58 protein-coding genes, 1 tRNA gene and 2 pseudogenes (2 of these 61 cut by a window edge) are annotated in these 56,086 nt (G+C 54.5%); 37 read left to right on the forward strand and 24 right to left on the reverse strand.

Annotated features, from left to right (window positions below):
- The 12 genes and pseudogenes from SR894_RS08755 to SR894_RS08810 all read left to right on the forward strand — a co-directional run.
- Positions 1-686, forward strand: the 3' portion of a protein-coding gene (locus SR894_RS08755) for a S49 family peptidase (protein WP_223288806.1). The gene continues 556 nt to the left of window position 1, outside the view; the window shows 686 of its 1,242 coding nt (coding positions 557-1,242); its start codon lies beyond the left edge, outside the window; its stop codon occupies positions 684-686.
- A gap of 54 nt (positions 687-740) precedes the next feature.
- Entirely contained in the window at positions 741-1,094 is a 354-nt protein-coding gene (locus tag SR894_RS08760; protein WP_223288805.1) for a head decoration protein, read from the forward strand.
- Positions 1,095-1,165: 71 nt separating this feature from the next.
- Complete coding sequence (locus tag SR894_RS08765) at positions 1,166-2,197, forward strand: major capsid protein (RefSeq protein ID WP_223288804.1); 1,032 nt, start codon at positions 1,166-1,168, stop codon at positions 2,195-2,197.
- 56 nt (positions 2,198-2,253) lie between these two features.
- Positions 2,254-2,469: a hypothetical protein gene (locus SR894_RS08770; RefSeq protein ID WP_223288803.1), complete on the forward strand. Its 216-nt coding sequence runs from the start codon at positions 2,254-2,256 to the stop codon at positions 2,467-2,469.
- Positions 2,469-2,768, forward strand: coding sequence for a head-tail joining protein (locus tag SR894_RS08775; protein ID WP_223288802.1), 300 nt, complete (start codon positions 2,469-2,471; stop codon positions 2,766-2,768). The genes SR894_RS08770 and SR894_RS08775 overlap by 1 nt, the downstream gene beginning before the upstream one ends.
- 15 nt (positions 2,769-2,783) lie before the next feature.
- On the forward strand, positions 2,784-3,386 hold the full coding sequence (locus SR894_RS08780) for a phage tail protein (RefSeq protein ID WP_223288801.1): 603 nt from the start codon (positions 2,784-2,786) through the stop codon (positions 3,384-3,386).
- Positions 3,383-3,781, forward strand: a complete 399-nt coding sequence (locus tag SR894_RS08785) for a hypothetical protein (protein WP_223288800.1) — start codon at positions 3,383-3,385, stop codon at positions 3,779-3,781. Before SR894_RS08780 ends, SR894_RS08785 begins: the two co-directional genes overlap by 4 nt.
- A gap of 67 nt (positions 3,782-3,848) precedes the next feature.
- Complete coding sequence (locus SR894_RS08790; protein ID WP_223288799.1) at positions 3,849-4,043, forward strand: hypothetical protein; 195 nt, start codon at positions 3,849-3,851, stop codon at positions 4,041-4,043.
- Positions 4,036-4,992 carry a phage tail tube protein gene (locus SR894_RS08795; protein ID WP_223288798.1) on the forward strand — a complete coding sequence of 319 codons (957 nt, stop codon included), beginning with the start codon at positions 4,036-4,038 and terminating at the stop codon, positions 4,990-4,992. Before SR894_RS08790 ends, SR894_RS08795 begins: the two co-directional genes overlap by 8 nt.
- Before the next feature lie 74 nt (positions 4,993-5,066).
- Positions 5,067-5,408 carry a hypothetical protein gene (locus SR894_RS08800; RefSeq protein WP_223288797.1) on the forward strand — a complete coding sequence of 114 codons (342 nt, stop codon included), beginning with the start codon at positions 5,067-5,069 and terminating at the stop codon, positions 5,406-5,408.
- A 101-nt stretch (positions 5,409-5,509) separates the two neighbouring features.
- Positions 5,510-5,917: pseudogene (locus SR894_RS08805) on the forward strand (DUF1799 domain-containing protein); the annotation flags it as partial.
- Positions 5,918-5,941: 24 nt separating this feature from the next.
- Positions 5,942-6,172: a hypothetical protein gene (locus tag SR894_RS08810; protein WP_223288795.1), complete on the forward strand. Its 231-nt coding sequence runs from the start codon at positions 5,942-5,944 to the stop codon at positions 6,170-6,172.
- Here SR894_RS08810 and SR894_RS08815 read toward each other — a convergent pair.
- The gene (locus tag SR894_RS08815) at positions 6,143-6,391 is read right to left on the reverse strand and encodes a hypothetical protein (RefSeq protein WP_223288794.1); all 249 of its coding nucleotides are present in this window, start codon (positions 6,389-6,391) and stop codon (positions 6,143-6,145) included. The genes SR894_RS08810 and SR894_RS08815 overlap by 30 nt on opposite strands.
- A gap of 133 nt (positions 6,392-6,524) precedes the next feature.
- On the reverse strand, positions 6,525-6,686 hold the full coding sequence (locus SR894_RS08820; RefSeq protein ID WP_223288793.1) for a hypothetical protein: 162 nt from the start codon (positions 6,684-6,686) through the stop codon (positions 6,525-6,527).
- A gap of 26 nt (positions 6,687-6,712) precedes the next feature.
- Here SR894_RS08820 and SR894_RS08825 point away from each other — a divergent pair, with 26 nt between their 5' ends.
- From SR894_RS08825 to SR894_RS08860, 8 genes are all read left to right on the forward strand, one after another.
- Entirely contained in the window at positions 6,713-7,249 is a 537-nt protein-coding gene (locus SR894_RS08825) for an ORF6N domain-containing protein (protein WP_223288792.1), read from the forward strand.
- A 240-nt stretch (positions 7,250-7,489) separates the two neighbouring features.
- Positions 7,490-8,089, forward strand: coding sequence for a hypothetical protein (locus tag SR894_RS08830; protein WP_223288791.1), 600 nt, complete (start codon positions 7,490-7,492; stop codon positions 8,087-8,089).
- 107 nt (positions 8,090-8,196) lie between these two features.
- Positions 8,197-13,683, forward strand: coding sequence for a hypothetical protein (locus tag SR894_RS08835; RefSeq protein ID WP_223288790.1), 5,487 nt, complete (start codon positions 8,197-8,199; stop codon positions 13,681-13,683).
- Positions 13,680-15,059, forward strand: a complete 1,380-nt coding sequence (locus SR894_RS08840; protein ID WP_223288789.1) for an MFS transporter — start codon at positions 13,680-13,682, stop codon at positions 15,057-15,059. The genes SR894_RS08835 and SR894_RS08840 overlap by 4 nt, the downstream gene beginning before the upstream one ends.
- Entirely contained in the window at positions 15,056-15,889 is an 834-nt protein-coding gene (locus SR894_RS08845; RefSeq protein ID WP_223288788.1) for a hypothetical protein, read from the forward strand. Before SR894_RS08840 ends, SR894_RS08845 begins: the two co-directional genes overlap by 4 nt.
- Before the next feature lie 2 nt (positions 15,890-15,891).
- On the forward strand, positions 15,892-17,517 hold the full coding sequence (locus SR894_RS08850) for a sialidase family protein (protein ID WP_223288787.1): 1,626 nt from the start codon (positions 15,892-15,894) through the stop codon (positions 17,515-17,517).
- Positions 17,514-17,948 (forward strand): hypothetical protein, encoded by a 435-nt coding sequence (locus SR894_RS08855; protein ID WP_223288786.1) that lies wholly within the window; start codon positions 17,514-17,516, stop codon positions 17,946-17,948. The genes SR894_RS08850 and SR894_RS08855 overlap by 4 nt, the downstream gene beginning before the upstream one ends.
- Positions 17,949-18,008: 60 nt before the next feature.
- Positions 18,009-18,452 carry a hypothetical protein gene (locus SR894_RS08860; protein ID WP_223288785.1) on the forward strand — a complete coding sequence of 148 codons (444 nt, stop codon included), beginning with the start codon at positions 18,009-18,011 and terminating at the stop codon, positions 18,450-18,452.
- 142 nt (positions 18,453-18,594) lie between these two features.
- On the opposite strand, the gene SR894_RS08865 is transcribed toward SR894_RS08860, so the two are convergent.
- From SR894_RS08865 to SR894_RS08885, 5 genes are all read right to left on the reverse strand, one after another.
- Positions 18,595-18,882, reverse strand: a complete 288-nt coding sequence (locus SR894_RS08865; RefSeq protein ID WP_223288784.1) for a hypothetical protein — start codon at positions 18,880-18,882, stop codon at positions 18,595-18,597.
- On the reverse strand, positions 18,882-19,106 hold the full coding sequence (locus tag SR894_RS08870; RefSeq protein ID WP_223288783.1) for a DUF1654 domain-containing protein: 225 nt from the start codon (positions 19,104-19,106) through the stop codon (positions 18,882-18,884). Before SR894_RS08870 ends, SR894_RS08865 begins: the two co-directional genes overlap by 1 nt.
- A gap of 230 nt (positions 19,107-19,336) precedes the next feature.
- Complete coding sequence (locus SR894_RS08875) at positions 19,337-19,741, reverse strand: hypothetical protein (protein ID WP_223288782.1); 405 nt, start codon at positions 19,739-19,741, stop codon at positions 19,337-19,339.
- A gap of 165 nt (positions 19,742-19,906) precedes the next feature.
- Positions 19,907-21,139, reverse strand: a complete 1,233-nt coding sequence (locus SR894_RS08880; RefSeq protein ID WP_223288781.1) for a tyrosine-type recombinase/integrase — start codon at positions 21,137-21,139, stop codon at positions 19,907-19,909.
- A 163-nt stretch (positions 21,140-21,302) separates the two neighbouring features.
- Positions 21,303-21,387, reverse strand: a tRNA-Leu gene (locus SR894_RS08885).
- A gap of 83 nt (positions 21,388-21,470) precedes the next feature.
- On the opposite strand from SR894_RS08885, the gene SR894_RS08890 reads away from it, so the two are divergent.
- The gene (locus tag SR894_RS08890) at positions 21,471-22,175 is read left to right on the forward strand and encodes a ComF family protein (protein WP_223288780.1); all 705 of its coding nucleotides are present in this window, start codon (positions 21,471-21,473) and stop codon (positions 22,173-22,175) included.
- Positions 22,176-22,228: 53 nt separating this feature from the next.
- Complete coding sequence (locus SR894_RS08895; RefSeq protein WP_133730653.1) at positions 22,229-23,203, forward strand: serine/threonine protein kinase; 975 nt, start codon at positions 22,229-22,231, stop codon at positions 23,201-23,203.
- Between the two features lie 47 nt (positions 23,204-23,250).
- Here SR894_RS08895 and SR894_RS08900 read toward each other — a convergent pair whose 3' ends face one another.
- Positions 23,251-23,811 (reverse strand): hypothetical protein, encoded by a 561-nt coding sequence (locus SR894_RS08900; protein ID WP_133730654.1) that lies wholly within the window; start codon positions 23,809-23,811, stop codon positions 23,251-23,253.
- A gap of 160 nt (positions 23,812-23,971) precedes the next feature.
- Here SR894_RS08900 and SR894_RS08905 point away from each other — a divergent pair, with 160 nt between their 5' ends.
- The 3 genes from SR894_RS08905 to SR894_RS08915 all read left to right on the forward strand — a co-directional run bounded on the left by SR894_RS08905 (position 23,972) and on the right by SR894_RS08915 (position 27,858).
- Complete coding sequence (locus SR894_RS08905; protein WP_031218338.1) at positions 23,972-25,291, forward strand: IS1380 family transposase; 1,320 nt, start codon at positions 23,972-23,974, stop codon at positions 25,289-25,291.
- A gap of 438 nt (positions 25,292-25,729) precedes the next feature.
- A complete protein-coding gene (gene folE / locus SR894_RS08910) occupies positions 25,730-26,281 on the forward strand; it encodes a GTP cyclohydrolase I FolE (RefSeq protein WP_133730655.1) in 552 nt (183 codons plus the stop codon).
- 119 nt (positions 26,282-26,400) lie between these two features.
- Positions 26,401-27,858, forward strand: coding sequence for an NAD-dependent succinate-semialdehyde dehydrogenase (locus SR894_RS08915; protein ID WP_133730656.1), 1,458 nt, complete (start codon positions 26,401-26,403; stop codon positions 27,856-27,858).
- Positions 27,859-27,989: 131 nt separating this feature from the next.
- Here SR894_RS08915 and purH read toward each other — a convergent pair whose 3' ends face one another.
- The 8 genes from purH to ppa all read right to left on the reverse strand — a co-directional run bounded on the left by purH (position 27,990) and on the right by ppa (position 36,965).
- On the reverse strand, positions 27,990-29,606 hold the full coding sequence (gene purH / locus SR894_RS08920) for a bifunctional phosphoribosylaminoimidazolecarboxamide formyltransferase/IMP cyclohydrolase (RefSeq protein ID WP_208862643.1): 1,617 nt from the start codon (positions 29,604-29,606) through the stop codon (positions 27,990-27,992).
- 50 nt (positions 29,607-29,656) lie between these two features.
- Positions 29,657-30,010, reverse strand: a complete 354-nt coding sequence (fis, locus tag SR894_RS08925) for a DNA-binding transcriptional regulator Fis (protein WP_133730657.1) — start codon at positions 30,008-30,010, stop codon at positions 29,657-29,659.
- Complete coding sequence (gene dusB / locus SR894_RS08930; RefSeq protein ID WP_133730658.1) at positions 30,007-31,044, reverse strand: tRNA dihydrouridine synthase DusB; 1,038 nt, start codon at positions 31,042-31,044, stop codon at positions 30,007-30,009. Before dusB ends, fis begins: the two co-directional genes overlap by 4 nt.
- Before the next feature lie 113 nt (positions 31,045-31,157).
- Entirely contained in the window at positions 31,158-32,072 is a 915-nt protein-coding gene (prmA, locus tag SR894_RS08935) for a 50S ribosomal protein L11 methyltransferase (protein WP_133730659.1), read from the reverse strand.
- A 128-nt stretch (positions 32,073-32,200) separates the two neighbouring features.
- Entirely contained in the window at positions 32,201-33,541 is a 1,341-nt protein-coding gene (gene accC, locus SR894_RS08940) for an acetyl-CoA carboxylase biotin carboxylase subunit (RefSeq protein ID WP_133730660.1), read from the reverse strand.
- Between the two features lie 31 nt (positions 33,542-33,572).
- Positions 33,573-34,049 carry an acetyl-CoA carboxylase biotin carboxyl carrier protein gene (accB, locus tag SR894_RS08945; RefSeq protein WP_133730661.1) on the reverse strand — a complete coding sequence of 159 codons (477 nt, stop codon included), beginning with the start codon at positions 34,047-34,049 and terminating at the stop codon, positions 33,573-33,575.
- Positions 34,050-34,382: 333 nt separating this feature from the next.
- A complete protein-coding gene (gene dsbD / locus SR894_RS08950) occupies positions 34,383-36,245 on the reverse strand; it encodes a protein-disulfide reductase DsbD (protein WP_133730662.1) in 1,863 nt (620 codons plus the stop codon).
- A 189-nt stretch (positions 36,246-36,434) separates the two neighbouring features.
- Positions 36,435-36,965: an inorganic diphosphatase gene (gene ppa / locus SR894_RS08955; RefSeq protein WP_022523655.1), complete on the reverse strand. Its 531-nt coding sequence runs from the start codon at positions 36,963-36,965 to the stop codon at positions 36,435-36,437.
- Positions 36,966-37,248: 283 nt separating this feature from the next.
- Between ppa and SR894_RS08960 the strand changes: the two genes are divergently transcribed.
- Both SR894_RS08960 and SR894_RS08965 read left to right on the forward strand, forming a co-directional pair.
- Positions 37,249-38,964: a bifunctional protein-serine/threonine kinase/phosphatase gene (locus SR894_RS08960; RefSeq protein WP_133730663.1), complete on the forward strand. Its 1,716-nt coding sequence runs from the start codon at positions 37,249-37,251 to the stop codon at positions 38,962-38,964.
- Positions 38,965-39,374: 410 nt separating this feature from the next.
- A pseudogene (locus SR894_RS08965) lies at positions 39,375-39,539 on the forward strand (DNA-3-methyladenine glycosylase I); the annotation flags it as partial.
- Between the two features lie 427 nt (positions 39,540-39,966).
- Here the strand turns inward: SR894_RS08965 and rlmF are convergent.
- On the reverse strand, positions 39,967-40,911 hold the full coding sequence (gene rlmF / locus SR894_RS08970) for a 23S rRNA (adenine(1618)-N(6))-methyltransferase RlmF (protein ID WP_133730665.1): 945 nt from the start codon (positions 40,909-40,911) through the stop codon (positions 39,967-39,969).
- A gap of 156 nt (positions 40,912-41,067) precedes the next feature.
- On the opposite strand from rlmF, the gene SR894_RS08975 reads away from it, so the two are divergent.
- Complete coding sequence (locus tag SR894_RS08975) at positions 41,068-41,637, forward strand: L,D-transpeptidase family protein (RefSeq protein WP_133730666.1); 570 nt, start codon at positions 41,068-41,070, stop codon at positions 41,635-41,637.
- 20 nt (positions 41,638-41,657) lie between these two features.
- Here the strand turns inward: SR894_RS08975 and SR894_RS08980 are convergent, their stop codons facing one another.
- Positions 41,658-42,029, reverse strand: coding sequence for a CcdB family protein (locus tag SR894_RS08980; RefSeq protein WP_223288776.1), 372 nt, complete (start codon positions 42,027-42,029; stop codon positions 41,658-41,660).
- Between the two features lie 218 nt (positions 42,030-42,247).
- On the opposite strand from SR894_RS08980, the gene SR894_RS08985 reads away from it, so the two are divergent.
- The 5 genes from SR894_RS08985 to SR894_RS09005 all read left to right on the forward strand — a co-directional run bounded on the left by SR894_RS08985 (position 42,248) and on the right by SR894_RS09005 (position 45,078).
- Complete coding sequence (locus tag SR894_RS08985; RefSeq protein WP_133730668.1) at positions 42,248-42,577, forward strand: DHCW motif cupin fold protein; 330 nt, start codon at positions 42,248-42,250, stop codon at positions 42,575-42,577.
- Between the two features lie 37 nt (positions 42,578-42,614).
- The gene (locus tag SR894_RS08990; protein ID WP_133730669.1) at positions 42,615-43,244 is read left to right on the forward strand and encodes a SagB/ThcOx family dehydrogenase; all 630 of its coding nucleotides are present in this window, start codon (positions 42,615-42,617) and stop codon (positions 43,242-43,244) included.
- Between the two features lie 100 nt (positions 43,245-43,344).
- The gene (locus SR894_RS08995) at positions 43,345-43,818 is read left to right on the forward strand and encodes a GNAT family N-acetyltransferase (RefSeq protein WP_133730670.1); all 474 of its coding nucleotides are present in this window, start codon (positions 43,345-43,347) and stop codon (positions 43,816-43,818) included.
- 156 nt (positions 43,819-43,974) lie between these two features.
- A complete protein-coding gene (locus SR894_RS09000; RefSeq protein WP_133730671.1) occupies positions 43,975-44,571 on the forward strand; it encodes a GNAT family N-acetyltransferase in 597 nt (198 codons plus the stop codon).
- A 123-nt stretch (positions 44,572-44,694) separates the two neighbouring features.
- Positions 44,695-45,078 carry a hypothetical protein gene (locus SR894_RS09005; RefSeq protein ID WP_133730672.1) on the forward strand — a complete coding sequence of 128 codons (384 nt, stop codon included), beginning with the start codon at positions 44,695-44,697 and terminating at the stop codon, positions 45,076-45,078.
- A gap of 184 nt (positions 45,079-45,262) precedes the next feature.
- On the opposite strand, the gene SR894_RS09010 is transcribed toward SR894_RS09005, so the two are convergent.
- Together SR894_RS09010 and SR894_RS09015 are read right to left on the reverse strand one after the other, a co-directional pair.
- Positions 45,263-45,583, reverse strand: coding sequence for a YdhR family protein (locus tag SR894_RS09010; RefSeq protein ID WP_133730673.1), 321 nt, complete (start codon positions 45,581-45,583; stop codon positions 45,263-45,265).
- A 190-nt stretch (positions 45,584-45,773) separates the two neighbouring features.
- Positions 45,774-46,541 carry an SDR family NAD(P)-dependent oxidoreductase gene (locus SR894_RS09015; RefSeq protein ID WP_133730674.1) on the reverse strand — a complete coding sequence of 256 codons (768 nt, stop codon included), beginning with the start codon at positions 46,539-46,541 and terminating at the stop codon, positions 45,774-45,776.
- 110 nt (positions 46,542-46,651) lie between these two features.
- Here SR894_RS09015 and SR894_RS09020 point away from each other — a divergent pair, with 110 nt between their 5' ends.
- Complete coding sequence (locus tag SR894_RS09020; protein WP_133730675.1) at positions 46,652-46,993, forward strand: winged helix-turn-helix transcriptional regulator; 342 nt, start codon at positions 46,652-46,654, stop codon at positions 46,991-46,993.
- A 454-nt stretch (positions 46,994-47,447) separates the two neighbouring features.
- Positions 47,448-50,573 carry an ATP-binding protein gene (locus SR894_RS09025; protein ID WP_133730676.1) on the forward strand — a complete coding sequence of 1,042 codons (3,126 nt, stop codon included), beginning with the start codon at positions 47,448-47,450 and terminating at the stop codon, positions 50,571-50,573.
- 10 nt (positions 50,574-50,583) lie between these two features.
- On the opposite strand, the gene SR894_RS09030 is transcribed toward SR894_RS09025, so the two are convergent.
- Positions 50,584-52,230 (reverse strand): FAD-dependent oxidoreductase, encoded by a 1,647-nt coding sequence (locus tag SR894_RS09030; RefSeq protein WP_246638247.1) that lies wholly within the window; start codon positions 52,228-52,230, stop codon positions 50,584-50,586.
- Positions 52,231-52,470: 240 nt separating this feature from the next.
- On the opposite strand from SR894_RS09030, the gene SR894_RS09035 reads away from it, so the two are divergent.
- Entirely contained in the window at positions 52,471-52,908 is a 438-nt protein-coding gene (locus tag SR894_RS09035; protein ID WP_166650335.1) for a VapA/VapB family virulence-associated protein, read from the forward strand.
- A 261-nt stretch (positions 52,909-53,169) separates the two neighbouring features.
- A complete protein-coding gene (locus tag SR894_RS09040; protein WP_133730679.1) occupies positions 53,170-53,736 on the forward strand; it encodes a macro domain-containing protein in 567 nt (188 codons plus the stop codon).
- 282 nt (positions 53,737-54,018) lie between these two features.
- Here the strand turns inward: SR894_RS09040 and SR894_RS09045 are convergent, their stop codons facing one another.
- The 3 genes in view from SR894_RS09045 to pgaB are tightly spaced (each overlapping or abutting the next) and all read right to left on the reverse strand, a layout consistent with a single transcriptional unit that may run on beyond the window.
- A complete protein-coding gene (locus tag SR894_RS09045; protein WP_133730680.1) occupies positions 54,019-54,420 on the reverse strand; it encodes a hypothetical protein in 402 nt (133 codons plus the stop codon).
- Positions 54,410-55,660, reverse strand: a complete 1,251-nt coding sequence (gene pgaC, locus SR894_RS09050) for a poly-beta-1,6-N-acetyl-D-glucosamine synthase (RefSeq protein ID WP_133730681.1) — start codon at positions 55,658-55,660, stop codon at positions 54,410-54,412. Before pgaC ends, SR894_RS09045 begins: the two co-directional genes overlap by 11 nt.
- A protein-coding gene (gene pgaB, locus SR894_RS09055; protein ID WP_223288777.1) for a poly-beta-1,6-N-acetyl-D-glucosamine N-deacetylase PgaB crosses the window boundary here: on the reverse strand, positions 55,657-56,086 show its final stretch. 1,532 nt of this gene lie beyond the right edge of the window; only the last 430 of its 1,962 coding nucleotides appear in the window; its start codon lies off the right edge, out of view; it ends in the stop codon at positions 55,657-55,659. Before pgaB ends, pgaC begins: the two co-directional genes overlap by 4 nt.

A 56,086-nucleotide genomic window follows, 5' to 3' on the forward strand; every position in this document is an offset into this window, starting at 1 on the left:
CCAGCAACGCCCCAAACAAACGCCCCGACCTTGAGACAGAAGCGGGCCGTGCGCAGCTGCAAACACGTACCGACGAATTAGCCAGCGTGTTTCTCGATAAGGTGGCGCGCAACCGTGACATCCCTCGTGAGCAAGTCAATGAACGTTTCCGCCAGGGTGGCATTGCCACCGGCGCCCACGCCGTGGAGGCCGGCATGGCCGACCGCCTCGGTTCCCTTGAGAGCCTTATCGCCGAGCTGGCGAGCTCTAAGCCCCCAGGCATCAATCCGACACGGAGAAACATGATGACCAAAGTACGAACTACCGCCGAGCTTCACGCCGCCATCGATGCCGGTACCGACCCCAAGACGATCACACTGGCCGAGCCGGAGAACGTCGACAAGGATGCACTCAAGACAGAAGCGCAAGAGGCGGGCGCCAAGGCCGAGCGCGAACGCTGCCAAGGCATTCAAGCGCTGGCGATGCCCGGTTTTGAGAAAGAAATTGCCAAAGCCATTGAGGATGGCACCAGTGTTGAGGCAACAGGGCTGGCGCTATTCAAGGCGGCCCAGGATCGCGGTATCTCGCTAGAGGCCATAAAGTCCGACGCCACCAGCACCACAACGACACAGCCGCCAAATGAAGACAAGGCAGCCGATGATCGTAAAGAAGCGGTAGGCGCGATCACTAGTCGCTGGAAGAAATAAGCGGCCCGCAGCTAGGCGGCGCCTAACCCTATCACCGAATAAAGGAACGCGATCATGCCGAACATGACCACCACGCCCATTGCCCAGGCACTTCATATTCTCGCCGGCGATTTTCCGCAACGCTACATGACCGTGACGATTGAAGCCGGTCAGGTGCAACCCGCTGGCGCCGTGCTAGGCGAAGTCACTGCCAGTGAAGAATACAAGCTTTCTGCTAGCGCCGCCGCTGATGGCAGCGAAGCGCCTACCGTTATCCTTTGGGAAGACGTTGACGCCACGGATGGTGCGGTAGACGCCGAAGTGTTGCTATGTGGCGACATTCGCTCAAGTGAGCTCACGCTAGGCGTTGGCCACACCACTGCTACCGTTCGTAAAGCACTGCGCCCCTATTCCCTGTTCGTGCGCTAGTCCTTAAATAGCCGCGGCACTGCCCGGCACTCCAACCATTACTACTGATCCATTCACCTGGAGAATCCCCCATGCCTATGGACTTGTTTGAACCCCGCACGATGCTGGAGGCCGTTGAGCAGATGAAGCTGGCTCGCCGCTTCCTCGGCAACACCTTCTTTGGCGCGCCGCCGGTGAACTTTGTCACCAAGAACGTCGACATCGACATCTATAAAGGGCAGCGCAAAATGGCGCCGTTCGTGCGTCCTAACCGCCCCGGTGTTGTTGTTGATCGCACGGGCGCCTCCATGCGCAGCTACCAGCCCGCCTACATCAAGCCCAAGATGGAGACCAATGCAGGGCAGTTGATGAACTACCGCTCCCCGGGTGAGCACATCTACTCTGGCCGAACGCCTCTACAGCGTGCTGGTGAACAGCTAGCCCGCGATATGGAAGATCTGGACGACCAGATCAACCGCCGAGAAGAGTGGATGATTGCCCAGGCGCTTACGACTGGCCAGGTCAATGTAGTGGGTGAAGGCATTGATGATGTTGTCGACTTCCAGATGGACGACAGTCACATCATTACCGAAGGTACCGCCTGGACTGACCCCGCTGGTACGCCAATCGCCAACCTGCGTAAGTACAAGCGCCTGATCGCCAAGGACAGCGGCCGCACCGGCAGCACGGCGGTGCTCAGTGTTGAAGCGGCTGACGCCCTAATCGACAGCGAAGATACCCAGAAAAAAATGGATACCCGCCGGATTGATCTAGGCATGATTCAGCCGGATCAACTGCCGGATGGCGTGACCTACCTGGGGTACCTGCGTGACCCGGGCATGGATCTGTTTGTGTACGAAGAGTGGTACATCGATGCCGCCGGAGACGAGCAACCGATGATTCCCGCGGGTGGCGTGATTGTTGGCCCAACGTCCAGCCGCTGCACCATGCTATATGGCGCGATTCAAGATATGGAAGCCATCGAAGGCGGCATGTTTGATGTCTCCCGCTACCCCAAAAGCTGGGTCACTAAAGACCCGAGCGTGCGCTGGCTAATGATGCAGGCAGCCCCATTGCCGGGTTTCCACGAGCCAGACGCTTTCGTCTTCGCCACTGTCGCCTAACACCACCCCGCATTAGCGGGGTGATCTTTTTCAGGCAAACACTTTAGGAGGCCGACATGGCCAAGTTGATCGTAGCCCGCGGACAGATCCACCACGGTACCGAGATTGTCGCTAGCCGTGGCGCCGAATACACCACCCGAAACGCAGCCGAAGAAAAGCGCTTGCTGGCGCGTGGCGTGCTGGTGCGACCCGATACGCCCGAAAAAACCACAGGCCGCCAGTCAGGCAAGGCCAATGGTAAGGAAGCCGGCGGTGAGGGCGGTGACGCCTAATGAGCGCGTTCGACGATGATGTGTTGAGCGATTTGCCCAGCATATATGCAGACGCAGGCGACCCGGTGGACTACGAAGGTTCTGGGTTTACGGCCAGCGCAGTGCTGGCCATTAAAGACAACAGCTTTGAAGTCTATGACCAAGACCAGGTCGCCATGCGGGTTGCCACGTTCAGTGTGCAAACTGCCGATGTGCCAACGTCCCGGCAAGGTGATCGCATCATTACGCCCAGCCGCACATGGACGGTGCAGGAGATACTAGAAGATGACGGTTTCGCCCGCCGCCTCTGGGTGTCGTAACGCCAAGGGGGAAGCATGCCCAACCTACAGTTTGATGTGCGAGACCTGCAGCAGCTAAAGCAGCAGTTCGACCCCAAAGACGTAGAAAAGGCGCTGAGCTGGTCGGTGAATGCTACGGCCAAAAAAGCGGCCACGCTGCTGAGCAAAGAAACCCGCCAGCGTTACGACATCAGCGCAGGTGATATACGAAAGCGCCTGACTATTCAGCGCATCGAACGCGATGCGGGCAGGGCGGTGCTGTATACCGGCCGTCGCTTGCCGCTGGTACAGTTTAAGCCTCGTGAGCGCTGGGTATCGGTGAGCTCTAAGCGCCGGGTGCAAAGTGGGCCCCGTAAGGGCAGCATGGCCCGCCGCCGTGGCGTTACTGTGCGAGTGCGCAAAGACAAAGGCCGCCAACTGGTGAAGGGCGGTTGGCTGGCAAAGAATCAGATCTTTCGCCGGGAGGATCGCAGCGACAACCAGAGCGTACCGGTCATGCGCTTCGGCCCTTCGGTGCCGGAAATGGTGGGTAATCCCCAAGTGATCGAGGCGGCCCAAGACATGGTGCGGCAAGACTTGCCACAGCAGTTTAACGACCGCTTGAACTACATCCTCAACAAAAAGGCAGGGCTGACATGACCGATCCGGACATTATCGACGACCTGTTGGTACTGCTGCAGGAAAAATGCCCGGGCATGGCGACGATCGACAATGCGCCGTTTGCCGAGCCCATTGATAACTTCGACCTGCAAACGCCCGCCGCGCTCGCCTACTTTGCCGAAGACACCGCCAAAGGTGATGCCGATACCACCCGCCCTGTGCAAGCGGTTCGGCTAACGTATGGCATTTGGCTGGTGTGCAAGCGTGACCAGTTCAAAGCCCAGCGCCAAGCGCTGCGAGAAGCACTCATGGGGCATGGCTTTAGTAAGCTGCACAACCCCATGCAGTACCGCGGTGGGCAAACCACCGACATACGCGGTGAGCTGATTTGGTGGCGGGAGTTCTGGACCACTGACACATGGCTGCGTAACTAGCCTTAACCCACCACCACCCCACAAACCCCGCCGCGTGCGGGTTTTTTTACGCCTGGAGGAAACCCCCATGCCGAATGCAGGAGGCCGTTACGTGATCCGTGACGGCAAGCGCGAGCTAGTGCACCGCACCCAGCCCACGCCCACAAAGAAGCCCGCGAAAGCGGCCGAATCGAAACCCGCCGCGGCCCCGGTAAAAACCGACACCGCAGCAACCAAGCCCGTCAAGGCGGCGGCCAAGCAAGAGGTAACCGGCAATGAGTGAAGGCAAACTATGGCGCCGCCTAATTGTCGCGGTAGTAGTGGAAGCCGAGTACGGCGTAACGCCCACCGATCTCTCCACCGCCACGCTGATTGAAGTAGTGACCCGCGAAGCAGCGGGGTTCTATGAAGGCGACACCGCCGAGCGTGAACGCGTTCGCCAAGGCTTTGGTGCCTTTGAGCAGACCAATACCGCGCCGTATACCTCACGCCAGATCCGCGTGCCTTATTCCGGATCGGGTACCAAGGGAACCCCGCCCTCATTTGGCCCGCTGCTGCGTTGCTGTGCGATGAGCGAAACTCTCGACGAAACCGTAGGCGAAGAGAAAGTAATCTATGACCCGGTATCCACCGGCATGGAGTCGGTATCACTGCTGTGGTGGTCAGACGGTGAGCTGCAAGTAATGCCCGGTGTGCGTGGCACCTGGACACGTTCCAGTGATGTTAAAGCCTTCCCTTACATTCAGTTTAATGTAATGGGGCTGTATCAACGGCCAACCACCGCCCCGGCAACCACGGGCACTTTGGCGCCGCAAGCCAAAGAAGTGCCGGTCAACAAGATGAACAGTTCATTCCAGATGGACAGCTTCATGGCGCGCATGCAGTCGTGTTCGTTTGATATTGGCAATACGGTCGTGCATCGCCACTTGGTTGGCTACGAAGGCATCCACGTTACTGACCGCCGTGCCAGTGGCCAGCTCAACATCGAAGCGCCTCGTATCGATGACTACGACATTTTCCCGAAGATCGAATCTCACGAGATTATCGAGCTATCGGCCGTGTCATTTATTCACGGCACCGAAGAAGGCAACATTGTCGAAATGACCTTCCCTCGAGCGCAGCTTTCAGCCCCGCAGGAAAGCGACTCAGACGGCATTACCCATTATCAAATGGATATGCGCTTGCTGCCCAACGGTAACGATGACGGCGATTTCTCGCTGATCTTCCGCTAATCACTTAACCAACCACCACACCGCGCCGCCCACTGGGCGGCGCGCATATTTGCGACGCTCAAAAGGAAAGCACCATGTCTCTTATTCTAAAGAAAATCGAAACCACCACTGTCGACGTACCCGTGCAAGTGCCGGGCGAAAAGAAGACAGCTACCATCCAAGCGGAATGGAAGCTTCATAAGTGGGATGACTACCGCGCCATTGTGGACGACCAGCATGCCGGCAAGAAAAAAGACGAAGACTTACTGGAAGACCTGGTGAACGTCAGCGGTATCAAAGGCGAAGACAAAAAGGACTTGCCGTTTGATAAAGGCTTGGTTGAGCAACTAATGCAAGAAACCTACATCCGCCGCCCATTGATCATGAGCTGGTTCGCCGCCCAAGAAGGCCGTAGCCAGGCCGCCGCAAAAAACTAAGCGGCGCTGGCCAGTGGTGGGCCAGCGGCCCTGCACCCAGCGACCAGCGCAAAAAGGATGCTGAATGCTGGGGGCTAGAAGAGTTCGAGGCCAACGAAGCCCCCAAGCACTACGAGGTGTGGAAAGAACACTGGCCAGCGCTGGAACTGTTTCTCGCCATGCGCACCCAGTGGCGTACCGTCTCGGGCATGGCAGGCGCCCAGCGCCTAGGCATCGATTACAACGCGCTCTATGGCCACCCCAAATTTGCCCGCTTGGATTATGACGAGCAGGACAAACTGCTAGGCCAGATACAGCACATCGAAGCGGGCGCGCTTGCAGCGTTTAATGAGCAAAGCCATTTAGCCGAGCAGGAAGCCGAACAGCAAGCCCAGGTGACCGAGATTATCGAGAAGCGCGTCGAGCTGTGTTTCATGCAAGAAGAGCAGCAGCGCATCAGCGTGCGTGAGCTGATGAACGTGATGGATCTGCCGCCTGTCTATCGGAGTGATGGGGCGTTTGTGGCGTAACTTACCCCAACAGGAGTTGCCAAAATGGAAGAACTACTCATTGAAATGCGCAAGGTTCGCAAACTGCTAGAAGTGCTGGTCAATCAGCAGCGCGTTGAGCCAGCGACCCCGGGTATAATTGACCAAACGGCGAGCGATGCCCGCCATTTTGGGTTGGCTGTAAGTGATAGCGAAGAGCGAGACCATGCAGGAGAAGCTATTATTCCTCTGAATAGTTCAAGCCTGCTAGTCAAACCTAGGGATACTTTCATCTAACCCTCTGAAGAGAAACTCCGTGTGCCCCGCGATTCTTTTATCAGGATCATTACCTTGCATGTCTGATTCTTGGATGGAGTAACTTAATGCTGCTTTGTACGCTGCATGGGCAACGTCTGACTGACCGTTTCTGTTTAAAGCGTCAACCAGCGCCATGATGGCATATTCGCAAGCACGCATTCTGACTTCTGGATGATCATCGGCAACGTCTCTGCTCATACTGCACCCCTAATTATTAGTGTGTGAATCTGATTGATAGCAGAGCAGAGTGGTCAGCACAATTTGTGGAAATCCACAGCCTGGACACAAAACCATGGGTAATCGCTTACAACCTTAACGATCTTCACCCCCTTTAACGCGTTTCACTGACCATCAACATCAATACTGCCCTGGCATCCGCTGGGGCTTTTTTATGCGCGGCATCCACCGCCGCTGAAACACAGAGCCTTCCGGGATGGGTCATGGGGCCAGCAGTTAGTGCTGACTCTGTGGATTGCTGATGCCCGGTGGACATGGCTCATCACCAGAAGGAACACTCTCATGAACAACGTTGTCACCCTAACCCCTGAAAGCGTCCCCGGGTTCAAGTACGCAGGAAAGCCGGTGGTCACCTCGGCCATGCTGGCGCGGCTTTATGGGGCAACTGAAAAGAAGATCCGGAACAACTACCTGAGAAATCGGAGTCGTTTTATAGAGGGCAAGCATTACTTTAAAATTGAAGGTAGTGAGCTTGCTGATTTGCGAGCCTCTTTGAGAGGGTCACAAATACCAAGCAAGGCACGCGCTATAACCCTCTGGACACAGCGAGGCGCCGCCCGCCACGCCAAGATGCTAGAGACCGATAAAGCATGGGAAGTTTTCGAGGCATTAGAGGATAGCTACTTTGCCTCGCCCCTGGAGCGATTGCAGGAAGCCGCCGAAGCGCTGAAAGCACAGGATGAGCGCGGAAGCCATGCGGGTCGAGAGCTGAACCGCCACAAGCACGTAAGGCCACAGATTGAGCAGGAGTTAGAGCGTCGCTTTCAAGAGGTGCAAATGTCGCTGCCGCATATAGCAGCTATTAAGCTGGGCGATTAGGAGGTCGCATGTCAGAGAAAGTTGCAGATCGAGCAGGAATGTTATTAGCAGTGGGTGGGCTACTGGTGGGTGTGGCAGCGGTGATTGCAGCGGGGGCAGCGCTGGCGCATGCACTACTGTAATTCCAACAGGCCCACCTGCACCCACCATAGGCGGGCGCAGCTTCATATGTCTTTGTAGCTGCCTCTGTTCTCTTAATCCGCTAAGCTGGCTTGGGAACAACAAACTAAAGAGGGCCTTATGTCAGCACAAACTATACCGGATAGAGAGCGTTGGTCAGGATGGGTAACATTTGCATGGCTATTGGCAATACTTGCTTGTATTGGAGGTGTTGCAATTATTGCTATTGCTGGATCTATTGAGGTGCCGCGGGAAAATGGTTTCGGTAGAGTCGAGACCGTAAGAGAAGCCAATGTATTTATATGGTCGCTGGGTATTGGGCAGGCGGTAAGCGCCTTAATGCTTGCTGCGCTGTTCAGCATGATTAACTCAATTTATAAGAATTCTTGTTTGTTGGTAGGATTACAGTCTGAAGTAGAACCAAGCTTAAAGGAAGATGCCCCCAACCGCTCTTGGCCTCAATCATCAAATATGACACCGGATGCTAATGGGCCAAGGGTTGTAAAAATATCCGATAAATCACCTTTATTCGATAAAGCTTATGTGGATTGGTATCTAACAAAAGCAAACGGTAGCAACATTTCATCTAGCAAAGACATAAAGCCGGTGTTGAAGCTTGGTGAGAACAGCTTCATTTTTACAAAGCCAACAGGTGAACAGGTAACAATCAATACTACTGTCAACTCTGATTTACGCCTACATATGACTTTAAGTAGATAATTCTCTAGATTTTCTAAACCCGCGTCGGCGGGTTTTTTAATGCCCGAATTTTAACAGGCCCGCCGCGTGCGGGCTTTTTATTGCCCGCAATTTGAGGTTTACCACCCATGGCCCAGCAATACAAAACCGGATTAATCATCACGGGCGACGCCAGTGGTGGTATTCGTGCCATTAAGGCGACCGAAAGCGAGCTGGGAAAACTGAATCAGGGTTTTGACCGCGGTGGGCGTCAGTCCAAGCAGTTTGGCGCAGACGCTGCCCGCGCAGGTCGTCAGCTATCAGCAATTGATCAGGGCGCTTCTGATGCTAGCCGTGGACTAGCTGTGCTACGTACTAACGTGGCAGGCGTGGCCGCGGCTATGGCAACCGCCTTCGGTGCGGGCAGTATCATTAACCAAGCGCGCATTATTGCCGACACAGATTCGCTCGCGAAAAGCATCGGCATGGCCACCGGTGAACTGCAAGCCTGGGACTATGCCGCTAAGCAGGCAGGGCTTGCTGGCGGCCAGATGGGTGACATCCTCAAAGACATTACCGAGCGGATCGGTGAATTTACCGCTGAAGGCACCGGCGAAGCCGCCGCGCTATTTGAAAACCTAAACCTCAATATTGAGGAAATGAAGCGGCTGGCGCCTGATCAGCAGCTGCTGCGCATTGCGGATGCCATTAGCACGCTGGAAACCCGCGGCGAAAAGATCAGTTACTTAGAGCGCTTAGGTAGTGATGCCACGTTGCTGCTGCCGCTGCTGGACGATAACGCCGCCAAACTGCACGAGTTTACCAACGAAGCGGAAATGTTGGGCGTCGCAATGTCCCAGATGGACATTAACAATGCCGTTGAAGCCAACCGCGCCATGTCGCATCTTACCGGCACTATGGATGGCTTCACCAACCAAATTGTTGCAGACCTTGGGCCAGGGCTAGCAATGGCAGTAGGTGGACTGGCTGACTTTATCCAAGAGTCAGGTGGTGCGGCCAGCATCCTGAATGAGGTGAAAGATGTTGCCACGCTGACAGCCGCTGTTATGGCGGGCCGCTATGCCGCCTCGATGGTGGCCTCTACCCGCCAGATGATAGAGCGAAATGCCGCCAGTGCAGCGGCCGCCGCCGCTGATGAGCGCTCTATGCAAATGGCGGTACGCCGTTCAGCCGCAGAAGTCACCGCAGCTAAGCGCACATTAGGCCGGGCCGTAGCTGAAGCCCAGGCGACCAAAGGAACGGATTCCCACACTGCTGCGCTGGCTCGCTTGGGTGTTGCTCGCCAGCAGGCCATAGCAGCCACGGCACAACATACCGTTGCCGTGAATGCCAACGCGGCGGCGACTCAAAGGGCTACAGTCGTGGCTCGGGCAGCATCCGGCGCTTACGCCCTGATCGGTGGCCCCTTGGGGGTGGCAACACTGGCCGCTACTGCGTTCTTTATGTTCCGTGATAGCAGCGATGAAGTTGCCAGCTCGCTGGTCAACATGGATGAGCCGCTTGAAAGCGTTATTGAAGACTTCAAAACGCTGACCACTGAAAGTCAGCGTGCCGCCCTGATTAAATGGGGAGATCGTCAGGAAGAAGAAGCCGACAAAGCCCGTCAAGCTCTGGCTAAAATCCGTGAAGAAGTGCTTAGTCTCGGGTTCGAAGATAGCACCGGCGCCGAAGCACGTGTGTTTTTCGACGAAATTAACGCCGGATTTGAAGCGGTAGAAAGTGGCGCTCAAAGCCTGGATGCAATGCTGACTGGCCTGCAAGAGCAGTTAGAGATTCCTGAAGGCGTGATGCGAGACTTACGCCTCCTGGCGTCCGAATACAGCGCTGGGCGTGTGTCTGCTGATGAACTGGGAGTCCGCTTAGCAGCCCTGACAAATACGTTTAATGACGTAAGTGACGGCGCAGCTAATGCGGGCAGTTCGGTCAATAGCAATACGCCTAGCGCCGAAGCGCTTGAGCAATGGGAGAAATATAACCAAAAGCTGCGCGACAGCATTGCCGCTCTTCGCGATCCTTCCGCTCTGGGTGCGGTAACCCGCGACCTGGATTCGATGGGAATAACTGGCCAATTCCGTCGATCATTAACGCTCATCAATGCAATGGAGTTAGAGCGTCTAGAGCAACAGAAAAAAAACGAGGAAGAAGCCGCCGCGGCGGCTAAGCAAGCGGCAAGCGAATCCTCCCGCGCTTATGAGCAAGCTGCACGCGCCGCCGAACAGTCAGCGAAACAACAAGCTGACGCTCTGCGGAGCATTCAGCACGAAATGGATCCGCTGCTAGCGGAACACGCCACCTATATCGAGCGCATGGAGGTTTTAGACCAGGCGCTTTCAGACAACACCATCACTCAGGAGGCGTACGGCGAGTCCGTGCGCTGGGCAGCGGAGCAATACACCCGCGCCGCCACCGGTGCCGAGGAGTACGAAAAGCAAACCGAATCGCTGATTAGCACGTATGACCGGCACAACCAGCGTGCCCACCAGCTGCGCGATGCGTTAGAGCAGATTAACCAGCGTTACCGCGATGGTGAAATTAACGGCGACCAGTACGCCCGTATGGTCGGCGGTATCCGCGATGAAATGCAGCAGTTGGCCCTCGAAGCCGAACCCATTTCTAAAGAGCTGGCCAGGTCGTGGGAGGAGGCAGCCAACCGGATTAATGAAACGTTTGGCGATGCGTTTACCGGCGCCTATGGCTCGTTTGAGGATTTCGGCGACAGGCTGATGGACGGCGTTAAGCGCTTACTCGGTGAGATTGCCTACCAAGCGACGCTTGAGCCCATCGTGATTGGTTTCACTACTGATATGCGCGGGGGGCTGGGTATCCCTGGAGCGGATGCTCAATCAAATGGTGGCTTTGATTTTAGCAACACCGTTGGCGCTGCCAAAAACCTTTATAGCTCAGCCTCATCTCTTCTTGGCTTCGGATCATCTGCTGCCACTAATGGAGCGGCCCTAAGCGGCGGATTCATGAGCGCTGCTGCCACGCAATCGGCCGGCAGTTTGTACGGCATGGCCGCTACGGGTGGCGCCGCACAGGCGGGCCTAATGAGCAGCATCACGTCAGGCATTAGCGCTGCTATGCCTTGGCTAGCGGGCGGCTTTGCGATTGATAACGTCCTGGGGCTAGGTATCACCGACGGGATTACGAAAGCCCTGGGCAGTCTTTTCGGCTCTGACCGCAAAAGCTACGGCCAGATAGGCTCCCAAATCGGCGGAGACGATACGGCAGGCGATGGCGTTTACCGCTACGACCGCAACGACCGCTCAATGGGCTGGGCTCAAGATTCCGCGCTTGGCACTATCGGCGTCACGAAAAAGCAGAAAACTGACGATGACTTTTTGATTAACGCCGTCGGCACTTTGGCGGAAGTTGATAATCTTGTTGCCGGTGTAATGACCGCGGCGCAACTTGAGAAAAGCCGCACTGCACTGGACGGATGGAAATCCAGTCGAACCGAGAACATCGCCGGGTTAGCCGATGAGCGCTTGTCTGCTGTTCTTGATGCAACCGGCAGTATTTTCACCGATGTTCTCAGCCAGTTTGATGGCGAAGCGCTGGTTCAAGGTCTTGTCGGCGGCCTGCAAGTCGAGAACGTCGGCGGCGAAATGGCCGCTGCCGTTGCTGCAGATATGAACGCTGAGTTCCGCGAGGCGCTGGGCAGTGGATCAGATATTCAAGCCGCTACGCAGTCGATCCTATCCAGCGCTCAGGCTGTGCAAACGCTGGGTGGTGCTGTTGATCGGCTAGGGCTTCAGTTCGACGCCACTGCAGCGGGCGCGCTGGATGCGGCTGGGAACCTCGCCTCACTAGTGGGCGGCACCGACAGCCTGAACAGCCTGCTATCAGGCTATTACGACGCCTTCTACACCGAGCAGGAGAAATTCGACAACCTGGCTAGCGACTTATCGGGCACGTTTGCCGACATGGGCCGCGAGCTGCCGACTACCCGCGAGGGCGTGCGTGAGCTAGTTGAGGGGCTGCAGTTGATGGGCTCAGCGGGGCAAGAGCAGTTAGCGACCGTTCTACAGCTCAATCAACCGCTTTCTCAGTACATCACAGCGATGGAAGAGCAGCGGCAAGCGACGCTTGACGCGACTACAGCAGAGAATGAGCTGGCAGCAGCGCGAGCCGCTGAGCGAGTTGATCTACTCAACCGCACGAGCCTGTACAGCAGCGGCATTGTAGGCGGCGTTGATGATGCCCTGGATGCCTATAACGAGCAAATGGCGTTGGCCAGCGAAGCGGCGCGGCAGCGTGAACAGCAGCTGCGTGACGAGCTGAATGCTATCCAGCAGCTGGGTAATTTGCTGGATTCGCTAGCGCTTTCGGATCAGTCCATTTTAGACCCCGCCCAGCGGCTGCAAGAGGCGCAACGCCAATTTGCAGAGCTGCAAGTACGGGCAGAGAACGGCGATACCGAGGCAGCCAGCCAGCTGCAGGGAGCGTCTAACGCGTACCTAACGGAAGCGGCTAACTACTATGGTCAATCGTCTAGCCAGTACGCTGAGATTTACGACGATGTGACCAGTTCGGTTCGCAGCTTGGAGGACATTTTTGGCGAATCGGTAGCCACGCTGGGCACGATTGAGAGCATCGAACGGCAGATGCTGCGCGAGCAGCAGCGGGCCCGTGAAATGTTGTCATCGTCGCTCAGTGAAGAGGTTCGGCAGAGTGATTTATTGGGCTCTATCGCGGATCTTATCGATCTGCTGCCCAGCTCGCTAGCGTCGGCGATTAGCTCGATTTTGCCGGAATTCGGCGACAATAGCGGGGGTGGCTTTGATGAAGCCGCTTACCTGGCTAACAAAACGGCGCAGGTCAACGCGACCGGGCAGGATGGGCGCACAGATTGGACGCAGCAACAGGTATTAGACGCGATTATCCGCGACTATGGCTCTATACAAGCGCACTACGCCGCCGTAGGGCGGGGCGAGGGAATCCAGCCCTACTACGATGCGGACACGGCCCCGGCGAGTGTGGGCGGATCCAGTGGCGGCGGCGGGTCTGGCAGCACGGCATTTGACCAAGCCGCGTACCTGGCTAACAAAACCAGCCAGGTAAACGCCAATGGCCAAGGCGGCAACTCTAGCTGGACGCAGCAGCAGGTGTTAGACGCCATCATCCGCGATTACGGGTCGGTTGAGGCTCACTATAACGCTATCGGTAAAAGCGAGGGCGTGACGCCCTACGCCACCGGGGCGTGGTCTATTCCCGGTGACCAGCTGGCATTGATCCACGATCAAGAAATGGTGGTGCCATCGCGTGAGGGTATCGCTGATGAATTCCGCGCCTATGCCGCCGGTGACTATCAGCGGGAGCTAATGGGCGAGCTGGGCAACATTCAGCGTGCCTTGCCTATGCCGAACATGCCCCCGATGCCCATGCAATCCCAAACCAACCCCCAGGCCGATAACAACGCCGCGTTGCTGCGGGCGTTTGCGGGTATGCGCGACGACAACGCGCGGCTGTTAGAGCGCGTGGGGCAGCTGGAAGAGCAGTTGGCGGCGATTGCCGGTAACACGGGCGCCCTGGTCGATCCCTCCCGGCGCACCGCGACGGCAGCAGAAGAAACTGAGCGCAATAGCCGTTTGAAAATAAGGAACCCCGCATGATCAGTGATGCACAATTCAAGCGCTGGTTAGAAAGCCCTAATGAAAACCGCGTGATGCTGGCGGAGCTGGAACACGCGGGCGGGGTGGTGCAGGTGGCCGATAAGCCCTACGTCGCCCCGGCGTTTGAAGCACTGGCGAACCCGGTCTGGAATGACCTGTTGATTACCGCGTCGGGGATCTCGACGCGGGTCGATGGGTTAATCGAAATTGGAAAAATCCAGCTGCGCAACGATGGGCGCATTACCGAGTGGCTGGATTACCAATGGCGCGGGTGGCCGGTGCGGTTGTTTTTGGGGGATCAAGCGTGGCCACGGGCGGATTTTCGGCCCGTTGCTTTGGCCACTAACGGCGGGCTGGAATCGTACAAAACCGGCGAGATAACGCTGAGCGTGATTGATTCCAGCGAGCAGCTAAACGAACCGATCGACACCGGGCAACTGCCCGATGACGGCGGCCCGGTGCCTTTGCTGCTGGGGCAGCGCTTCAACGTGCCTGCGTTTCGCACTGACACCGCAACGCTGCGTTACCGGGTAAGTTTTCTGCCGCTGTTGAGTGTTACCCCGCGTGATATTGGCAACGAGGTGCCCCACACCGCTCATTTGAGCGATGGCGCCTTTACGCTAAACAACGGCCCCGGCAGCGGTAGCGAGATTACCGCCGCTGCCCATGAGCAGCACGATACCCCCATGGCCATGGTGCAGTGGGTCGCGGATTACTACGGCAAAACGGTTTCCCCCAACACCGTATTGCCCAATGTAACGGTGGGGTTTTACAGCAGTGCGGAAGCCACCGGAGCCCAGGTACTGGACGCGCTATGTGAATCGTTGGGGGCTGGCTGGCACATTGACGCATTCGACCGTCTCGATGTGCGCGTGTTTGAAGGCGTTAGTGATGACCCCGGTGTCACGCCGGATATAACGCTCAGCGCCGACAACGTGCAGGAAAACAGCCTTCAGCTAGCCAGCGTAGAGCCGCCGTGGTCGGGCCTAACGTTTCGCTGGGGACGTAATGATGCCCCGCTGCGCAGCGTTGCCGGGGTGATCGATGATACCGATCCCGCCCTGGCGGCGCGGTTTAAGCAAGAGTGGCGGGAAAGCACGGCAGAGCAGGCGCTGCCGAATCACCCCCTGGCTACCCCTGAGAACGTTAATTCGTTAATGGAGCTAAGCGCCGAAGTGGTAACCGAGCGCGACCGCCGTTTGGGCTATCACGCGCTACGCCGGGAGCGTTGGCGGCTGATTACGTACCTGCCCACCGTTCAGATTTACCAAACCATCACGGTTAACGTACCGCCCATTGTTGGCCGGATCGGGCGCGTCTCTGCCGTGCGGCTGGAGAAAGTGGGCGGTAAAGCGGAGCTGGAGATCATTCTGTGAATAAAACGAGAAACCTACGGCTAGTGCTCTACAACGAACACGACACCGCCACGCTAACGGCCAGCAGCGCGGCGAGCGGCACGCCGATTGAAAACACTCAGATTAACGACCGCGCCGAAATATTCCGCAGCGCGGATCTAGCCGAGCTAGTGATAGAAGGCACGCTACCCGCCGGCGCGTTTGTCGATAGCCTCAACTTGATACGCCACAACCTTAGCGCCTCAGGCACGGTACGGTTAACCCTGCTGGAAGGTGAGAACGAGCCGTGGGACAGCGGCGAACAATCAACGGGTGAAATCATTCCCGCTGGGGTATGGCGGGCAGGCATCGACCCATGGGGCGCGACCTATAACGACCAGCTACTCAACCCGGCGACGATGTTTCGCTTTCCGATTACGCCGATTACCGGCTACCGCATCACGATAAACGACCCCGATAATAGCGCGGGCGCGATTGAGATAGGGCGCATCGTATTGGGTCAAGATTGGGTGCCTGAGTTTAACGCGAGCTATGACCTGCCCATTGCCAACCAAGACAGGGCTCAACACGAATATAGCGCCGGGCAAACGCTGCGCACGATCAACGGCGGCAACACCCGCCGCACCGCCACCATCGAACTGAATTGGCTGGTAGACGCTGACCGTTCGCGGCTCGTGGTCGAGCTGGGGCAGCGCGGCATGATTGCTGACGTGTTCGTGGATCTCTACCCCGAAAGCACGGGCATCGAGCGCCTGAACGGCGCGTTCCTGGCGCGCATGACTGAGGGCTACGGCGACAGTCATTACATACCCCTGCACCGCAAAACCAAATTATCGTTTATTGAGGTATGACCATGGCCATGACCACGCCTGATGAAATCAATTTAACGCTCTACCGCATTAATACCGGTGACCAGCGCGAGTTTATTACCAAGTTCACCAGCACCCAAACCGCGTTAGAAACGTTCAGCGCTCAGCTTAACCCGATGGTGGCCAGCATTGCACAGGCGCTGGCGGATGCGCTAGAAGCCGCTGAAGACACCCGGCAACAAGCCATTACTGACACTAACGCCATCAAGACGCAAACGGCAGGCATTCGTGATGCCACTGATCAAATTAGGACGGATACGGCTCAGATCCAGACCGCGACGCAGTCGATTTATGACAACGAAGTAATTCCGGCGCGTGATGCAACGCAGGAGTACAGAGACGAAGCGGAAGCCATTCGAGATCAAACCCAGGCTATTAGTGAATCGGGTTTGCCTGTTCAGTCAGGAAATGTCGGCAAGTCCTTAATGACAGACGGCGCAACGACTCGCTGGGATTCTCCCTTCCCCGATAAAGTCGGGAACGAAAATAAAGCGTTGTTTGCCAGTGGCGACGGGCTCAGCGAAGAGTGGCGGGAGATACCTCCGTCACTGAAAATTGGTGATGTGCTCATTACTGAGCGTGATCCTGGTGAGGCGTTTGTCAGAACCAGCGCGATTTACCTGCAGTCAGCATACCCTGAGCTGTTTGGATTAGTGGGGCTTAGGTCAAACAGCTCACAGTGGTCAACCGGTGTTCTTCCTCTAGGGACTCAGTGGACTTCAATAGCATTTGGGAACGGTACCTTTGTTGCGGTATCTGGCCAATCCACAAGAAACGCAGCAGCATCAACAGACGGCGGCTCTTCTTGGGTGAGAAATGACTTGCCATATGTCATTAATTGGAACGGTGTTGCTTTTGGGAATGGAAAGTTCGTAACGGTGGCGGGCTCTAGTGACTACGCTGCGAATTCCACCAACGGGCTGTCATGGGCAAACTATAGCCTTCCGCGGGCTACAGATTGGAAAGCGATTACCTTTGGCAATGGCATGTTCGTGACTATATCCGAAAACACAACTTACTCCGCAGTATCCACTGATGGCATGACTTGGACGCAAGGCACGATGCCTAATGCATCCAATTGGCGCGGTCTGGCCTTCGGCAACGGCGTGTTCGTGGCGGTATCTGGCGGCAATACCCAAGAGGCGGCAATTTCTGCGGATGGTATTAATTGGACACTTGTTGATTTAGGCCATCAAGCCGGTTGGCAATCGATCGCCTTTGGCAACGGCTTTTTCTTGGCTCTTACTGGCGACGTTGGGGTTACGTCGACGGATGGAATTAACTGGACAAAGGTATCGCTCCCAATTAGTGCAAATTGGCAGTCTGTCACGTTTGGGAATGGTCTATTCGTTGCAGTCGCGTCAAATACGGCAACTTCCCTTACAACAAGAGACGCTTTTGCTTGGCGCACATTACCAATGGGTTATGCATACAACTGGCGTTCAGTTGCGTTTGGGGATGGGCATTTTATAGCTGTGAGCTATGGCAATAACGCTGCGTATAGGTTGCCATTTGCGACTTACGACACCACGACGCAATTTTTCGTCCCAGAATTAGATACTGGCGGATCAATCTCCGCGTATATCAAAGCCAGTGAGGCAGTCCAATGATCACTTTATACTTGCGTGACAAGATGGATGTATTTACAGGCACCATCGAGGTCGATCCCAAGGAGGCGATGCCCGCCCGTAGCACGCCCACGCCACCCCCAGCACTATCAGGCGAACAGGTGGCGCAATGGAGTGGCGCAGGCTGGGTGGTGCTTGATAGCTACCCTTATGTGCCAGCCCCGGCACCTCAGGTGCCCAATTCCGTTTCCCGCTTTCAGGCCCGTGCAGCGCTTCACCAGGCCGGTCTGCTGGCCCAAGTGCAGTCGATAATGGAAGACCCAGACACTGACCCGATGACAGTCATTGCCTGGCAGGATGCCACAGAGTTCCGACGCGAAAGTCCGACAGTAGTGGCGCTGGCTGATTCGCTGGGATTGGATGATACCGCTCTGAATGATCTGTTCATAAACGCTGCGACGATTGAGGCGTAATCGTTTTTGTTGTACATATATATAAATGTTAACTTAGCTTTCACCAACAGAGGAATCTTAATGTTACGTTTTGCTATTGTCTTTAGTGTCGTTTTTTTGACGGGTTGTGCCGGCCCTGCTAGCCAAGATAATCTTAGGGATCGATATGCCTTTAACCTTAAAAGTGTTGAAAATTCTAACGTTTTTTTATCGCAACCACTAATGCAATATAGTGAGCATGGTGAAGACTCTGTGTTGAGAGCTTTTACTACTGATGTTGCAGAAATAGATAACCCGAGAAGCTTCGTATTATTAAAGGTTAAGCCAGATTATGCTGATGACAGCATGGATCTGACGCTTACGTTTGACTATTGCGATGGTGTAGTAATTAAGAATGATACCACTTACTGTGATAATGTTATTGGAACCTACCAAGAACGGTTGAATTATCGCTATGACACACTGCCTGAGGAAACGATTCTGGATAATGGGCTTCAGTTTGAAGTGAGTGTTTTTGAAATGTAAGAGATCTCTTACAAAAACTGTCAGTGATCTCTTACATAATGGACGTGGAAACACTGCTATTGTGAGCGCGTGACGCCAGGAACGCCGCTTATAGCACGTCGGATGCGTCACGACAGGGATGTGCAGTTGGTGCAGAAGGGACTCAGTATTGCCAGGGACGGCATACCCTGCCCATTTCCCCCGTTTTATTTTTAGCCCGCCGCCACACGCCTTCCGTTATCAGATCCGTCCTTCTCAGCAGATATTCAGTAGTCCCAGCAACAAGCATATCCTCGCCGTTAAGTGACGAGGCATTGCAGCGTCCGCTATATAAGTGCCCGCGATAAATGACATGATACTCAATCACGCCCAGGGCAGGCGCTTTGCGCCTAAGGCTGATCCAGCCTTTACGCTCAAGCCGCTTTCGCCACTGGGTAGCTGCGTAGCTCATTACATCGCTGCTTCGGGGTTCCAGCGAATACGAACATGCTCGGCGCTGTCATCGAGCGGTATCAAATCAACATTCTCGACCGTGCCCAGGTCGCTCAGCATACGCGCCCAGTCGTCGGTATTGTCGTCGGGCTGGCGCTGGAGTTCGGCGCATTTCTCAGTCTGTGCCTTGGGGCTATTGATGGTTTTCTGCACTCGCTGGCATAACAAGTCATAGCTGCTCATGGATCACCTTTACTGTTTGTTTATACAGTTATTGAGCCATGACAATAAGCCAGGTGGCCAGTGCCTGCAAGCTGTGAGAATAGGGGAGTGGTCGCAGTTTGGTCGCAGAATCAGCGCGACCAATGTGCTGTATGTAAATATAGTAAATCGGTAAGCTGCTGTTTTCTCTATAAAGCCTTGTGCAAGCGCGGCCTTAAAAGTGTAGCTGCGCGGATTCAAAATCCGCCGTGCTAGTTTCCTAATTTCCACCAAGAGGGCGTTTTAAGTAAAAGCTGAATTCTGAGTAAAATCTTTTTCACTTTTACTTCATCTTCAGGAGTGTGGGGGATGGGTTGGTTAAATTCATCGCACTTAACCAATGGCGCTCGAGCAGTATTGAATTCATTCTCAAGCTTGATTAATCGCTTTTGCTTTGACGAAGACATTAACCCGCGAACCTCATCCAGCACATTCCCATCTAATGCCTTTGCATAGCGGCCCTGGGTAATGGCTCGGCTGATTTGCTTGCGCGGAATATCTGCATTACTGCGGAAGTGGTTTCTAGCGTCTCTACCGATAGCAAAAAAATTCCCCGCAACGGCTCCAATACCAGCAGTAAATATAGGAATAATCCACGCGCTCATACCAGTTGCCATTCGCCGTTCCTCGTATATGTTGGTTGCCGTTTGGTTGCTGACTCACTGCAACCAATATAAAGAATGTAAGCATGGGAAGGTAGGAGACTGACGATCTAGGCGGGAGACCGCATTGCAGGCGCGACCCTAAGTGATACTGCTTTGCACTCATAATCCCTTGCGCTATCACCTCTCAACCTGCGATTTAAACTGCTCAGCCCTTTCCTCTGTCATCCCTTCTTCCAGGGAGTCCAGATAATCGGCGTACCACTGCATCATGGCACGCCGTTTCTCGATGTATTGCGCTTGGTTATACACCCCCGAAACTCCCTCTTCTTTGTGGGCCAATTGCGCCTCTACCAGATCTTTTTTCCATCCGTGTTCGCGTAGCAGGGTAGATGCCGTATGCCGCGTTCCGTGACCTACCAGCTTTCCCTTGTACCCAATTTTGCATAGCGCTTGATTGATAGTGTTCTCGCTTAGCTCGGGATTCTTGGAACCCTGCCCGGGAAAGACTAGCCGCTGGCGACCCGTTTGAAGTCGCACTTCTTTGAGATCTGCCAGGGTTTGGTCTGATAGTGGAACTACATGATCTCTGCGCATCTTCATTTTTTCAGCGGCGATAATCCATAACCCATCCTCGAAAGAGAACTCGCTCCACTCAGCAAATCGAATCATGCCAGGGCGTGATGCTGTGCGTAGCACCATCCAGACAGCCGCGCGGGTTTGATGCCGACTTTTTGACAGCTTTAAGGCTTTGAGAAAATCGGGCAGTTCAGGTTCAAAAAGGTGAGGGTAGTGAACGGTTTCAGGCGCTTTGGCTGCAATGTGACGTAGCTCGCTGGCTGGGTTCAGTTCACACAGCCCTTCAGCGATAGCCTCGCTGAATATCTGATTAACCCAAGACCGCACTTTCTCGGCTACGTTGTGAGCTTCGCGCGCCTCTAGTCCACGCTGAATAGCCGTGCAGTCTGCCCGAGTGATTCCTGTTAGCGCTTTATCACCAATTCGGGGAAGTATGTCGCCATCCAGATAACGCCGCATTTGGTCAGTGGTGCCTGGCGACCGGCCCATATCCAGCTTGCGTTGGTACCAGTGTTCGGCAGAGGCGCGGAAAGTGGGTAGTTCGCCTTGCTCATCCAGGTTGGCAATATCAACGCCGTCTGATAGCTGGCGCCGCAGATCTTCAGCAGCCCGCCGCGCAGCTTTTCCGGAGACGGAAGGGAAGCCGCCCAGACCTTTCCATGACCACTTACCGTTAGGTCGTTTATAGCGCAGTTCCCATGACTTTGAGCCATTAGGTTTTACGCGCAAGTAAAGGCCCAGACCGTCTAATTCACGGTAGGCTTTTTCTTCGGGTTCAAGTGATGCGAGTACGGTATCGGCTAGCGGCCGTCGCTTAATCTGAGTGCGCTTCATGCTGTGTCGCTTGTTGTATGCCTGAAGTTAAGCATACAAGAGGGCATACATAAAAACTAACACTAAAGGGGGTAAACCAGGGGAAAGCAGACCAAAGAAGGGGAGCTAAAATGCTTGGCCTGCTTGGCTTTAGACCATATTGAGCAATCTAAAGCATTCAAATTGGTGCGGATGGGGAGACTCGAACTCCCACACCTTACGGCACTAGAACCTAAATCTAGCGTGTCTACCAATTCCACCACATCCGCTAAGACGAGGCGTATATTATCAACTTTGTGATAGAAGTCAATCAATGATTTGATATTAATCTATACATCAGTCAGGAGACGGCATGACATTAAAGGGATGGCTACAGTGGGGAGGTGATTGGATAAAGCAGGCCATGCCAGGCTACTGCGCATTTTGCTTGTCACCGGCATCCGCTGGCCAAGGGTGGTGCGCAACCTGTTTGTGCGAGCTGCCGTGGAACCTGCATGCCTGCCGCCAATGCGGTGACCCAGTTGCTCATGGTGCGAGCTTGTGTGGGCACTGCTTAGTTGACCCTCCGACATTCTCGACCACCCAGGCGGGACTACTGTATCAAGGGGCGATTAAACACTTGGTGCATGATTTTAAATTTCATGCTTCACCGCGGGCGGGTACGTTGCTAGCTGAATTAATGCTACTAACCCCGCCGATGATCCAGGGTGATGCACTGTTGTCAGTGCCGATGACCGCTACACATGCCCGCACGCGAGGGTTCAACCACTCGCACTGGCTGGCGGAACAGCTCAGCCGCCAGCTTGGGGTGCCCATGGTGGCTGCCAAGCGAGTAAAGGATGCCCCTTCCCAGCGCACGTTGAATCGCCGCCAACGGGTTGCCAATCTGGCAGGTGCCTTTGTCTTTGAATCACCGCCCCCGGCGCATTTGTTAATAATCGATGATGTGGTCACCACTGGCTCTACGGGCGACGCATTGGCGCGTGCCGCGCTGGAGGCAGGTGCCAAACGTGTTGATATTTGGGCGGCCGCGCGGACACCGTTAGGTAAGGATTGATAGAATACCCTTTCGCATACTCAATAGCGCTTTCGCCAACCCAGGAGTGGCCTATGTCACACCCGTTTAGCTCTCTTTCGCCTGATTTAGTGATGTCTGCAGTTGAATCGCTGGATATTTGGCCTGCGGGCGAGCCATTTGCGCTAAATAGCTATGAAAATCGAGTGCTGCTATTTCGCGACGACGACGGAAAAAACTGGATCGTTAAGTTTTATCGGCCTGATCGCTGGTCAGATAGTGCGATTCAGGAGGAACACGATTTTCTGCAGGAGTTGGTAGACCAACAGGTGCCGGTCGTTGCCCCTTGGCGTGATAAGGCGGGGGCGTCTTTACACTACTTTAAGGCCTTTCGGTTTACGCTGTTTCCCCACTGCCCCGGCCAGGCGCCGGAGCTTGATAACCCATCGCACCTATTTGCCATGGGTGAGCTGCTGGGGCGGTTGCACCAAGTATCAGCTAAAAAAACCTTTCAGCATCGCCCGCGTTTAGAAATGGCGAGCGGTATTCTTGATGCTCAGCAGCGCGTGTTGGCCAGCAATTGGATGAGCCATCATCAGCGCCGGGCCTATGACCGTGTGATCGAAAAGATCCATAAGCAGCTCCTAAAACATGATGTGCCCGCCAGCAGCATGATTCGCTGTCATGGCGACTGCCACTTGGGTAATGTGCTGGGGCGGGACGAGAAGTTTACCCTGGTCGATTTTGACGACTGCACCATGGCGCCCGCCATGCAGGATATCTGGATGCTATTGCCTACCGATGACCCCGAGGAATGGCGATCGCAGTTAAGTGAAATCACCGAAGGGTATGAAGAGACGTGTCCATTTCCTGCCGAGCAGATGGCGCTTATCGAGCCACTGAGAAGTTATCGGCTGATCAGGCACTCAGCGTGGCTGGTATCACGTTGGGATGATCCTGCTTTTCCTCGGGCGTTTCCCTGGCTGGCGGATAGCGGCTATTGGGATCAGCATATCCGCCAATTAGAGCAGCAGTGCCTTCAGTTAGAGAACCCACTCTGGTTGGCGTAATGGGTTTTCAGCACACCACTGGCTAGTTAGGCGATAGTAGAGCAAGGTCAATCAGGCACGGCTTCTTCGCGAGGCACAGGATTGGCGATACCTTCTCCGTCTGCTTGGCGACGCTGTTCGTTAAGCTCTGCAGAAGGGTTTTCCAGCTCTTCAATTTCAACGGGTTGATCCAGCGTAAGAAGGAACGCTTGGCCAGGAGAGAGCGTACAAGGGTTGCCCTCGCAAGCGATGCCGTATTGACCCTCTTCGCCATAAGCACTGGCACTAAATTCGCCAGTAAAAATGTCGCTGTCTGCATCGTGTGTTTCAATGCAGGTCGCCTCTTGGGTGGTGACGCGAATGCGCCCATCAACCATTTGAGCACTGCCTACGATGACGCAGTACTCGGGTAAGGAGTGCGAGGCGTCGGTTACTGGGGTGGGGTGAAGTAAAATATCGTTGAGGCGCGCTTGGTTTGACTCAAATGCGAGCTCTTCAACGACTTCTACGCCGACGGTGGCTTCATTGGGTAATGAAAGCGTGGCTTCTGCAGCAGTAGCCAATAGCGGAGTAGCAAAAAAGGGGGCCGCAAGGGCGGTTAACCAAAAAGACGTTGGCTTAAATAACATGGCGAGCTCTCAATGTTGGCGCCTGCAATAAAGGCAGTAAAATATACCCCTCAATCATATCACAGGCCCCTAGCCTGGATATTGCATAAGACATGAAAAAGGCGGCTGAAAATCGGTTATAATTCAAGCTCCTACACAAGAACCAACCGCCTCAGCCGCCATGACAAAATGTACCACGCCGTCCGCTTCCTTTCCACGCTGCAAAGGCCGTCAGGTCATCGCCCGTTTCGATGGCGGTGATCTCACTTCCGACGGCGGTATCCTGCTGCTGCGGCAGCTCGATCGCGAGATGGGCCTGACCCGCGCCGTCGCTCGCCGGCTCAGCGACGAGCGCGACGCTCAGCGCTGCCTGCATCGCACCGAAACCCTGGTCCGGCAGCGCGTGTTCGGCCTGGCGCTGGGCTATGAGGATCTCAATGACCACCAGGCCCTGCGTCACGATATCGCCCTGCAGACCGCCGTCGATACCGATGGCGTGCTGGCCAGTCAGTCCACCTTGTGCCGCTTCGAGCAGCAAGCCGACCGGGACTGGGCGATCACCATCCACGAAGAGATGATCGAGCAGTTCATCCGCTCGTTCCGGCGGCCACCCAAGAAACCGCTCTACCTCGACTTCGATGCCACCGACGATCGGGTGCATGGCCAGCAGCTCGGGCGGCACTTCAACGGCTACTACAACCACTACATCTTCCTGCCGCTGTTCGTATTCTGTGGCGACCAGCTGCTGGTCAGCTATCTGCGTCCGGCCTCGCTGGATGCCGCTCACCACGCCGGTGCCATCCTCGCCCTGTTGGTCCGGCGGCTGCGCCAGGCGTGGCCTGAGGTGAAGATCGTCTTCCGAGGCGACAGCGGCTTCTGCCGTCCACTGATCCTCAACTGGTGTGACCGCCACGGCGTCGATTACATCATCGGCCTCGCCGGCAACAAGCGCTTGGCCAAGCTGGCTCTGAACATCGACTACGCGTCGGCCATCCGCTTCGAGAAGACCTGGGAGAAGGAGCGTGTCTTCGGCTTCATCGAGTACGCTGCCAAGAGCTGGAAGGAGCGTCGACGAAAGGTCATCGTCAAGTCCGAGACCAGCCGGCGTGGCTTCAACACCCGCTATGTGGTCACCAGCCTGCGCGGCTGCAGCGCCGAGTGGCTCTATGACCACCGCTACTGTGCTCGGGGCGAGATGGAGAACCGTATCAAGGAGCAGCAGTTCCTGTTCTCCGACCGCACCAGCTGCCACGAATGGTGGCCCAACCAGTACCGACTGCTGCTGTCGGGGTTGGCCTACCTGCTGCTGGAGCGGCTGCGCCGGGTCTACCTCAAGCGCACCGCCTTCGCCCAGGCCCAGGTCAACACCCTCCGCCTGAAGCTGCTGAAGATCGGCGCTGTCATCACCCGCAACACGCGCACGATTCGGCTGATGTTGAGCAGCCAGTACCCGGAGCAGGACCTCTTCCTGAAGCTGGCCAGCAAGCTGGTGCCGGGATAGCGCCGCGGCGTGCTGTCCCCGGCACAGAAAACACATGGGGGTAGGGGGAAATGCGCCTTGAGCTCAGGAAATTGATCAATATATAGCCAACTTCCAGCTCTGGGCGGCATCATCGCCACCAAACCTGGCATTTGGGTGCTGCTGACCAACCCGATGCAACATCCGGGCTAGGTTGCAAAGTTAGCGACGCGGCGCTCTGACGCAGGTAGATAAGTCACAGGCAACCTATATGCGGTAAAATACACTCGTTGCCTAATATCAGTTGTGCAGAACTTTTTTTGGGTATACTTTTTGTACAATGCTAGTGGTGGGTGACGCTAGGTAACGCCATCCTAATAATGATGTTACTTTTTCACGCGTAAAAAAAGGTGAAGACCTTGGTTAGCGCCTGGACGCAATTGCGCATAGTTTTTGAGATAGCTATTGATGAGGCTAGATATGTCCGATGATATTGCCGAGCACTACCGCCAGATAATCTCCGCACTTGGTGAAGACCCCAATCGTGAAGGGCTACGAGATACGCCTAAGCGTGCAGCCAAAGCAATGCAGTTTCTCAATGCGGGCTACACTCAGTCATTGGACGATATTATTAATGGTGCGGTGTTTGAGTCGCAAACAGATGAGATGGTGCTGGTGAAAGACATTGAGCTCTACTCAATGTGTGAGCATCATCTTCTGCCATTTATCGGTAAATGCCATATTGCCTATTTACCCAATGGCAAAGTGTTAGGACTGTCTAAGTTTGCGCGCATCGTCGACATGTTTGCCCGTCGTATGCAGATTCAAGAGAACCTAACCCGCGAGATCGCAGAGGCCGTGCAGGACGTTACTGATGCAAAGGGCGTTGCCGTGGTAATTGAAGCGCGACACCTGTGTATGATGATGCGTGGTGTAGAGAAACAGAACTCCAGCATGACATCGTCGGTGATGCTGGGTGGATTCCGCAAGAATCAAGCGACTCGGCAAGAGTTTTTAATGCTCATTAGCTAATTTATAGCTGGTCACTGGTCGGTACAGCACGCTGCAAATTTGGTTTAAAGGGGTGTTTCGTCTTAGCATGAAGACGTTAATGAGCCTACGAGGCCATCATTTTTGGTCAGGAGCCTGTCATGGAAGCGCTAAAAGAAACACAGCTATATTGCCCCTTTGCCTATATTGACGGCAGTTGGGTCGCGGCAGATAGCGGCGAGCAGATTACGGTATTGAATCCAGCCACCGGCGAAGCGATTGGCGATATTCCTCGCTTGGGTAAAGCCGAGACCGAGCGGGCCATTGATGCCGCGGATGCTGCGCTACCGGCCTGGCGAGCGCTGACTGCCCAAGAGCGTGCTGACTTGCTGCTGAAGTGGCACGACTTGATGTTGGAGCATCAGCAGGATTTGGCCATGCTGATGACCTATGAGCAGGGCAAACCACTAAAGGAAGCCGCGGGTGAAATTGCTTATGCGGCCAGTTTTTTACGTTGGTTTGCCGAAGAGGCGCGGCGCGTATATGGCGAAACGATTCCAGCGGCGAACGCCAATCAACGCATCGTCGTCACCAAGCAACCTGTTGGTGTAGTGGGGGCGATTACGCCCTGGAATTTCCCGGCGGCGATGATTACCCGTAAAGCCGGGGCGGCACTGGCCGCTGGCTGTACGATAGTGGTGAAACCCGCTAGCCAAACACCCTTTTCCGCAACGGCCTTAGCGCTGTTGGCTGAAAGGGCAGGCATTCCACGTGGAGTCTTTAACGTGGTGCCAGGTAGCGCTAGTGATATTGCCCAAGCGATGACCCAATCGCCCAAAGTGCGCAAGATTACTTTCACCGGTTCCACCGAAGTAGGGCGCAAGCTGATGGCCCAGGCGGCGGAGCATATCCAGAAAATCTCGCTAGAGCTGGGCGGCAATGCGCCCTTTATCGTGTTTGAAGATGCCGATTTAGACGCCGCCGTGGAAGGCGCCATGGCCGCTAAATTCCGTAACGCCGGGCAAACCTGTATCTGCACTAATCGCTTCCTGGTGCAGTCCAGTGTGATTAACGCCTTTTGTGAAAAGTTGGCGGTCGCCATGAACAGCGAGCTGCATGTGGGTGATGGCACCAAACCCAACATCAATATCGGCCCGTTAATCGATGATAACGCCGTTAAAAAAGTCAGCGAGCATGTACAGGACGCCATCGATAATGGCGCTGAGCTGCTGTTAGGTGGGCATCCGCATCCGCTGGGCGGCAATTTCTTCACGCCGACGCTGATCAGCTTTGCCACTGACAAGATGAAAGTGGCTCACGAAGAGACCTTTGGCCCATTGGCCGCTGTCTTCCCGTTTGACGATGAAGAGACAGCTATTGAGATGGCCAATGATACCCAGTATGGCTTGGCATCTTATTTCTACTCCCGTGACCTTGCCCGAGTATGGCGTGTTTCCGAAGCGCTGGAGTACGGTATGGTGGGGATTAATACTGGCGCCATTTCCAACGCTGCTGCGCCTTTCGGCGGGGTAAAAGCCTCTGGTCTGGGCCGCGAGGGAGGGCATCAGGGCCTGGAAGAGTATTTGGAAACCAAGTATTTGTGTATTGATCTTGGCTGAAAAGCTCGATAGGAGTTGCTGACCAGTGATCCATTAATATTTGTTGGTGAAAGCAAGAAAGCCCCTTAGGCATGCTCCGTCAAAAGAGCGTCTAAGGGGCTTTTTGTTGCTAATGCTGGTTCTTTAGAGGCTTAGTGGCGGAAGTGACGCATGCCGGTAAAGACCATGGCAATGCCTGCTTCGTTAGCGGCGTCGATCACTTCTTGGTCGCGCATAGAGCCGCCTGGCTGAATAACCGCGGTAATACCTGCTGCTGCGGCAGCATCGATGCCGTCACGGAAGGGGAAGAAGGCATCAGACGCCATCACCGAGCCGGGAACCGAAAGGCCTTCATCTGCGGCCTTAATACCTGCAATTTTAGCCGAATAAACACGGCTCATTTGACCTGCGCCAACGCCCACCGTTTGGCCCTCTTTGGCATACACAATGGCGTTGGATTTGACGAATTTGGCTACTCGCCAGGCAAAGGCAAGATCGCGTAGTTCCTGCTCGCTGGGCGCGCGCTGGCTGACCACGGTCAATTCGTCGCGGGTGACCATGCCGTCGTCGCGCTCTTGTACCAGCAAACCGCCGTTGACGCGCTTAAAATCCAGCGCAGGCTGCTGCTCACCGGGCCAGTGAGCGCTGACGTCCAGCAAACGTACGTTTTGCTTATTTGCCACAATGGCGGCCGCTTCGTCGCTGACACCTGGGGCAATAATCACCTCAACAAACTGGCGGTCAACAATCGCCTGGGCGGTTTCGGCGTCCAATGGCGTATTGAAAGCGATAATGCCGCCAAACGCGCTAGTAGGGTCGGTGGCAAAGGCTTTGTCGTAAGCGGCTAAGGCGGTGGCGCCAATGGCGACGCCGCAGGGGTTGGCGTGCTTAACAATGACGCAGGCCGTCTCACTAAAGGCTTTTACGCACTCAAATGCAGCGTCAGTATCGGCGACGTTGTTATACGAGAGGGGTTTGCCCTGAAGCATTTTTGCCGTGGCAACGCTGGGTTCGCTTGCCTGGGGGTCAACGTAGAAAGCTGCCTTTTGGTGCGGGTTTTCGCCGTAACGCATATCCTGCTTTTTATCGAGCTGCAGGTTAAAGGTGCGTGGGAACGCTTCATCAGCGGCATTGACCTTACGGCCTAGGTAGTCAGCAATGGCACCGTCGTAGCCGGCGGTGTGCTCAAAGGCCTTAACCGCTAAATCAAAGCGTGTGGCGCTACTGACTTGGCCATCTTGGGCAGCCAGCTCGCCCAACACCCGCGCGTAGTCACTGCTATTGACGACGATAGTGGTGTAAGCATGGTTTTTAGCGCAGGCGCGAACCATGGTGGGGCCGCCGATATCGATATTCTCGATAGCATCTTCAAGTGTGCAATCGGGCTTGGCTACCGTGGCGGCAAAGGGGTAGAGATTGACCACCACCATGTCGATCGGTGTGATGTCATTTTCAGCCATGACCGCATCATCCTGGCCGCGACGGGCCAAAATGCCGCCGTGAATTTTCGGGTGCAGCGTTTTAACGCGGCCATCCATGATTTCGGGGAAGCCTGTGTGCTCAGACACTTCTTTCACGGCAATAGCATTTTCTTGCAGTAGACGGAAGGTGCCACCAGTGGAGAGGAGTTCAACGCCGCGCTCAGTGAGGCCGCGGGCAAACTCTACAATGCCGGTTTTATCAGAAACGCTCAGAAGAGCGCGGCGGACGGGGGTAGCGTTGCTGTCAGTCAGGGAAGGATTATCAGCCATGGGAGGGGTATCAGCCATTAGAGTGCTCGTGTGCAGAGTCGATAATTAAAAACAACAACGCCCCAGGGTTATGGGGCGTCACCTTCGATAAGTCCGTATAGCTTGAGTTTCTTGCGCAGGGTGCCACGGTTTAGCCCTAGCACGTCTGCGGCCCGGGTCTGGTTGCCGTCGGTGTGCTCCAGGACACAGGCCAGTAAAGGCGCCTCTACTTCGGCCATCACCATAGCGTAAAGATCGGTCGCCTGACTGCCGTCTAGATGCTCAAAGTAGCGGCGCATAGCCGTTTCAACCGCCTCCCGAAGTGGCTGGGGCGGTGAGTTAGCCGCAGGATCCGCTAGCGTGCCCGCTAAATGGGAGTAGCCCTCGCTGGAATAGGCGTCGCTGGAATAGCTGTCGCTAGATAGAAGATCGCGTTCGGTCATGCAGCATAGCTTCCTTTGGCTAGCAAACGCGTGGCGGCGCCGGGGGCCATCGCGTCGTTGATCCAATCAAATTGCGTTTCAGGTGACGCTAACGCATTGAACTGCTGCTTAAGCGCGCGCTGTTGTTGCGGCGTAAAGCGTTGGTCATCACTGAGGTACCAGCCGACATGTTTGCGCGCGATACGCACACCCATGGTGGTGCCATAAAACTCATGTAATGCTTGTAAGTGCCCGTGAAGCACTTGGTGGCGCTCGGTAAGGCTTGGTAGCGCCATCCGCTCTCCATGTTGGAGGTAGTGGTTGATCTGTTGAAAGATCCACGGGTTGCCCTGAGCTCCACGGCCGACCATCACTGCATCAGCGCCGGTATAGGCGAGTACTTCGGCGGCTTTTTCCGGACTTGTTATGTCGCCGTTGGCAATCACCGGGATCGATAGATGAGATTTGATCTCGGCAATTGTGTCGTACTCTGCCTGTCCAGTATAGCGCTGCTGGCGATGTCGGCCATGTACTGCGAGTGCTTTAATGCCTGTTGACTCAGCGAGCCGGGCAATGCGCAGGGCATTATTGGATTCGGCGCACCAGCCCGTGCGGATTTTCAGCGTCACGGGTATATCCACCGCTGCCACCACCGCATCGAGAATCTCGGCCACCAAGGCTTCATCGCGAAGTAGTGCCGACCCTGCTGCTTTGTTACACACTTTTTTGGCCGGGCAGCCCATATTGATATCAATAATTTGCGCGCCCAGTTCGGCATTCAAGCGCGCCGCCTGGGCGAGCATTTCAGCGTCGCCTCCGGCGATTTGCACTACGCGGGGGCCGGGCTCTCCGCGGTGATCCATACGCAGCTGCGATTTGCGAGTATGCCATAAGCTGGGGTCTGAAGTGACCATTTCACCTACTACCCAGCCAGCTCCAAGCCGCCGGCATAGCTGGCGGAAAGGGCGGTCGGTGACGCCAGCCATGGGCGCAAGCATTACACGATTAGGTAATGCAAACGGGCCAATGCTGGTAGGTAGTGTGCTTAACGTCATGGCGTTGGACTTCGTTGGTTTTGAGCCGTGAGAGCTGGACTGGTGGCAAGTAGGCGTTTCAAGGGGGCGTATGATACGCCTACTCGGTGGTGGGGTGAAGGCCAATTGCCGCTTTAACGCGGGCGCACGCCGCTAAGCCGTACCCAGCCTTCGCGAATCACTGGCTCATCCATAGCAATGCCTTGCGCGGCATAGGCTTCGTAAACGTCATCGGCCTGGTTTGCCAAAACCCCCGATAGCGCGATGCGCCCGCCTGGCGCCACATGCCCGGCAATCATTGGCGCTAGCTCAACCAGCGGGCCGGCTAAAATATTGGCGGTCACGATAGGGTAATCACCGTTATCGCTTAACTGCTCGGGGTAGTAGAGGTTTAAACCCGACTCGGCAATACCGTTACGTTCTGCGTTATCGCGGCTAGCCTGCAGCGCCTGGGGGTCAATGTCGGTGGCATCTGCATGGCTGGCGCCCAGCTTGAGCGCGGCGATAGCGAGAATGCCCGAGCCGCAGCCCACATCTAATACCGTTTGCTCGGCTAAGTGACCGGCTACGGCCAGCTCATCCAGCCACTCAAGGCACAGTGCTGTGGTCGGGTGCGTCCCGGTGCCAAAGGCGAGGCCTGGGTCGAGTATCAAGTTAACGGCGTCGGCCTCGGGAGGTTCGTGCCAGCTGGGTACAATCCATAGCCGTTGACCCATGCGCAGCGGCGTGAAGTCATCCATCCACTCGCGTTCCCAGTCTCGGTCGGCAAGCAGCTCATACTCGATGGTCGGGCAGGGTTCACCAGGCATCTGCTCTGACCAGGCGGCCTCAATACGCTCCAGCATGCTCTCGACGCCCTCAAGGTCATCGTACAGGCCGGTGAGAATGGTATCTTCCCACAGCGGGGTTGTGCCGCGCTCGGGTTCAAATACCGGATCATCGTGGGCATCCTGAAGGCCAATAGCCGTTGCGCCTTCGTCAAGCAGTAGTTCTTCTAGGAGCTCTGCCTGTTCGGGGGCGACGTGGGCTTTGAGTTGAAGCCAGGGCATGAAGGTTCTCCGCAGGGCGAATTAAAGACATATACAGTAAGCACACATACAGTAAAGACAAGGACGGGGTGGACATGGCCACCCCGTTGGGTATCACACTGTGCGCCGGAAAGCGCTTGGCTGCTGGATTAGCTGCCGAGTTTCTTTTCCAGATAGTGGATATTGACACCGCCTTGGCGGAAGTAGCTGTCGCGAACCAAATCCTTTTGCAGGTCGATATTGGTTTTAATGCCTTCCACCAGCAGCTCGTCGAGGGCATTCCGCATCCGCGTCAGGGCTATTTCGCGATCCGCGCCCCAGGTGATCAGCTTGCCGATTAGAGAGTCATAGTGCGGCGGTACGGTGTAGCCGGTATAGAGGTGAGAGTCCATACGAACGCCCAAACCACCGGGAGCGTGAAACAGCGTTACCTTACCGGGTGAAGGCATAAAGGTGCGCGAGTCTTCGGCGTTAATGCGGCACTCAAAAGAGTGTCCATTGAGCTGCACATCTTCCTGACGAATTGACAGCGGCAAGCCCGAGGCAATACGCAGCTGCTCTTTGACGATATCCACACCGGTGACCATTTCGGTGACCGGGTGCTCAACCTGAACACGGGTGTTCATCTCGATGAAGAAGTATTCACCGTCTTCGTACAAGAACTCAAAGGTGCCTGCACCGCGGTAGTTGATCTTGATACACGCCTGGCGGCACGCTTCAAGCACCTGGGCTCGGGCCTCAGGGTCTAGGCCTGGCGCCGGGGCTTCTTCGAGTACTTTCTGGTGACGCCGTTGAAGCGAGCAGTCGCGGTCATAAAGATGGATCGCATTACCCTGGCCGTCGGCTAGTACTTGTACTTCGACGTGGCGCGGCTTCTCAAGGAATTTTTCCATGTAGACCGTGCCGTCACCGAAGGCGGCGTGGGCTTCAGTGCGGGTAACGGTAATCGCCGAAAGCAGATGGCCTTCGGTGTGCACCACGCGCATACCACGACCACCGCCGCCTGAGGCCGCTTTAATGATCACCGGGTAGCCAATGCGGCGCGCGGTGGCGAGATTAGTTGCGTCGTCATCACCCAAGGGGCCATCTGAGCCTGGCACCGTGGGAACGCCCGCTTCCTTCATCGACTGGATGGCGCTGACTTTGTCGCCCATCAGGCGAATCGTCTCGGCGCGGGGGCCAATAAAGGTAAAGCCTGAGCGCTCAACCTGTTCAGCGAAGTTGGCGTTTTCAGACAAAAAACCGTAGCCAGGGTGAATAGCGGTCGAGTCGGTGACTTCGGCTGCGCTGATCAGGGCCGGTATGTTTAAATAGGATTGCGCTGACGAAGCCGGGCCAATACACACGGCTTCATCCGCCAGGCGAACGTGCATCAGTTCACGATCAGCTTTGGAGTGTACCGCTACGGTTTTGATGCCCAGTTCTTTACAGGCCCGCAGGATACGGAGGGCAATCTCGCCGCGGTTGGCGATAAGTACCTTGTCCAGCATGGGAGAGTCCACCCGTGTTGAAAATGAAAGATTAAGCGATAACGATCATGGGTTGATCGAATTCAACTGGCTCGCCATCTTCCACCAGGATGGCTTCCACTACACCGTCGCGGTCAGCTTCAATCTGGTTCATCATTTTCATGGCTTCAATGATGCATACAGTGTCACCTTGCTTGACGCTATCGCCGACTTCTACAAACGACTTGGCGCCTGGTGCAGGGCTGCGGTAGAAGGTGCCTACCATGGGGGAGTTGACTGCCTCGCCACGGTAGCTTGCACCCTGAGGCTCTGCTTCAGTAGCCGGTGCTGAGGCCGGAGCGCCCGCTGCGGGGGCAGCTGGTGCATAGCCAGGATGCTGCGCATATTGCGGCATCGGCTGCGGCTGCCACGAAGCACCGTTAGGATGGCGGCTAATGCGTACTGACTCTTCGCCTTCCTGAATTTCAATCTCGCTAATATTGGATTCTTCGAGTAGCTCAATCAGTTTCTTAACTTTGCGGATATCCATGGCATAGCCCTATCAATGTCTTAAAAGGTAGTCACAAAGCGCTCCAGCATAGGTACAGGGAGCTCTTTATGGCGCGTACGTTGCGCAGTAAACCAATTTTAAAAATGAAGAGAACGCTGCATGTTAGCGAACGTTACCCCGTTCTCACCGTTAAAAAAGCAAGTTTTTAGCTAATATGGGAGCGGAGTTTGCCGAAAAAGTGCCAGGATGTCCAGCAACAGGCTAAGCCAACGCCCAAACCACCCTATAGTGAAGAATTAAACAACTGTTTGACGATGTTCGCGCCAAAAAGCGACTTAAGTACTCCAATGAGTCGCTAGCGTAGGGCTTGCGTTAGCTATTCGCTAGCCACTGGCTGACTAATTCCAGATGTTCACGCAACTGGTTGGCGGTCACTTCGCCTTGAATGCGTGCATCGCGAATCTCCTCACCCTGGCTGAAAAAGAGCAGGCTGGGTGGGCCGAAGAGGTTAAATTGATTCAGCAATTCACGGCTTTGGGAATCAGTGTGGGTGACGTCGGCGGCAATCAATGTGTAATCGCGAAGCGCCGCGGAGACCTGCGGGTCAGGGTACACATCCCGCTCTAACAGCTTGCACGAAATGCACCAGTCGGCGGTAAAGTGGACAAAGGCGGGCTGATTGGCGCCTTCAGCTTGGGCGATAGTCGCTTCAAGCTCGTTTAAGCTGTTTACCTTGATGAAGTCGAGTGCTTCTGTTTGTGGTTCGCCGGAAATGCTGGAGGTTGCGGCAAGGGGGCGCAGGGGGTTGCTGCCCCCCTGAGCGGCGCCAATCACCAAAACTATCCCCCAAGCTAGCAGCAGAAGCCCCAGCGTTTGGCGTGCCCGCGGCCACCCCTGCGGTTGATTGAAACTCAGTGCCCCAAGCGCTAGCGCCGTACCGATAGCAAGGGCTGCCCATAGCAGCAGCGCAATAGGCGCGGCCACTAAGCGCTCGATCATCCAAATGGCTACACCCAGCAGCAGTAGGCCAAAGGCAATTTTTACGCCGTTCATCCAGGCGCCAGAACGGGGCAGCAGCGTGGTGCCAAAGGTTCCGACCAACAGAAGCGGCACGCCCATGCCCATGCCCAGCGCAAACAGCACCGAGCCGCCCATGGCGGCATCCCCTGTGGAAGAGATAAACACCAGCGCGCCGGCCAAAGGCGCCGTTACACAGGGCGATACGACCAGTACCGAGAGCGCGCCAGCTAGCGCTAAGCCGGCTGGGCCACTGCGCTGAGCGCGTGCCTGCCAAGCGTCAACGCGGTTGGCAAAACGAGGCGTCATATTAAGGTTAAATGCCCCAAACATGGCCAGGGCAAAGAGCGTGAAGAGCACCGCAAAGGTGATCAATACCGGTGCTGACTGCAGGTGCGCCTGGAGATTAAGCCCGGCGCCAAACAGTCCCATTAACACCCCGACCAGGGCGTAGGTCAGCGCCATACCGAGTACATAGCTTAACGAAAGGGCAAAGGCGCGGGGCCGTGTGGGGTTCTGGCCGACCACGATCGATGACAAAATTGGAATCATCGGCAGCACGCAGGGGGTAAAGGTAAGCCCCAGGCCGGCAATAAAAAACAGCCCCAGCGCTAACGGTAGGCTGGCATCGCTGATCAAAGCGCTGAAGCGGCTATCTTCGCTTTGGGGGGCGGTGAAATCATTCTGTTGTGAAGAATTAGCAGTTGAGGAACTGACTGCCTTACTATCGGTTTGCCAATCGGCAAACTGGCTGGGGGGTTGGGTTTCGCTGGCCTCTAGGGTTGTTTGCTCTGGCGGGTAGCAGAGCCCCGCATCGGCGCATCCTTGAAAGGTCAATGCAATATTGAGCGGGCCAGAGAAGGGGGCTTCCAGCGGTACTTCAAGCACTACCTGGTCGCGGAACACATACACATCGCCCATAAACTCATCGTTGGTAAAGATGCCTTCGGGGATGATGGGGTCGCCGAGGCTGGCATTCTCCGTTTGGCTGACTACCGCAAACTGGTGGCGATATAGATAGTATTCATCTGCGATATCCATGCCGATATAGAGCGTATCGCCATCATGCCAAGCGGTCGGCTGAAAGGCTTCCATCACCGGTAAAAATTCGTCTTGGTTGCTAGACGATGAAAACCATTGGGCGTTTGCACTTAGCGATAGCAAGCCAAGAAAGAAAGTCAATAATGTAAACAGGCTCAGGCGTTTAAGAGATAACACGGTGCGTCCTTAATCAATGGCATCGCAATGAAAGGCGAATAGCATACCGCAACCTTTAGTCCCTGGCGTATACGCTGCGGTGACGTGACGCGGCCCCTAACAGTGCCTTAATCCTACGCATATAAAAAGACCGCCCGAAGGCGGTCTCTTATTCCTTTGGCGGCGGAAAGATACACCGCAAGGAGATTGTTACGCTTTTTGATAGGCGGTAACGGACTTCTCAATCGCCTTGCGAGCTGCGTCAGCGCCTTCCCACGACTCGACTTTTACCCATTTTCCTTTCTCGAGATCTTTGTAGTTCTCGAAGAAGTGAGCAATTTGCTGGCGCAGTAGCTCAGGCAGGTCGGTAACTTCGTGAACATCGTCGTAAAGGGAGCTTAGCTTTGCATGGGGCACGCAGATCAACTTGGCATCTTCACCAGCTTCGTCGGTCATGTTCAGGATGCCTACCGGACGCGCGCGAATAATGCTGCCAGGTTGAACGGGGTGCGGAGTCACCACCAGGGCGTCCAGCGCATCGCCATCGTCGGCGAGGGTATGCGGGATAAAGCCGTAGTTGGCGGGGTAGAACATGGGCGTGGCCATAAAGCGGTCAACGAGTAGCGCGCCCATGTCCTTATCAATTTCATATTTGATCGGGTCGTGGTTGGCTGGAATTTCGATCACCACGTAAACGTCGTTGGGGAGATCCTTTCCAGCAGGGATATTATCGAAGTTCATCGTTGATTCCTTGGTAGTGCTGTGGCTAGAGTCGTGCAGTGGTTAGGCAATCGTTTCAGAGTCGTTGATGGCGAAGAATTATACGAACATGACTGGCCGATTACCAATGCGACATAGGTTGGCCGCTAGTGATCATTTATTAGCCCTTAAAATGGGCCGAATACGATAGAGACGTTTGGCGGGGATCGTTTCTGTTCCGCTGCGTGTATCATAGCCAGAGTTTATCAATAGTGTTGGTTGACAGTGATGTCCCTCGAACGAGTCGGCAGCCTAGGAGGATGACTTGTCGCACGCCCAGTTGCTCATCAGTTATGGTCAAGCGTTTGTCGCGCCCGATCGGCGCCTACACCGCAGTTCAATGTCGGTTCGCTTTCCTGAAGCGCCGCTGCTTCGCGCCAAAGGCGGCTGTGCTGTGATTAGCGACTCCATTTCGCGCAATACCATGGCCAAGCAGGCCGGTGATTTAAGTGTACGCGGCTTTCTGGCCGACTACTTTTCAACTCCCGACCACTGGGATGTCAAAACCTCTGCTACGCGTGTATTACGCGCGCTCAACAGCTGGTGCTACAGCCAAAGCCAGCATGTGAAAGAGGGCAGCTTTGTTTCATCCATGTCGGCGATGGTGTTTCGTGGCCGTGAAGCCCACCTGTTCCACATGGGGGATACGCTGGTCTTTCGCTTACGAGGTGCGGAGTTTGAACAGCTAAGCCGTGACCATGTCACTGATTTAGGCGGCTATCGTTACCCTTCCCGGGCGCTGGGTCTGGATGGCAGTGTCGATATCGATTACACCCACATTGCGCTTAAACAGGGCGATCTGTTTCTGTTTACTACCCAGGGCGTGCGCGGCACGCTGTTGCCTTCTGACTATGTGCGCTTGATTCGCCAGGATGCCAGTGATTTGGATGCCGCCTGCGAGCGGCTAGCCGATGAAGCGAAGCAGCGCGCCCAGGAGCGCGGCTATGGCGGTGATCAGTTCTGTTTCCAGTTGGTACGTATTGATGAATTGCCTGAAGAGGTGACCGAGCATCCGGGGCAGCTCTATGGCGACCTTCCCATCCCCCCTGAGTTGTCTGCGGGGGAACGTCTTGACGGCCTGGAGGTGCTCGCCGTGCTATCGCGAACGGCGCAGTCGCGGGTATATCGCGTCCGTGATGTGCATAGCGAGCGGGAAATGGTCATGAAAGCGCCCAGCCCAGAGCTTTCGTTGCGCAATGCCTATCTTGAGCACTTTTTGCTCCAGCAGTGGGTGGTCGAACGTGTTAACTCGCCCTTTGTGGTTAAGGTGATGGAACCGTCTCGGCCGCGACGCTACCTCTATTACCTGATGCAGCATATTGAAGGCGAGACGCTGCGCCAGTGGGGAGAGCGCCATCCGCAAGCCAGCCTGACCCAGCGCCTGGATATTGCCAATCAGCTGGGTAAAGCGGTACAGGCGCTGCATCATCGGGATATTATTCATCAGCAGATCAATCCTGATAATATTTTGATCGACCCACACGGCAAGCTCGTGCTCACCGATTTTAGTGCCTGCCATATGCGTGACGGCGAAGGGCATCGTCATTCAGGTGAGTTGCTCAGGCAGATTGGCTTTAATGAACACACCGCACCAGAGTATGCCTTGGGCGACAGCATCGGACGGCGTAGTGATCAGTACTCGCTAGCCTCCACTACTTACTGGCTTTTGACCGGTGCATTACCTTATACACTGACACCCAACAGGCTGCGCAGCCATACCGACCTTGAAGAGCTGACCTATCGCAGCGCGCGTACCACCAACCCTGAGATCTCCCAGGAACTAGACGACGCGCTACGCCGCGCCTTGGATCCACAAAGGGCGCTGCGGTTTAGGCGTATGTCCGAGTTTTTGCATGCGCTTAGGGTGCCGCTTGGGAGGCTGCCCAATCGGGAAGAGAACCGCCAAGAGCCGCGGCGTTTCTGGCAGGGCGTGGCGGGGATTCTGTTACTGCTGCTAGTGCTTTCCTGGTTGCTACGCTAGTCATCTTTTGTGGGAGGGACGCCTCATCGCGTACTCGGTCGCCATTGGAGCGTTATAACGTAAACCATGTATGCCGTAGTGGTAGCGTGGTTTCGTTTTAGTTCATTAGACTAGAGGCTGCGCGTACCTGCTAATTCCTTTCATACCATCACATTCACAGGCCCAGATGATTAATACGCGCTTAACCTCTTCGTGAGAAAGCACAACAGGTAATTGATGCGGGCGTTTAACTTGAACCTAGTCTTGGAGGTTCTGTTCTTGCTCATGGTGAGTCAAGGGAAGCTCTTGAGAGCCGAGTTAATCAAGACCCATTTGTGCCCGAGAATGTCGTTACGGCAGAAATACTTGAAATTGAGCCAAAAAAACAGCTGAGCGTATGGGCTTTCTTCTGGCCAAGTGGGGGGTGAGCGATGAGCTCTATTCTTCAAGGCCCAGACGGAGAATTAGGTTTCAGCTGGTGTTCGGCTGCTCCTGAGTTATTGGAATATCACGATATTGAGTGGGGCTATCTAGTTGATGACGATATCAGGTTGTTTGAAAAACTGTGCCTCGAAAGCTTTCAATCCGGCCTGAGTTAGCGAACAATTTTAGACCAAACGAGAGAAAAGAGTCGAACAGGCACGCAATCACTTCAGGCGCTCAGGGAGCGTATAATGCCTTAACAAGTGGTTTCTGCCGAACGTGCATACGCTGCGCTCCAGCACGCCGCATAGCCGAGCGTTGAGGCTGTAGAGAAACCCTTTGCCGCCTGAGTTTTGGTAGGTTCGAGAAAACAGACACGAAGTAGTCAGCGTGCTGCTCCTCAAGCCCTATAACCACGATCAAAACGCCGTGGTGGTGATCAACTACCAAGACCAGCTCCACCCCGATCCTTTGAACATTCAGCGTATTATTTAATCGAGCACAAGCTAGACTTGTCGTTTTTCCATCCCTGGTGATGTGCTTGTAACGGAGTAATGTCACTGCAGGTTTCGCATAATCATGCGCCATCTAGGGTACGGCTCACATAAATGTCCAGGCCAATATCCGCGTGATCTTATTTCCCTGTTTCATTTCTATTTCCCGACTATCAACGGCGCCGAGCTTACGGATCAGCTTCTTGGCAGGCTTAACATTGTCAGCTTTTGAAACCAGGCTGCTAAACCAGCGGCATTGAGTTGCATACACCTGGCTTTCTCGTATCAGCTTTTTCAGAAACAGCTGTTCGCCTCCCTTGCACCAAAGCTCGGCTCCTTCCCCGCCAAAATTTAGGGTGGGAGATTTGGTTTTTGCTTTTTGTTCACCGCGACTACGAGCAAGGTTATTGAGTTTAAGCTGACTGCCTTTAAGTGCTTCATCGAGCGAGGCATGGAAGGGGGGATTGCATACGCTGACGTCAAAGAACTCCCCAGCTTGAATGATCCCTTCAAAAATGTGGTTTTTATCGTGCTGCGTACGCAGCGTGAAGCGATCTTTGAGTGTGGGATTGTTGGTGAGAATCGTGGCGACGTTCTCAAGCGACTGACTGTTAATGTCACTACCCACACACTGCCAGCCGTATAGTTGGCAGGCCAGTAGCGGGTAGATTCCATTTGCTCCAGTTCCTATATCGAGTAGCTTGATGCTGGGGTGTTCACACCCAGGCCCAAGCTCCAATAAGTCCGCCATGTAATGGATATAGTCGGCTCTGCCTGGAATTGGAGGGCAAAGCGCGCCCTCTGGAATATCCCAATCGACAATATCGTAGTATCGATTTAATAACGCGGCGTTGAGCGTTTTTACTGCCAGTGGGTCTGCGAAATCGATGGAAAGGTTGCCATGAGCGTTCGGTTTCACATGCGTGGCTAGTGCTGGGTGGCTTTTTACGAGAGCTGGGAAGTCATAGCCTTGGTTGTGTAGATTCCTCGGGTGCAGACCTTTGCGAACAGGCCTAGCTTGGCTTTTTTCACTTCGATGGAGGGTGTTCACAGTAATTAGCTCGAGGCTTGGCGTTCAGTGGGTCTAGCTGAGCCAGTGATTATAATCTTAATGGTTGTGTTGAGCATACTCGGTAGGTCGAGGCTAGCGAAAGGCCTCTGACTATACATGTTTTGCTTTGTAAATCACGGAGGGCGGATGCATAGGATGCGCCGCTTGGTTTTAAATTTATGTTTAAAGGCGGTTAAAGTGCGACACAGACTTCTTGCAACACTATTAATTGTGCTGGCTCTTGGGGCTGGCCTCTACTTTGCAGATTCCCGCTTGCCCGCGTTGCTCGCCGCAGATGTTCCGCAGGCAGAAGCAGTGCTCGTTATCAAGGGAGAGCGGAAGCTTTATCTCTTAAGGGATGGGGAATCCTACCGCGAATACCAGATTGCACTTGGGGGTGATCCGGTCGGACACAAGCAGGAAGAAGGTGATCAACGGACACCGGAAAGCGACTATGTACTCGACTGGAGAAACCCAAACAGCATGGCTCATCTGTCCCTCCACGTCTCATACCCAAACGAGGATGATCGAGCGCATGCGGAGGCGCGTGGTGTCTCGCCCGGGGGTATGATCATGATCCACGGTCAGATGAACGGATTCGGCTGGTTGGGTCGTCTACTCCAACGGTGGGATTGGACTGATGGTTGTATAGCGGTTACTAATGTCGCGATGGAAGAGATTTGGCACGCTGTGCCAAACGGAACCCCAATTCGCATTGAGCCGTAAATGCATAACCAAGCCAAGTACTAGAACAGTCTATTTGCTACGGCTTCGTTTCCACTTCTACTGGAAAGTTGCCCGTGTTGGCTACGTTCGACTGCGAAATCCAGTGCCTCAACGATCTGATCCCTGCAATGCGAAAGGGGATCGATGGGGTTTTTGAAATATTTTTCTGGCACCGAGGAAATTTGGGGAGTTACTAGTAGTACTTGCTGTTCTTCGAACGATATTTCTGGTGTGAGGCTCCGCATCGACTGGTTTCCAAATGTTGAATGCTTGCCCAGTGGAATAACGATACGGGTTGCCAGAACCGTCAGAAGGCCACTTTGACTATCGACGAGGTAGGATATTGAATTTTCTGCTTTTTGGGGTGCAGCTATGTTGTAAAGTTCGGTCATCATAGTCTCCAATGGGCCGGAACATGCATTGCTCCAGTTTGTGTACATACAAGAGCATTGAACCAATGGCTGTTGTCGGACGTGCCTAAGTTGTGCTTTAGCACGCTGCAAAGCCAGGCGCTAACGAGGCCAGTCACAGGGCATCTTTTCACTCCGGCTTTGTTTCCACTCCGTGACCACGCATGCTGGCTGGCGTTATGTACTTATGGAGAAAAAATTTGAACATTACAGATTTACCTTTCGGGGTCACGGATTGGTCTGAAGTTGAGAGGACTGAGCATTCTGGAGAACACGGCGTTGCTTATTGGAAGACTCGAAATTTCGGAGATATCCGGGTTCGTATGGTTGAGTACAGTCCTGGCTATCTGGCGGATCATTGGTGTGCTAAAGGGCACATATTGCTCTGCCTCGAAGGTGAGCTTCATACTGAGTTAGACGATGGTCGTTGTTTTGTTCTCACGCCTGGTTCGAGCTATCAAGTTGCCGACAATGCCGAACTTCATCGTTCTTCGACGGAGCAGGGAGCTAAGTTGTTCGTCGTCGATTAGCATCGCATAATCACCGTTATGCATAGGGAGTAAACGTATGGTCTTCGACTTACCTGCACCAGAATCAGAACAGCAAGGCTCCAAGTCATTGGTTGGCAGTATTGCGGCTCGGCGCAGCGTGAGGGAGTACACGAATGCACCGCTCCCTATCGGTGTTTTGTCTCAATTGCTTTGGTCGGCCCAGGGCGTAACAGGGCCGGATACAAAAAGAGCAACGCCATCGGCAGGCGGATTATACCCGCTGCACCTAAAAATTTTGGTGCAGCGGGTATCTCAACTTGAGCCCGGTATCTATGAGTATCAGGCTGGTAACCATTCGTTAAAGTTAATTGGGAACCGTGTTCCGGAAGGGGCAGTGCAAGCGCTAGGGATTGGCGATCAACCATGGTTGAAAGAAGCGGCTCTCGTCATTGGAGTTGCCGCGAAACTGGGAGAGGCAGCTCGGCACTTTGAAGCTCAGCCACCCCAGGGAGAGCGTGGCGCTCGCTATGTATATATGGAAACTGGTGCTCTAGCACAAAATGTCCATCTTCAGAGTACTGCTCTCGGCGTTGGTTGTGTTCTAGTGGCAGGATTCGCTGACCCAAGGGTGAAGGAAGCATTGAGATTGCCTTCAGACTTGGAACCTACTGCGCTGATTTGCATTGGGCAGCGGCATGATGCCTAACAGTGCATAACAATATGTGGCATGAGGATGGCCTTGTCTTTTTTTGCTCCCAAAAGGCCGCTGGTGCGCTTTGCTCTAGTTATTAAAAGGAGGAATTGAGATGTGTGAGACTCTAGAGAAAAGCGTTTCGTTTCGCGTGGCCACCCGCCAAGATCTGCAAGCTATCGTTCAGATGCTAGCCGATGATAATCTTGGTCTAAAGCGTGAAGATCCTTCAAGTCCTCTGTCTCATTCCTATCATATGGCCTTCGAAGCTATCGATGCTGATCCTAACAATGAGTTGGTAGTTGCAGTTAAAGGCCATCATATTGTGGGTGTGCTTCAAATTACCTTCATTCCATATCTAACCTACCAGGGGGGATGGCGAGCACTGATAGAGGGCGTTCGCGTATCCAAGGAAATCCGGTCATCTGGAATTGGTCGCGCTATGTTTGAGTGGGCCATAAATCGCGCTAAAGAAAGAGGGTGTGTTCTGGTTCAGCTCACAACTGACAAGTTGAGGCCGGCTGCATTACGCTTTTATGAGGGCTTCGGCTTCGTCGCGTCTCACGAAGGAATGAAACTCAAGCTGTAATCCTGCAAGCAGACGAGGATTCTTTAAGACCTCCCCATGTTTGGCCTCTTTGGTTAATAAAAACGTCAATGCGACCTGGCTGCTTTAAATCCAGCTGTTTACGCTCATCGTTAAGCTTCTCCCTTGACCGCCTTCAGAAGATATTTGAGTACACATATGGCCTTTGTCGAACCCGTCACCCTCTCTGCGCGCGGCGTAAAAATCGTGCCGCTTACACTCAACCATGAAGCCGGTCTGCGTGCTGCCGCAGCGGACGGGGAGCTATGGAACCTGCGCATTACATCGGTACCAGCGCCTGACGAGACGTACCGCTATATAGATACCGCTTTAAAAGCCCGAGAGGAGGGCCATCGCTTTGCCTTCACCGTCATTGAAGAGTCCAGCGGTACGGTACTTGGTTCTACTAGCTACCATGATATTTTGCCTGACGTAAAAAGAGTGGAAATTGGCTACACGTGGTACGCCAAGCGAGTGCAGCACACCCATGTCAACACCACTTGCAAGCTGCTGCTAATGACACACGCTTTCGAGACGCTGGACTGTAATGTAGTCGGATGGCGTACTGACAACTTCAATTTTGCCAGCCAGCGTGCAATTGAGCGCCTAGGCGCGAAAAAGGACGGCGTGATCCGTGGCAACGTGCTGCGCCGAGACGGTACGATGCGCGATACGGTGATGTATAGCCTGCACAAGGGCGAATGGCCAGAGGTGCGGGCGCATCTCAACTATTTGTTGAGCCGACCCCGTGCGTAGTGAGGAAAGTATCGTGCTCAGTCGATCAAGGCTTAGTAGTGTCGCCATATGCATGCTTAAACGCCATACAAGCATGATTCGATCCATTTAACCAGGTGTTATGGCACGTGTTGAGGAGGTGGTATGTCGTTTGAAGAATTACGGTCTGAAGTGCATAAAACTTACATGGAATACTATGTTGCTGGATTTAAGAGCAACGACGTAACGCTAATCGATAAAATGGTCAAATATCCAATCGCCTATATTAAAAATGGCTCGGTGACAATGTGTGATTCCTATCCAATAGATCCAAAAAGCCTTAAAAAAGAAAAGGGTTGGGATCATTCTGTCGATTGGAAGTTTGAGGTGACAGCTGTCAATGATAGTGAGGCTCATGCGGTCGCCTCTGCTGTCAGATGCAGAAAAGATGGTTCAAAAATTGAGAGTGTTCATGGGTTCTATGCTTTCACCAAGACGGCCGATGGATGGAAAATGTACGCCGTTGCGGATACTACCTTCTGGTCATAACAATGCGCAGCGATTAACGGCTTGCAACTAGCTGGCTCCACGATTTTTACCTATCCCGAGATCGGCATAAAGCCAACGTCACGGTATGCCGACTAGTTAGATTGCCTAATGACGCCTAAGGGCTGCGTGGGCTCTTTGAGTCCACGCAACCGGCAGTACTTTAGGCTCGTAGGCGATGTGTCTATCAGGTGGTGAAGAAGGGAGAGTTCATTCCTTTGCTCGCTTCGGCTACCACATCGCCATCAAAAAGCTTGACGGTGAGGCTGGCATCTACAGCCTTGGCAAAATCGGCTAACAGGCCTTCGGCGTAGGCACGTGCACTTGGAACAGAGTCGAACTCGTAGAAGCCGCCGACAGAATGATTGTTGATACCACTCAACCAGGTTTTGCTTCGCAGCCCCGGTATGTTGTGCATGGCAGGATTGGCGTCTTGCCATACGTCCTTGGTGAAAGGTGCAGATACTTGAAATTCTGCATAAAGAAAAACACGGCTTGGCTGAGTCATAATAGCTTCCTTGGTTAGGTAGTGGGTCAGAAATTTGATTTAATAGTCTGGCCCCACTTTTTCATTGCGATAATGGCTCCACTGCTTAATGTTTTCTCTGCGGTACTTTCAGAGTCCGCAGAAGTTCTGGGCATTCAGTAGAGTCAGGGAAATGTTTAACAAATCTATTCAGTTTGTTCTGATCACCGGGTTAATTTCGGCCAGCGATGACACCTCCATCCACGTCCCATATGGCGCCTGTTACCCAACTTGCATCACCGCTCAGCAAGAAGCTAATCGCATGAGCAACATCTTCGGAAACGCCGATTCTTCCAATGGGATGAAAACTATCAAATGTGGCAAGCGTTTCGTCGATTTCACTCGGTTCAATGAATGATTCGTAAATGGGGGTCTTCACAACCGCAGGAGAAACGGCATTTACGCGAATATTTTTGTCGGCCAATTCCATCGCCATATGTTGCGTTAGCGTATGTAAACCGGCTTTAGCCATTGAATAGGCTGATGAAGGCGTGGCTTTAATGGCTTGTTTCGCCCACATTGATCCAACATGTACTATTGAACCGTCACCATTGGATACCATGTTTTTGGCGACAGCTTGAGAGATGAAGAATGCAGCACGGTTTAGCTCCAGGTAAGTGTCGTAATCCTTGCTCTCGTGTTCCAGAAATGGTGTTGGTTTAAACTTGCCCGCTGCATTTACAAAATATTTTATATGGCGGTCGTGATTAGCGACATAGTCAAGAATACGCTGAACATCATTGGCTTCGTAGAGGTCTGCTTGGATTGTTTCAATATTTCCCATTCCTGCAAGATGTTGCTTGGCAGCAGCAAGTTTTGAGGATGAACTACCAACTATGACCGTGGGAATGCCGCGTTCGAGCAGTAACTTTGCGGTAGCAAGACCCATTCCACTTGATCCGCCCACAATCAGGGCCAAAGAATTATTGGTGTTTTCCATCTGATTATCTCCACAGGTAGGTATTAAGGTGTGGATATAGGTTAAAATATATGTAAACTACTGAAAATTAGGCACAAACTGGTGCGGTAGGTACTTATTGGTACACATTGATGAAAACAAAGGAAAAAATATTTTTGAGGAAGTCAGCACCTGAGAAAAGTGCGCGTATGGTTGAAGCTATTTACGGTTGTAAGTGGTCATTAACTGTTTACCAGCTCCTGGCAAATGGCATCAACCGGCCTGGGGCAATGGTTCGTAATGTCGAGGGCTTAACCACCAAGGTGCTCAATGAATGCCTAAGGAAGAATACGGAATTTGGGATTCTGGAGCGCGTTAACTACAACGAGATGCCTCCTCGTGTTGAGTATAAAGTAACCCAGTTCGGCACTAGGTTTCTCCGTATTCTAGATGAGCTTGAAAAGCTGCAAAGCGAGATTGATAGTGAAGTATAAAAAGTCAGTGTATGGGACGAGTATTTGATTGCGGCGTTATAAGCCACCGGTAGCGCAACAACGGGGACACGCAAACCTTAAAAGACTAACAGTGTATCCCTTATGAGAAAAACGTTTGGGTGTCCCAGTTTTTTGGATTTCATCTAGATTTCAGTTTTAGGCTCGAGTTGACTATTCACAGGAAATCACATGGTTCATCTTTCCATACTCCACCGAGGCTTGTTGAGCTTGCTCCTCAGGGCCATTCGGCTCCTCGCCGTGCAGCTCGAGGTAGCAAGTGTCCGATGAGGCGCATCGACCTATTGATGCTGCTTTCGCCGTTATTGAAGACGCCAGCATGAACGCTTTCATAATACTGGCTATGTTTGGTAAGTTTGCTTTCCTCTAATCCTGAAAAGCTAATAATAAAGTGCGGTACCTATATGACCCAGATACGCTGGAAAGGAAATCAACAGTGTTAGCCCCCCATGATGGACGCCTGCGGTTAGACCGTGAGAGCTTGAAGCAGCATCGCAAGCGACTTGGCCTGAGTCAGGAAGCCCTAGCCGAGTACTGCTTTGACCGGCGCCTATGCGTCTCTATCGCGTCCATAAAACGGGCCGAGAGCGGACGAGCAGTGCTCTATCGAACTGCTCGTCACTTGGCCGAGATCTATGGAGTCGAGGTCAAAGCGCTGTCCGCGGGTACCGGAGAGAGCGCCGTGGCTGCCTCTAGTATAGAAGAGGTGGATAGTACACGTGTTCTGGTACAGCTTTACGCCGTGGCTGCCGACAATTCTGCTCTAGCGACATGGGTTCAGCACTTTGGCGGTAGCCTGGCAGAAGCGGGAACGGCTCTCTTTGGTCTGCCCCGGGCTTACCGTAGCGATGCTCAGCGTGCGCTGCTGTGCGCGACAACCCTGGTGGAGCAGGGCGGGGCAAAGAGCGTATACCTCCAGGCTGGCCACTGGCCGACGGCTACGCCCCCTTCAATGGCGGAGGAGTTGAGCGGCGTCTGGGTCGAGCGTGGAGTAGCGGTACAATTGGCCGAGCGCTTTGTTTTCGACGACGAAGGCGGTGATTGGCTGCGCTATCGCCATCTCCGGGACGAGGCTCAGGAGGCCCGCTTCGAGCTGGTGGGCCGCAGGGCAGAGTTGGGGCAGCTGAATGCCATCCTGGAAAGCACCCAAGCCTACCAGGCTGGCCATCTAATCTATATCCGCGGCGTGGCCGGCATTGGTAAGACCCGCCTTAGCGCCGAATTTGCCGAGATGGCTGCAGTCTATGCCGATCACCATCAGGCCGAGGTGTTGGACTTCGGCACGCGCGCCGATGAGGGCCCGTTGATGCAACTGGCGCGTTCTCTGCTGAGAACATCTGGAGAGGTGGAGGTGGTGGATGAGGCGTATCTGCTTGCACGCCTGTCTTCGCTGCGCCTACCCGTCGATCATGCCCTGGTGCTACGCCCGTTGCTGGGGCTGGTTCAGCCGGAGGGTGCCCAGCGTCTCTATGCGGCCATGACCCCGCAGACCCGCAGTCAGCGCTTGATCCTGGCACTCCGCGATATCCTCCTGGCGCGCTCCATTCATCGCCTCCAATTGCTGGTAGTTGAAGACCTGCACTGGGCCGATGAGGCACTGCTGGGAACTCTCACCGGGCTTTTGCAAGAGACGTTGGAAGCGCCAGTGATCTGGCTATTTACTTCGCGCCTGGAGCAGGATCCGCTGGAGACCCGCTTGAGGCAACAGTTGCCCGAGTTGCCCCTGACACTGATCGAGCTTCCACCGCTGCGTCCCCAGGAGGCCGAGGCCCTGGTAGCCAGCTTCAGTACAGTTCACGCCGAGCATGCCGCCCGCTGTGTCACCCAGGCCCAGGGCAACCCGCTGTTTCTAACCCAACTACTGTTGTTTCATCCCCATCGCAGCTTGCCAGCCAGCCTTTTCAACTTAGTACAGACCAAGTTGGATCAGCTCACCGACCTGGATCGTCGGGCTATGTGCATTGCCGCCGTCATGGGGCAACGCTTCTCCCTAGGCTTATTGCAGGAGGTGCTAGGGCAGACCGATTATCGCCCCGAACTCCCCCAGCGCTATAGTCTTGTGCGCCCCCTAGAAGAGGGGAGCTACCGTTTTGTGCATGACTTGATCCTGCAGGGCATCTACGAAGGGATTCCCAAGATACAGCGCGATCGTCTGCATCTCCGCTTGGCCGGGCTGTATAACGATGTAGAGCCGGTGCTGCAAGCACGCCATCTTCACCGTGCGCGTTCTCTGGAGGCACCGAATGCCTTCCTGCAAGCGGTTTCGGCGGAAATGGCTTGCTATCGGTATGAGGAAGCCCTGGAACTTCTTAGGCAATGCCGTTCTATCGATTATGCGCCGAAGGACGAGTACCGACTTGTACTGCTGCAAGGCCAGGTAGCGATGGCGACAGGGCGTATCCAGGTGGCTCGAGAGCACTTCGAGGCGTCGCGTACGTTTGCCCGGGAGGAGTGTCAGCGCATTACCGCAGATCTTTGGTTGGCTCGGGTGCTGAATATGCTCGATGCCCTGGAGGCGGAAGAGGCGATTCTGGACGGCCTGCTGCCTCTGGCCGAGGCCCTTGAGGATCCTTTGCCCCTCGCAGAGGCGCTTTACCTCAAGGGTAATCTCTATTTCCCCCAGGGCGACTTTGCCACCAGTCGCGCCTATCATACCCGAGCCCTTGAGCAGGCCCGCCATGGTGGCGACGTGCGCATTGAGATCCAGGCCCTAAGCGGCCTTGGCGATGCTCACTATGCCGAGGGGCAGATGCGCAGTACCCATAAGCTTTTCGACCACTGCGTTACCCTCTGCCGAACGCATGGTCACGCCGACCTGGAGGCCTCCAATCTCTTCATGCTGGGTACGGCCCGTATCTATGCTAATGAAACCGCACAGGCGCTGAGTGACTGTTTCGATGCTGCCGAGCTAGGTAAGCGAGTCGGCAATCGGCGTGCGGAAGTGGTAGCTCGGCTGACGGCGGCTTGGATTCTAATTTCCCAGGGAGATCCCATCCAGGCCGACGAGCAAGTCTCTCAGGCGATGGCGGTGGCGCTTGGCTTGGGATCAGGGCGGTTCGAAGCTTTTCTGCTGGAGAGTCGCGCCCGAATCGAGCTGATTACCGGACGACAGGCAGAGGCTCGAGCCAGTATCGAGCGTGCCTGGCAATTGGTGGAACAACATAGGCTGAAGGCTTTTATCGGCCCTTGGGTGCTAGGTACTCGAGCGCTGCTTGAAGAAGACCCTGAGGATCGCTCGGCGATGCTACAAGATGGCGAAGCGCTGTTGGATGCTGGCTGCGTGGGTCATAATGGTTATCGCTTTCTGATCACGGCTGCAGAAGTCTGTCTGCTTGACAACCGCCCGTCCGCGGCTCTCCATTATGCCCAACGCATGACCCAGCTGATGGCGGGGGAGCCCTGCGCTTGGGGTGAGCATCACCGGGCGCTGATCGAGGCTCACGCCGATTGGCTGGAGAGCGGCGATGCGAGCGCCCTTGAGACCTTGCGCGCTTGCTGGCTTAGGGGCGAAGCCGCTGGTTTGCTGATGACGATGCCATGCCTGGCTGCCAGTCGGCGCTAGCCCCGAAGCTTTACCTTTCCGTTGATGCTGTATCCCCCATTAGCAGGGTGACGAGATGTGCCGATTGTTCCAGGCACTGTTCCTGTAGCCCGGCACCGCGAGTCCAGCCTCCGGCAAATAGCAGCGGGCATAAGTCCTGGCGGCCTTCGCGGTGTCCCTGAGCAATGGTTTGGTTATAGCACTCTATTTCTGCTTGAGCCTCAAGGCAGTTGGCATCCAGCACATTGTGCTTGAATAAAGTCCAGGCCTTGGCCTCCAGGGCGTTGTCCAAGGGTGGCAGCTGATCCCTGTAGCCTGCCTCTCCGGGAGCAGCGGCCACTATTGCTGTAGGTTCGTCCAGTGGGGAGGGGCGCCGGTCGAGCATCTCGCTGCGAGGAATCTGGTTGAGGTCATCCACAAGGGAAACGAAGAACTGCGGCAGGCCTGCCTGATTGTAGGCCGGGTTCTCTGCATCATTCTGGTGGCGGTTTGCCACATAGTCGATACGGTAAGGGAAAAAGGTGTCTTCGGGGTTATGCACTTCGATGTTGTAGGTGCGCCAAAGGTTGCGATTCGGTGGCAAGCGGACGGCAGCGGTGTGGCAGACGCTATAGCTGCGAGTGTAGCGCACCTTGCTGAGTATATGCTGCAGGCTCCGTTGGGTGGCGGACAGGCCTTCACCAAATGTCAGCATCGGCAACGCATCTTCTGCATGGGTGGCCATGATTAAGAGGTCGGCCTCCCAGCGGCGTTCATTGGGGGCGGTGCGCTCGTTCAGCACTACACCTTGTGGCGAGAGGCTTGCCTCCACGTCGATGCCGCGCAGTATATTGACCCGGGGGGCAGGCGTCTTGGGATTGGAGATATGGGCGGCTAGGGCTTCCAACCAGTGTTGGGAGCCGTGCTGGAAGTAGCGGCGGTCTGGGGGCGAACCACCTTCCTGAATGCGGTAATACTCGAAAGGGGCTTGGAGCGGCATACCACCTGGGCCCCGATCATCAGCGAAGTACATTGCCGAAATGCGGGGATAGTAGATGATGCGGCGTATACGCTCCAGTCGGGCCGGCAGTGCAGGATCCTGCCAGTCGATGCGGATTTTTAAACGATCTGCCGCGGCTGCCAGCATCTCGGCGGGTGTGGCAACGCAGCTGTCGAAAAAGTCATCTACCGTATAACGCGGCATAATGCGTCGACTTTCCACCAAGTCGATAGCGCTCTGGTGTACTACGTCGATCAGCGGCGCAAGATTGCCACCTTCGACCCGGCTTAGCTCGTGGGCTGGGTCGCTTACGCCGCGAACCAGATCGCTGTCATCGGTTAGGGCAATCGTGCCGTCACGGGTGAAATAGCTTTCGGTATTCTCTAGCGGCTTCATGCGCTCTAGCTCGCCGATATCACTTAAAATGGCACGAAGGTGATGATAGGTGGCTAAGTTAACGTCATTGACCCCAAGGTCGGCCCAGCGGCGATAAGGCAATTCGGGTTTTTCCGGTTGACGAAGACTCCCCAGGTCGACCCACACCGTCTCTGCATTGCCGCCTAGCGTGGCTTTGCGCTCAAATATAGTAACCTCTATCTGCTGGGGCACTTGACTGCCGAGCTTCTGCAGATAATAAGCCAGCGACAGGCCGGATACGCCGCCCCCAATAATGGCGATCCTAAGCGGGCTAGTGTCCATTGTAATGCTCCTTATGAAGTCGTTTGCTCTAGAGTCTTTCAAGAGCACGTCGCTGCCAAGTGCGTTAGAGAAGCTGATACTGAAGTGATCCGTTGTGCTGTGTGTGGTCGATCGAGCGATTTCGGTGATACTAAGCTGATGCTGTGATTATTCGGAATCTAAGCTGGAATGCTTAGGGCAAGTAAGCCGCGGTCGATTACCGATCGTCTATTCCATGAGATCCGCAAGAGGTATCTACTGATGAACGCTCCTCAAGTCATTGATAGAAAACTGATCGCTCACGACTTTCGTGTTGCCATGGACAACAAGCTCGAACCTGAACAAATTGATGGCGTCGCCGAAGCATTGATGAGTTCCACGAAGTCCTATCCTGCTACCGGTAGCGTGGCCAGTCTGATCTTCTATCTCAAGTTTCAGGTCAATATCACCGATGGAAAATCCTTCAATGGGCACGCCGGAGGTGCTTCCTCACCTGGTGGCGGCGCCCTATTTGGGGATGTCTATACAGACGATCTTGATAGGCTCTATCGCGATACGGTGAGTTTCGAGTTTCAGTCCACGCCGGTTTATCTAAGCGTCCTGTTCTTCGACAGCCACAGCAAGCTGTTGGGGCACTTCCAGTCGGGGGCCGTATCCATTGTTACCGGTATTGGCGGTGGCAAAGGTAGCTGGGACTGAGTCATTCTCTTGGCTCTGCGACCCGGGGGAGCCGTTGGCGTCCTCGGGTATAGGTTTGTCTGCGAAAAGCGATCTCCGTGTTTTTGTTCTCGCGAGAGGAAGCTGGCATACATATTCGTGTAATCAGGCATTGGCGAGATGAAATTCGGGCTTGAACCGGAGATTGAGTTTGCCAAAATAAAGATTATAACCGGCAGCACTTGAAAGGAGAGTCTTCCTCAGCGGTCGCTAAGTTATGCGTGGTAATAGTCGGAGGAACTTATGAGCGACAAGAGCAGAATTAGCGTGCAGTGTTTGGTGGGTGATATTGCCCAACAGCCCGATGTAGACGCTGTGGTTAATGCCGCCAATGCGCAATTGAGAACCGGCGGCGGCGTTGCCGGAGCGCTTCATCGCGCCGCTGGGCCCGGCCTGGCCGAAGAGGGGCAGTCAATGGCGCCCATCAAGCCGGGCCAAGCGGTACTCACCGGCGGTCATAACCTGCCCAACCGCTGGGTAATTCACTGTCTGGGACCGGTATACGGTACCGACAAGCCGGAGGATCAGTTGCTAGCGGACTGCTACCGCAATGCGCTGAAACTCGCCGACGAGCAAGGTATTAAGCGGCTGGCTTTCCCAGCACTGTCTACTGGCGCTTTCGGCTATCCGGCGGAAGAAGCCGCACAAGTGTGTGCGGCTACCCTCGAAGCCGTAATACCCAGCTTGCATAAAGTGCGCCTGATCCGCTTTGTGCTGTTTAACGAAGCGGCCCGGCATACTCTCCATCAATCCCTGGCTCAACGCTTAACCATCGACCCGTCATCGGTGGCGATAGGCTCTAAATCCTAAAAGGAGCACCACATTGAGCAGGGTCAGATGCCTTTTAACCCTCGGCTTCGTTTTTCTTGCTAACGGGAGCACATTTTTTATTGTTGGCCTAGCCGCTCATTAGAGGACGCTTTGGGTGATTAGCCCCTCGTTTATTGTACTTGGCATTGCCTTTTTAGCCATTTCCAAGCCCCTTAAGAGCGCTCATAACAGCTCTTCTCCCTCTTGAAGAGGCAGGGCTTTGGCGTAAAGAAGTGCTTTCCATTCAGGCCCTAGGGCCTGAATGGATTGTTGCGGGCAGTGTTAGTTAGTGGCTTGGCTGGGCGGCGCGTTTATTGCTTGCTCGTGGGTTGAGTGCTCATCATCCATTTCGCTGTCCGTCTCGTTATCGAGTTTGAGCGTCGGCTGCTGAAAGTGGCGTAGCTGGCGCTTTAAGTAGCTGGTATAGAGATATTTGTTGTAAACCGCCCAGCAGTGAAATGTTAGGAATGTGACCAGAAAGCCGACTAAAACTAGCTTGATCATCACTGATCCAACAAGTTGTTCCAGAATCGCTTCTTCCACGATGAAGAACAGATACATTCTGCTCATCACCAAAGCCCAAAGGACTAGGGTGACGAGTGTGATTAAAGTATCGCGCGATCGATAACCCCAGCTTTTTTGGCATGGGTTGTCGATGATGACGGGCATCAGTTTATTGTTCATTGAATTGCTCCCCTCGGTCAGGACTAGTCCAGGTGGCGAGCCGACCCTTTTGGCGCATCATGGCTTTAGGGAAGGCAATTACAACGGTCGCCATATTGATAATCCAATAGGCGAATGGGTACCAGATACTCCAGTAAACACAGCGGAATATCTCTTTGTCATAGCGGCTGTCGATATAGAAACTGACGGCAAATTGAATAAAGCTGATAGCGATTAGAATGCTGCCAAAATAGGTGAGCAACTTAGCGGTGATTGGCCATGCCATGGGTAAAAAAAGTTGCGAGAACAACCAAGCAAGTATTAGCGTAATCACCGAGTAGCACCAAACCACGCTTACGATATATTCCAGCATCAACAGCCAGAAGCGGCGGTTTTTCCAGCGGATGGTTTGCGAGAAGTAGCGGAGGAATACCTCGCCACCACCTTGCGCCCAGCGCAGCCGTTGTTTGAAAAGGCCGCGCAGGGTTTCTGGCATAAGCACCCAGCACATGGCCCTGGGTTCATAGCGTACTTGCCCACCTGCTAGCTGTAATCGCCAGCTAACATCAATATCTTCGGTGACCATGTCGGTATTCCAGCCGCCTATATCTTCCAATCCTTTACGCCTAAACGCACAGATAACGCCAGAAATGGTAAATACCATTCCGTAGATGCGTTGAGCTCGCTTGATCAGGCCGATAATGGCGGAAAACTCGCCGGTCTGGATCTTGCCAATTGCTGTAGAACGCGTTCTTACCCGCGGGTTGCCGGTAACGCCACTAACCTTTGGACTACTCAGGAAGTGGCCGACCATATAGCCAATGGCGTCGTAGTCGAGTATCGCGTCACCATCAATGCCAACAATTATGTCCCCCGTGGCTTGGCTCAGTCCGTGGTTCATGGCGCTGGCCTTGCCTTGATTGTCTTGGTGCAACACCTTCAATGCAGGGTACTGCAGCGCTAAGGCGTCGAGCAGACTGGCGGTGTCATCTTTGCTGCCATCGTTAACCGCAATCACCTCCATAAACGGGTAGTTCTGTTTGAAGAGATGGTGGATGGTCTCATTTACATTGGCCTCCTCGTTATAGCAGGGCAGCAGTACCGTGACTTTAGGGGCGGTATCGTCCCACTCGAACGTGGCGGGCCAGGGCTGCTTACGTTCCCAGTGCAGGTAAAAGTAGATCCCGCCGCAGATCCATATCGTCGCCATCAGGCTCGGATAGCCAAGGGTAAAAATAGCGAGGTGGTCGAGAATGTTCATTGGATGGCCCTAAATCGACGTCCGATGGAAAATACTGGCCTCATGACATTGATGTTCGGGTGGTTTTGATGAAAATCATCCGGATAGTAGCCAATGTGTTTGATGCCTTCTTCACGCAGTATGCGTACCCACTGAGCCATCTCCTCACTGGATATTGGCGTTTGGGTATGCCAGTTTTGAGCCTGTAGCTCGAAAACCAACTGGTCGGCGCCTACCTGTGCCAATGAACGCTTGGCTAAGCCTCTGAGCCATTCGTTGGGATTCTCAGCCTCTTCCATATAGGGCATGGCCATCACAGCAACGAAGTCGTAATTCGCCGCGAAGTTTTGAATGTCTTGCGCAAACCAACGCTGGCTGCGTGGCTCCATTACCGTAACTGCATACAGGTTACGTGATGTCGTAAATACCTTGTTGTCGGCCTGACGA

The organism is Vreelandella neptunia (genome assembly GCF_034479615.1).
GTDB lineage: Bacteria > Pseudomonadota > Gammaproteobacteria > Pseudomonadales > Halomonadaceae > Vreelandella > Vreelandella neptunia.

What these genes read in the sequence shown, in the direction of transcription:
- SR894_RS08760 (WP_223288805.1), top strand. Translation starts at nt 741, where the DNA reads ATGCCGAACATGACCACCACGCCCATTGCCCAGGCACTTCATATTCTC.
- SR894_RS08765 (WP_223288804.1), top strand. Translation starts at nt 1,166, where the DNA reads ATGCCTATGGACTTGTTTGAACCCCGCACGATGCTGGAGGCCGTTGAG.
- SR894_RS08770 (WP_223288803.1), top strand. Translation starts at nt 2,254, where the DNA reads ATGGCCAAGTTGATCGTAGCCCGCGGACAGATCCACCACGGTACCGAG.
- SR894_RS08775 (WP_223288802.1), top strand. Translation starts at nt 2,469, where the DNA reads ATGAGCGCGTTCGACGATGATGTGTTGAGCGATTTGCCCAGCATATAT.
- SR894_RS08780 (WP_223288801.1), top strand. Translation starts at nt 2,784, where the DNA reads ATGCCCAACCTACAGTTTGATGTGCGAGACCTGCAGCAGCTAAAGCAG.
- SR894_RS08785 (WP_223288800.1), top strand. Translation starts at nt 3,383, where the DNA reads ATGACCGATCCGGACATTATCGACGACCTGTTGGTACTGCTGCAGGAA.
- SR894_RS08790 (WP_223288799.1), top strand. Translation starts at nt 3,849, where the DNA reads ATGCCGAATGCAGGAGGCCGTTACGTGATCCGTGACGGCAAGCGCGAG.
- SR894_RS08795 (WP_223288798.1), top strand. Translation starts at nt 4,036, where the DNA reads ATGAGTGAAGGCAAACTATGGCGCCGCCTAATTGTCGCGGTAGTAGTG.
- SR894_RS08800 (WP_223288797.1), top strand. Translation starts at nt 5,067, where the DNA reads ATGTCTCTTATTCTAAAGAAAATCGAAACCACCACTGTCGACGTACCC.
- SR894_RS08810 (WP_223288795.1), top strand. Translation starts at nt 5,942, where the DNA reads ATGGAAGAACTACTCATTGAAATGCGCAAGGTTCGCAAACTGCTAGAA.
- SR894_RS08815 (WP_223288794.1), bottom strand. Translation starts at nt 6,391, where the DNA reads ATGAGCAGAGACGTTGCCGATGATCATCCAGAAGTCAGAATGCGTGCT.
- SR894_RS08820 (WP_223288793.1), bottom strand. Translation starts at nt 6,686, where the DNA reads ATGTCCACCGGGCATCAGCAATCCACAGAGTCAGCACTAACTGCTGGC.
- SR894_RS08825 (WP_223288792.1), top strand. Translation starts at nt 6,713, where the DNA reads ATGAACAACGTTGTCACCCTAACCCCTGAAAGCGTCCCCGGGTTCAAG.
- SR894_RS08830 (WP_223288791.1), top strand. Translation starts at nt 7,490, where the DNA reads ATGTCAGCACAAACTATACCGGATAGAGAGCGTTGGTCAGGATGGGTA.
- SR894_RS08835 (WP_223288790.1), top strand. Translation starts at nt 8,197, where the DNA reads ATGGCCCAGCAATACAAAACCGGATTAATCATCACGGGCGACGCCAGT.
- SR894_RS08840 (WP_223288789.1), top strand. Translation starts at nt 13,680, where the DNA reads ATGATCAGTGATGCACAATTCAAGCGCTGGTTAGAAAGCCCTAATGAA.
- SR894_RS08850 (WP_223288787.1), top strand. Translation starts at nt 15,892, where the DNA reads ATGGCCATGACCACGCCTGATGAAATCAATTTAACGCTCTACCGCATT.
- SR894_RS08855 (WP_223288786.1), top strand. Translation starts at nt 17,514, where the DNA reads ATGATCACTTTATACTTGCGTGACAAGATGGATGTATTTACAGGCACC.
- SR894_RS08860 (WP_223288785.1), top strand. Translation starts at nt 18,009, where the DNA reads ATGTTACGTTTTGCTATTGTCTTTAGTGTCGTTTTTTTGACGGGTTGT.
- SR894_RS08865 (WP_223288784.1), bottom strand. Translation starts at nt 18,882, where the DNA reads ATGAGCTACGCAGCTACCCAGTGGCGAAAGCGGCTTGAGCGTAAAGGC.
- SR894_RS08870 (WP_223288783.1), bottom strand. Translation starts at nt 19,106, where the DNA reads ATGAGCAGCTATGACTTGTTATGCCAGCGAGTGCAGAAAACCATCAAT.
- SR894_RS08875 (WP_223288782.1), bottom strand. Translation starts at nt 19,741, where the DNA reads ATGGCAACTGGTATGAGCGCGTGGATTATTCCTATATTTACTGCTGGT.
- SR894_RS08880 (WP_223288781.1), bottom strand. Translation starts at nt 21,139, where the DNA reads ATGAAGCGCACTCAGATTAAGCGACGGCCGCTAGCCGATACCGTACTC.
- SR894_RS08890 (WP_223288780.1), top strand. Translation starts at nt 21,471, where the DNA reads ATGACATTAAAGGGATGGCTACAGTGGGGAGGTGATTGGATAAAGCAG.
- SR894_RS08895 (WP_133730653.1), top strand. Translation starts at nt 22,229, where the DNA reads ATGTCACACCCGTTTAGCTCTCTTTCGCCTGATTTAGTGATGTCTGCA.
- SR894_RS08900 (WP_133730654.1), bottom strand. Translation starts at nt 23,811, where the DNA reads ATGTTATTTAAGCCAACGTCTTTTTGGTTAACCGCCCTTGCGGCCCCC.
- SR894_RS08905 (WP_031218338.1), top strand. Translation starts at nt 23,972, where the DNA reads ATGACAAAATGTACCACGCCGTCCGCTTCCTTTCCACGCTGCAAAGGC.
- folE (WP_133730655.1), top strand. Translation starts at nt 25,730, where the DNA reads ATGTCCGATGATATTGCCGAGCACTACCGCCAGATAATCTCCGCACTT.
- SR894_RS08915 (WP_133730656.1), top strand. Translation starts at nt 26,401, where the DNA reads ATGGAAGCGCTAAAAGAAACACAGCTATATTGCCCCTTTGCCTATATT.
- purH (WP_208862643.1), bottom strand. Translation starts at nt 29,606, where the DNA reads ATGGCTGATACCCCTCCCATGGCTGATAATCCTTCCCTGACTGACAGC.
- fis (WP_133730657.1), bottom strand. Translation starts at nt 30,010, where the DNA reads ATGACCGAACGCGATCTTCTATCTAGCGACAGCTATTCCAGCGACGCC.
- dusB (WP_133730658.1), bottom strand. Translation starts at nt 31,044, where the DNA reads ATGACGTTAAGCACACTACCTACCAGCATTGGCCCGTTTGCATTACCT.
- prmA (WP_133730659.1), bottom strand. Translation starts at nt 32,072, where the DNA reads ATGCCCTGGCTTCAACTCAAAGCCCACGTCGCCCCCGAACAGGCAGAG.
- accC (WP_133730660.1), bottom strand. Translation starts at nt 33,541, where the DNA reads ATGCTGGACAAGGTACTTATCGCCAACCGCGGCGAGATTGCCCTCCGT.
- accB (WP_133730661.1), bottom strand. Translation starts at nt 34,049, where the DNA reads ATGGATATCCGCAAAGTTAAGAAACTGATTGAGCTACTCGAAGAATCC.
- ppa (WP_022523655.1), bottom strand. Translation starts at nt 36,965, where the DNA reads ATGAACTTCGATAATATCCCTGCTGGAAAGGATCTCCCCAACGACGTT.
- SR894_RS08975 (WP_133730666.1), top strand. Translation starts at nt 41,068, where the DNA reads ATGCGCCGCTTGGTTTTAAATTTATGTTTAAAGGCGGTTAAAGTGCGA.
- SR894_RS08980 (WP_223288776.1), bottom strand. Translation starts at nt 42,029, where the DNA reads ATGACCGAACTTTACAACATAGCTGCACCCCAAAAAGCAGAAAATTCA.
- SR894_RS08990 (WP_133730669.1), top strand. Translation starts at nt 42,615, where the DNA reads ATGGTCTTCGACTTACCTGCACCAGAATCAGAACAGCAAGGCTCCAAG.
- SR894_RS08995 (WP_133730670.1), top strand. Translation starts at nt 43,345, where the DNA reads ATGTGTGAGACTCTAGAGAAAAGCGTTTCGTTTCGCGTGGCCACCCGC.
- SR894_RS09000 (WP_133730671.1), top strand. Translation starts at nt 43,975, where the DNA reads ATGGCCTTTGTCGAACCCGTCACCCTCTCTGCGCGCGGCGTAAAAATC.
- SR894_RS09005 (WP_133730672.1), top strand. Translation starts at nt 44,695, where the DNA reads ATGTCGTTTGAAGAATTACGGTCTGAAGTGCATAAAACTTACATGGAA.
- SR894_RS09010 (WP_133730673.1), bottom strand. Translation starts at nt 45,583, where the DNA reads ATGACTCAGCCAAGCCGTGTTTTTCTTTATGCAGAATTTCAAGTATCT.
- SR894_RS09015 (WP_133730674.1), bottom strand. Translation starts at nt 46,541, where the DNA reads ATGGAAAACACCAATAATTCTTTGGCCCTGATTGTGGGCGGATCAAGT.
- SR894_RS09020 (WP_133730675.1), top strand. Translation starts at nt 46,652, where the DNA reads ATGAAAACAAAGGAAAAAATATTTTTGAGGAAGTCAGCACCTGAGAAA.
- SR894_RS09030 (WP_246638247.1), bottom strand. Translation starts at nt 52,230, where the DNA reads ATGGACACTAGCCCGCTTAGGATCGCCATTATTGGGGGCGGCGTATCC.
- SR894_RS09035 (WP_166650335.1), top strand. Translation starts at nt 52,471, where the DNA reads ATGAACGCTCCTCAAGTCATTGATAGAAAACTGATCGCTCACGACTTT.
- SR894_RS09040 (WP_133730679.1), top strand. Translation starts at nt 53,170, where the DNA reads ATGAGCGACAAGAGCAGAATTAGCGTGCAGTGTTTGGTGGGTGATATT.
- SR894_RS09045 (WP_133730680.1), bottom strand. Translation starts at nt 54,420, where the DNA reads ATGAACAATAAACTGATGCCCGTCATCATCGACAACCCATGCCAAAAA.
- pgaC (WP_133730681.1), bottom strand. Translation starts at nt 55,660, where the DNA reads ATGAACATTCTCGACCACCTCGCTATTTTTACCCTTGGCTATCCGAGC.